This window comes from Psychroserpens mesophilus (assembly GCF_050617655.1).
GTDB lineage: Bacteria > Bacteroidota > Bacteroidia > Flavobacteriales > Flavobacteriaceae > Psychroserpens > Psychroserpens mesophilus_A.
In genome coordinates, this window is sequence record NZ_JBODQC010000013.1 from 1 (window position 1) to 50066 (window position 50066).

40 protein-coding genes, 1 other RNA gene and 1 pseudogene are annotated in these 50066 nt (G+C 32.3%); 15 read left to right on the forward strand and 27 right to left on the reverse strand.

Annotation, left to right across the window (positions count from 1 at the left end; translation table 11 throughout):
* The coding region (locus ACRHNM_RS15200; protein ID WP_431137510.1) for a hypothetical protein at positions 1-5990 on the reverse strand (5990 nt) is incomplete at its 3' end.
* A 32-nt stretch (positions 5991-6022) separates the two neighbouring features.
* Positions 6023-6472 carry a hypothetical protein gene (locus ACRHNM_RS15205; RefSeq protein ID WP_431137511.1) on the reverse strand — a complete coding sequence of 150 codons (450 nt, stop codon included), beginning with the start codon at positions 6470-6472 and terminating at the stop codon, positions 6023-6025.
* 319 nt (positions 6473-6791) lie between these two features.
* Here ACRHNM_RS15205 and ACRHNM_RS15210 point away from each other — a divergent pair, with 319 nt between their 5' ends.
* The 4 genes from ACRHNM_RS15210 to ACRHNM_RS15225 all read left to right on the forward strand — a co-directional run bounded on the left by ACRHNM_RS15210 (position 6792) and on the right by ACRHNM_RS15225 (position 10937).
* Positions 6792-7277: a SixA phosphatase family protein gene (locus ACRHNM_RS15210; RefSeq protein WP_431137512.1), complete on the forward strand. Its 486-nt coding sequence runs from the start codon at positions 6792-6794 to the stop codon at positions 7275-7277.
* Entirely contained in the window at positions 7277-9331 is a 2055-nt protein-coding gene (gene ppk1, locus ACRHNM_RS15215) for a polyphosphate kinase 1 (RefSeq protein ID WP_431137513.1), read from the forward strand. Before ACRHNM_RS15210 ends, ppk1 begins: the two co-directional genes overlap by 1 nt.
* Before the next feature lies 1 nt (position 9332).
* On the forward strand, positions 9333-10238 hold the full coding sequence (locus ACRHNM_RS15220) for a Ppx/GppA phosphatase family protein (RefSeq protein WP_431137514.1): 906 nt from the start codon (positions 9333-9335) through the stop codon (positions 10236-10238).
* Positions 10239-10406: 168 nt separating this feature from the next.
* Complete coding sequence (locus ACRHNM_RS15225) at positions 10407-10937, forward strand: porin family protein (protein ID WP_431137515.1); 531 nt, start codon at positions 10407-10409, stop codon at positions 10935-10937.
* Positions 10938-10989: 52 nt separating this feature from the next.
* On the opposite strand, the gene ACRHNM_RS15230 is transcribed toward ACRHNM_RS15225, so the two are convergent.
* Genes ACRHNM_RS15230 through dnaX form a run of 3 tightly spaced genes read right to left on the reverse strand, consistent with a single transcriptional unit; the run spans position 10990 to position 13908 of the window.
* On the reverse strand, positions 10990-11571 hold the full coding sequence (locus tag ACRHNM_RS15230) for a tRNA-(ms[2]io[6]A)-hydroxylase (RefSeq protein WP_431137516.1): 582 nt from the start codon (positions 11569-11571) through the stop codon (positions 10990-10992).
* A 1-nt stretch (position 11572) separates the two neighbouring features.
* On the reverse strand, positions 11573-12133 hold the full coding sequence (locus ACRHNM_RS15235) for a hypothetical protein (RefSeq protein ID WP_431137517.1): 561 nt from the start codon (positions 12131-12133) through the stop codon (positions 11573-11575).
* 20 nt (positions 12134-12153) lie between these two features.
* Positions 12154-13908 carry a DNA polymerase III subunit gamma/tau gene (dnaX, locus tag ACRHNM_RS15240; RefSeq protein WP_431137518.1) on the reverse strand — a complete coding sequence of 585 codons (1755 nt, stop codon included), beginning with the start codon at positions 13906-13908 and terminating at the stop codon, positions 12154-12156.
* A 102-nt stretch (positions 13909-14010) separates the two neighbouring features.
* On the opposite strand from dnaX, the gene rnpB reads away from it, so the two are divergent.
* Positions 14011-14322, forward strand: an RNA gene (gene rnpB / locus ACRHNM_RS15245) — RNase P RNA component class A.
* Positions 14323-14364: 42 nt separating this feature from the next.
* Here rnpB and ACRHNM_RS15250 read toward each other — a convergent pair.
* The 3 genes from ACRHNM_RS15250 to ACRHNM_RS15260 are packed head-to-tail and all read right to left on the reverse strand — an operon-like array spanning position 14365 to position 16469.
* Complete coding sequence (locus tag ACRHNM_RS15250) at positions 14365-14913, reverse strand: RsmD family RNA methyltransferase (protein ID WP_431137519.1); 549 nt, start codon at positions 14911-14913, stop codon at positions 14365-14367.
* Positions 14913-15725: a DUF3822 family protein gene (locus ACRHNM_RS15255; protein ID WP_431137520.1), complete on the reverse strand. Its 813-nt coding sequence runs from the start codon at positions 15723-15725 to the stop codon at positions 14913-14915. Before ACRHNM_RS15255 ends, ACRHNM_RS15250 begins: the two co-directional genes overlap by 1 nt.
* A gap of 3 nt (positions 15726-15728) precedes the next feature.
* On the reverse strand, positions 15729-16469 hold the full coding sequence (locus tag ACRHNM_RS15260) for a hypothetical protein (RefSeq protein ID WP_431137521.1): 741 nt from the start codon (positions 16467-16469) through the stop codon (positions 15729-15731).
* A gap of 206 nt (positions 16470-16675) precedes the next feature.
* Here ACRHNM_RS15260 and ACRHNM_RS15265 point away from each other — a divergent pair, with 206 nt between their 5' ends.
* The 6 genes from ACRHNM_RS15265 to ACRHNM_RS15290 are packed head-to-tail and all read left to right on the forward strand — an operon-like array spanning position 16676 to position 21820.
* Positions 16676-18103: an ATP-dependent DNA helicase gene (locus ACRHNM_RS15265; RefSeq protein ID WP_431137522.1), complete on the forward strand. Its 1428-nt coding sequence runs from the start codon at positions 16676-16678 to the stop codon at positions 18101-18103.
* A 2-nt stretch (positions 18104-18105) separates the two neighbouring features.
* Positions 18106-18672, forward strand: a complete 567-nt coding sequence (locus ACRHNM_RS15270) for a DUF4126 domain-containing protein (RefSeq protein WP_431137548.1) — start codon at positions 18106-18108, stop codon at positions 18670-18672.
* Between the two features lie 45 nt (positions 18673-18717).
* Complete coding sequence (gene kdsB / locus ACRHNM_RS15275; RefSeq protein WP_431137523.1) at positions 18718-19449, forward strand: 3-deoxy-manno-octulosonate cytidylyltransferase; 732 nt, start codon at positions 18718-18720, stop codon at positions 19447-19449.
* Complete coding sequence (locus ACRHNM_RS15280) at positions 19446-20150, forward strand: HAD family hydrolase (protein ID WP_431137524.1); 705 nt, start codon at positions 19446-19448, stop codon at positions 20148-20150. The genes kdsB and ACRHNM_RS15280 overlap by 4 nt, the downstream gene beginning before the upstream one ends.
* 37 nt (positions 20151-20187) lie before the next feature.
* A complete protein-coding gene (locus ACRHNM_RS15285) occupies positions 20188-21270 on the forward strand; it encodes an iron-containing alcohol dehydrogenase family protein (protein ID WP_431137525.1) in 1083 nt (360 codons plus the stop codon).
* Position 21271: 1 nt separating this feature from the next.
* The gene (locus ACRHNM_RS15290; protein WP_431137526.1) at positions 21272-21820 is read left to right on the forward strand and encodes a 1-acyl-sn-glycerol-3-phosphate acyltransferase; all 549 of its coding nucleotides are present in this window, start codon (positions 21272-21274) and stop codon (positions 21818-21820) included.
* Positions 21821-22040: 220 nt separating this feature from the next.
* On the opposite strand, the gene ACRHNM_RS15295 is transcribed toward ACRHNM_RS15290, so the two are convergent.
* Together ACRHNM_RS15295 and aroB are read right to left on the reverse strand one after the other, a co-directional pair.
* Positions 22041-22517 carry a nuclear transport factor 2 family protein gene (locus ACRHNM_RS15295; RefSeq protein ID WP_431137527.1) on the reverse strand — a complete coding sequence of 159 codons (477 nt, stop codon included), beginning with the start codon at positions 22515-22517 and terminating at the stop codon, positions 22041-22043.
* A 46-nt stretch (positions 22518-22563) separates the two neighbouring features.
* Positions 22564-23640 carry a 3-dehydroquinate synthase gene (aroB, locus tag ACRHNM_RS15300; RefSeq protein WP_431137528.1) on the reverse strand — a complete coding sequence of 359 codons (1077 nt, stop codon included), beginning with the start codon at positions 23638-23640 and terminating at the stop codon, positions 22564-22566.
* Between the two features lie 94 nt (positions 23641-23734).
* Here aroB and ACRHNM_RS15305 point away from each other — a divergent pair, with 94 nt between their 5' ends.
* Positions 23735-24907 (forward strand): proline dehydrogenase family protein, encoded by a 1173-nt coding sequence (locus tag ACRHNM_RS15305; RefSeq protein WP_431137529.1) that lies wholly within the window; start codon positions 23735-23737, stop codon positions 24905-24907.
* Positions 24908-24947: 40 nt separating this feature from the next.
* On the opposite strand, the gene ACRHNM_RS15310 is transcribed toward ACRHNM_RS15305, so the two are convergent.
* From ACRHNM_RS15310 to ACRHNM_RS15330, 5 genes are all read right to left on the reverse strand, one after another.
* A complete protein-coding gene (locus tag ACRHNM_RS15310) occupies positions 24948-27296 on the reverse strand; it encodes a GumC family protein (protein WP_431137531.1) in 2349 nt (782 codons plus the stop codon).
* A gap of 10 nt (positions 27297-27306) precedes the next feature.
* Positions 27307-28119, reverse strand: a complete 813-nt coding sequence (locus ACRHNM_RS15315; RefSeq protein WP_431137532.1) for a polysaccharide biosynthesis/export family protein — start codon at positions 28117-28119, stop codon at positions 27307-27309.
* 24 nt (positions 28120-28143) lie between these two features.
* Positions 28144-30036, reverse strand: coding sequence for a polysaccharide biosynthesis protein (locus ACRHNM_RS15320; protein WP_431137533.1), 1893 nt, complete (start codon positions 30034-30036; stop codon positions 28144-28146).
* Positions 30033-31157, reverse strand: coding sequence for an aminotransferase class I/II-fold pyridoxal phosphate-dependent enzyme (locus ACRHNM_RS15325; protein WP_431137534.1), 1125 nt, complete (start codon positions 31155-31157; stop codon positions 30033-30035). The genes ACRHNM_RS15320 and ACRHNM_RS15325 overlap by 4 nt, the downstream gene beginning before the upstream one ends.
* 197 nt (positions 31158-31354) lie before the next feature.
* Positions 31355-32359, reverse strand: coding sequence for a polysaccharide deacetylase family protein (locus ACRHNM_RS15330; RefSeq protein WP_431137535.1), 1005 nt, complete (start codon positions 32357-32359; stop codon positions 31355-31357).
* 126 nt (positions 32360-32485) lie between these two features.
* On the opposite strand from ACRHNM_RS15330, the gene ACRHNM_RS15335 reads away from it, so the two are divergent.
* Complete coding sequence (locus ACRHNM_RS15335; RefSeq protein WP_431137536.1) at positions 32486-33733, forward strand: GNAT family N-acetyltransferase; 1248 nt, start codon at positions 32486-32488, stop codon at positions 33731-33733.
* Here ACRHNM_RS15335 and ACRHNM_RS15340 read toward each other — a convergent pair.
* The 4 genes from ACRHNM_RS15340 to ACRHNM_RS15355 are packed head-to-tail and all read right to left on the reverse strand — an operon-like array spanning position 33730 to position 37636.
* A complete protein-coding gene (locus ACRHNM_RS15340) occupies positions 33730-34752 on the reverse strand; it encodes an ATP-grasp domain-containing protein (protein ID WP_431137537.1) in 1023 nt (340 codons plus the stop codon). The genes ACRHNM_RS15335 and ACRHNM_RS15340 overlap by 4 nt on opposite strands.
* Positions 34753-35373 carry a sugar transferase gene (locus ACRHNM_RS15345; RefSeq protein ID WP_431137549.1) on the reverse strand — a complete coding sequence of 207 codons (621 nt, stop codon included), beginning with the start codon at positions 35371-35373 and terminating at the stop codon, positions 34753-34755.
* 2 nt (positions 35374-35375) lie between these two features.
* Entirely contained in the window at positions 35376-36524 is a 1149-nt protein-coding gene (locus ACRHNM_RS15350; protein ID WP_431137538.1) for a glycosyltransferase family 4 protein, read from the reverse strand.
* Entirely contained in the window at positions 36524-37636 is a 1113-nt protein-coding gene (locus ACRHNM_RS15355) for a glycosyltransferase (protein ID WP_431137539.1), read from the reverse strand. The genes ACRHNM_RS15350 and ACRHNM_RS15355 overlap by 1 nt, the downstream gene beginning before the upstream one ends.
* 594 nt (positions 37637-38230) lie before the next feature.
* On the opposite strand from ACRHNM_RS15355, the gene ACRHNM_RS15360 reads away from it, so the two are divergent.
* Positions 38231-39199 (forward strand): methyltransferase domain-containing protein, encoded by a 969-nt coding sequence (locus tag ACRHNM_RS15360; RefSeq protein ID WP_431137540.1) that lies wholly within the window; start codon positions 38231-38233, stop codon positions 39197-39199.
* Between the two features lie 116 nt (positions 39200-39315).
* On the opposite strand, the gene ACRHNM_RS15365 is transcribed toward ACRHNM_RS15360, so the two are convergent.
* From ACRHNM_RS15365 to murJ, 8 genes are all read right to left on the reverse strand, one after another.
* Positions 39316-39480, reverse strand: coding sequence for a DUF2334 domain-containing protein (locus ACRHNM_RS15365; RefSeq protein WP_431137541.1), 165 nt, complete (start codon positions 39478-39480; stop codon positions 39316-39318).
* Positions 39461-39628 carry a hypothetical protein gene (locus ACRHNM_RS15370; protein WP_431137550.1) on the reverse strand — a complete coding sequence of 56 codons (168 nt, stop codon included), beginning with the start codon at positions 39626-39628 and terminating at the stop codon, positions 39461-39463. Before ACRHNM_RS15370 ends, ACRHNM_RS15365 begins: the two co-directional genes overlap by 20 nt.
* Entirely contained in the window at positions 39600-40676 is a 1077-nt protein-coding gene (locus ACRHNM_RS15375) for a glycosyltransferase (protein ID WP_431137542.1), read from the reverse strand. Before ACRHNM_RS15375 ends, ACRHNM_RS15370 begins: the two co-directional genes overlap by 29 nt.
* A 42-nt stretch (positions 40677-40718) precedes the next feature.
* Complete coding sequence (locus tag ACRHNM_RS15380; RefSeq protein ID WP_431137543.1) at positions 40719-41786, reverse strand: glycosyltransferase; 1068 nt, start codon at positions 41784-41786, stop codon at positions 40719-40721.
* Between the two features lie 6 nt (positions 41787-41792).
* Positions 41793-43406 carry a glucosamine inositolphosphorylceramide transferase family protein gene (locus tag ACRHNM_RS15385; RefSeq protein WP_431137544.1) on the reverse strand — a complete coding sequence of 538 codons (1614 nt, stop codon included), beginning with the start codon at positions 43404-43406 and terminating at the stop codon, positions 41793-41795.
* 102 nt (positions 43407-43508) lie between these two features.
* Positions 43509-44234, reverse strand: coding sequence for a hypothetical protein (locus tag ACRHNM_RS15390; protein ID WP_431137545.1), 726 nt, complete (start codon positions 44232-44234; stop codon positions 43509-43511).
* Between the two features lie 144 nt (positions 44235-44378).
* The gene (locus ACRHNM_RS15395; RefSeq protein WP_431137546.1) at positions 44379-45485 is read right to left on the reverse strand and encodes an O-antigen ligase family protein; all 1107 of its coding nucleotides are present in this window, start codon (positions 45483-45485) and stop codon (positions 44379-44381) included.
* Positions 45486-45504: 19 nt separating this feature from the next.
* A complete protein-coding gene (murJ, locus tag ACRHNM_RS15400) occupies positions 45505-46857 on the reverse strand; it encodes a murein biosynthesis integral membrane protein MurJ (RefSeq protein WP_431137547.1) in 1353 nt (450 codons plus the stop codon).
* 426 nt (positions 46858-47283) lie between these two features.
* Here murJ and ACRHNM_RS15405 point away from each other — a divergent pair.
* Positions 47284-50066: pseudogene (locus tag ACRHNM_RS15405) on the forward strand (hypothetical protein); the annotation flags it as partial.

A 50066-nucleotide genomic window follows, 5' to 3' on the forward strand; every position in this document is an offset into this window, starting at 1 on the left:
ACACCAAGATCATCAGCACAATTTTCAAGCGCAGTAATGTTAGCTGCATTCCAATTGTTAGCTAAGGTTTCATTATTATCACCATCACATTCAATAGCTTCATCAGTCACCGAACAGTTTGTTAAATCAGGAATAGTACCATCATCAAAAGTTAATGTTACAGTTCTAGAAGTATTATTCCCACAATCGTCAGTGATGGTATACGTTACGTTTATAGTACCACAAGGACCACAGGTTGTATTTAAATTATTAAAATCGTAGTTTGAAGTCACTTGTCCAATTAAACTGTCATCACAAGTATCAGTAGCACAAGCTTCAAGGGCAGCAATGTTAGCTGCATTCCATGCATCAGCAAGAGTCTCATTATTTGTATCAGAACATTCTAATACTGTATTTTCAATAGAACAAGCAGATAGGTTAGGAGCTATAGTATCTACAACAGAAATCGTTTGTGTATCCGAAACTGAGTTGCCACACTCGTCAGTAGCAGTCCAAGTTCTGGTAATTGTTTCCGTGTTACCACAAGCAGTGACAGAGCTATCCGTAAACGTAACAGTAGTTGTTCCACAGGTATCTGTAGCAGTAGCAGTTCCGGTAGCAGAAGGATCAGTACTTTGAGTACATTCCACAGTAGCATCAGCAGGAACTGTTAAAGTTGGCGCAGTATTGTCTTCAACCGTAATGGTTTGTGTATCTGAAACTGAGTTGCCACACTTGTCAGTAGCAGTCCAAGTTCTGGTAATTGTTTCCGTGTTACCACAAGCAGTGACAGAGCTATCCGTAAACGTAACAGTAGTTGTTCCGCAGGTATCTGTAGCAGTAGCAGTTCCAGTAGCAGAAGGATCAGTACTTTGTGTACATTCCACAGTAGCATCAGCAGGAACTGTTAAAGTTGGTGCAGTATTGTCTTCAACCGTAATGGTTTGCGTATTTGAAACTGAGTTGCCACACTCATCAGTAGCAGTCCAAGTTCTGGTAATTGTTTCTGTGTTGCCACAAGCAGCGACTGTACTATCCGTAAACGTAACAGTAGTTGTTCCACAGGTATCTGTAGCAGTAGCAGTTCCGGTAGCCGAAGGATCAGTACTTTGAGTACATTCCACAATTGCATTAGCAGGAACCGTTAATACAGGATTAGTAGTATCTTCAACAGTAATTGTTTGTACTAAAGTTGTCGAATTATCACATTCATCACTAAGGGTCCAGGTTCTGGTAATGATAGATTCATTAGCACATGATCCAACAGCAGCGCTATCAGTGAAAGTAGCTTCTAAACCATTAGAACAATTATCGGCCTCATCAGTTACATCACCAGTTAGCGCAAGATCATTAGGATCTTGATCACATTCGATAGTAATATTTGCAGGAACTGTAAAAGTAGGATCCGTATTGTCTTCAACAGTAATGGTTTGAACTAAAGTTGTCGTATTATCACATTCATCACTAAGAGTCCAGGTTCTGGTAATGATAGATTCATTAGCACATGATCCAACAGCAGCACTATCAGTGAAAGTAGCTTCTAATCCATTAGAACAGTTGTCAGCTTCATCAGTTACATCACCAGTTAGTGTAAGATCATTAGCATCTTGATCACATTCGATAGTAATATTCGCAGGAACTGTAAAAGTAGGATCTGTATTATCTTCAACAGTAATTGTTTGAACTAAAGTTGTCGTATTATTACATTCATCGCTAAGTGTCCAGGTTCTGGTAATGATAGATTCATTAGCACATGATCCAACAGCAGCACTATCAGTGAAAGTAGCATCTAATCCATTAGAACAATTATCGGCCTCATCAGTTACATCACCAGTTAGTGCAAGATCATTAAGGTCTTGATCACATTCAATGGTAATATTAGCAGGAACTGTAAAAGTAGGATCTGTATTATCTTCAACAGTAATTGTTTGAACTAAAGCTGTCGTATTATTACATTCATCGCTAAGTGTCCAGGTTCTGGTAATGATAGATTCATTAGCACATGATCCAACAGCAGCACTATCGGTGAAAGTTGCTTCAATGGTTATAGAACACGCATCATCTTCATTAGTAACATCACCAGTTAATGTAAGGTCATTAGGATCTTGATCACATTCAATGGTAATATCTGCAGGAACTGTAAATGTAGGTGCAATTGTATCTTCGATAGTAAGTGTAGCATTTAGAGTTGTAGCATTTCCACAATCATCAGTAATTGTATACACAACTGCAATTGTACCACCTAAACCACAAGTAGAACTTAGGTTACCAAAATCATAATTAGACGTTACAGTCACACCAAGATCATCAGCACAATTTTCAAGCGCAGTAATGTTAGATATATTCCAATTGTTAGCTAAGGTTTCATTATTATCACCATCACATTCAATAGCTTCATCAGTAACCGAACAGTTTGTTAAATCAGGAATTGTTCCGTCATCAAAAGTAAGAGTTGCACTAAGTGTAGAACTATTCCCACAATCGTCAGTGATGGTATACGTTACGTTTATAGTACCACAAGGACCACAGGTTGTATTTAAATTACTAAAATCGTAGTTTGAAGTCACTTGTCCAATTAAACTGTCATCACAAGTATCAGTAGCACAAGCTTCAAGGGCAGCAATGTTAGCTGCATTCCATGCATCAGCAAGAGTCTCATTATTTGTATCAGAACATTCTAATACTGTATTTTCAATAGAACAAGCAGATAGGTTAGGAGCTATAGTATCTACAACAGAAATCGTTTGTGTATCCGAAACTGAGTTGCCACACTCGTCAGTAGCAGTCCAAGTTCTGGTAATTGTTTCCGTGTTACCACAAGCAGTGACAGAGCTATCCGTAAACGTAACAGTAGTTGTTCCGCAGGTATCTGTAGCAGTAGCAGTTCCAGTAGCAGAAGGATCAGTACTTTGTGTACATTCCACAGTAGCATCAGCAGGAACTGTTAAAGTTGGCGCAGTATTGTCTTCAACCGTAATGGTTTGCGTATTTGAAACTGAGTTGCCACACTCATCAGTAGCAGTCCAAGTTCTGGTAATTGTTTCTGTGTTGCCACAAGCAGCGACTGTACTATCCGTAAACGTAACAGTAGTTGTTCCACAGGTATCTGTAGCAGTAGCAGTTCCAGTAGCAGAAGGATCAGTACTTTGAGTACATTCCACAGTAGCATCAGCAGGAACTGTTAAAGTTGGCGCAGTATTGTCTTCAACCGTAATGGTTTGCGTATCTGAAACTGAGTTGCCACACTCGTCAGTAGCAGTCCAAGTTCTGGTAATTGTTTCTGTGTTACCACAAGCAGTGACAGAGCTATCCGTAAACGTAACAGTAGTTGTTCCACAGGTATCTGTAGCAGTAGCAGTTCCGGTAGCCGAAGGATCAGTACTTTGAGTACATTCCACAGTAGCATCAGCAGGAACTGTTAAAGTTGGCGGAGTATTGTCTTCAACCGTAATGGTTTGTGTATCTGAAACTGAGTTGCCACACTCGTCAGTAGCAGTCCAAATTCTGGTAATTGTTTCTGTGTTACCACAAGCAGTGACAGAGCTATCCGTAAACGTAACAGTAGTTGTTCCACAGGTATCTGTAGCAGTAGCTGTACCTGTATTTGGAGGATTTGTATCTTCAGTACATTCTCTAATTTTATTTGGTGGAATTATTAAAGTTGGAGGAGTTGAGTCTACAACTGTAATGGTTTGTGTATCCGAAGTAGAATTTCCACATTCGTCAGTGGCAGTCCATGTTCTGGTAATCGTCTCAGTATTCCCACAATCGGCAACAGAGCTATCGGTAAAAGTAATAGTTATATCACTACATGAATCGCTTCCAGAAGCAGTTCCAGTATCGGAAGGATTTGTACTATCTGTACACTCTACAGTAATATCAGCAGGTATAGTTAATAACGGATCAGTAGTATCAATTACAGTTATCGTTTGCGTATGTATTGTAGTATTATTACAATTATCAGTTGCAGTCCATGTACGAGTCAAAATGTAATCATTAATACAGCTTCCATTTGTTTTTGTTTGATTGTAACTAACAGATACAGTGCCACAACTAACAGTTGCAGTTAAGGTAGGAGCTTCTGGAATGTTATCACATTGAGCAGTAATATTATTAGGTAAACTTTCATTAAAAACGGGACCGTTAGGATTTCCTACTGTTATTACTTGAACATATTCTTGACTTGTTCTTCCGCAGGCATCTGTAAAAGTCCAAGTGTTTGTATAGGTTCCTGTACTAGTACAGTCTGCATCAGCAACAAAGCTTCCAGCCACTTTTGTATAGGTAAAATCACATTTATCAGTTGTAGGCTCTAATTCTAAAGCATCATTCAAAGCATCAGGATCGTTACAACTTATCATCCTGTCTAAATCGTTGACTGGTGTTGCCCAATTAGCTTCAGCAGGCTGATTTACTGTAATAGTTGATGGATCTTGAATTCCTACATTACAATTATCTAACGTTGCCGAACTTAAAGTGGATTGTCTACTTGGATTTAAGACACCATTATATGTTGCAACAAATTGAATGCTAAAAGACAAATCACAACTATCTTCTAAAAAATAACATTCATCTCTAACGGTAAGATTTAGATCTATATTTAACTCTGGACTACCTACGTTGACTAGTCCATCAGCAAATGAAAAACTTAATATGCCAGTATTTGAATTATAATTAGGAGTCACTCCTGATGGTAAATTATCAGATCCATTATATACAACTTGTGGAGGTAAAGTGGTTGTAACTTCTAAGTTAACAGCATTATCATTTCCTAAGTTAAGAATATCGAAACTAAACCCTAAGTCCTCTCCAGCATTGGTAGGATTCATTCCAGAATTTAAGACCATTTCGATAGGGTTAAGGTCTGGAGCCCAGACATCTACAGATAGTCCTAATAAATAAAGACCATAAGTTTCTTGATTAGAGGTGAGTCTTAATGTAGCTGAAGTTTGATTGTTTCCAATTATAGTGTTTGAAGCACCACCATTATTCAAATCAAAAACGGCAGCATCAAAACCTAAAGTATTAGTACTTGCGGGAGATCTATCTATATAGTTACTATTGCCTAGAGTAATTCTACTATTAAAGAAGTTCGTTGAAGCTCTTTGCGGTGCAGAAATATCTACAAAATTACCAGCAACGTTTTTCATTTGTAATCTGTCTCCACTTAAATCCTGATCCCCTTCTAATGAACCAATAACAATTTTTGAATTTACTGGACCTGTTGGAATAGTTTGAAATCCATTAAAAAGAATATCAAAATCTTTATCAACTCCAGAAACCCCATTTCTTACGTGAGCATAACCATCAAAAAGACTGATATTTTTCGAAGGAAGTATCGGACTTTCATAAATGAATACGATTTGCCATCCTCCAGAGGTACCAGTGTTTCCACCTCCATGAGCTTCTAGGCTTCCTGTTTTTGCTTCTACATTAGCTACTTGATATTTTCCGTAAGGATTGTTAATATTCAGTACACTGCTTGTAATGTCTTTAACACAGATGTAAGGGTCATTACTAAAGTGAGTATCACGACCTCTAAAAATAACTTCATCTGCAGTTAATGTAGTATAATTAGTTTGACCAGGTAGCATTAACTTAACATCATTATAATTCCAGTTAGGTTGATTATCAGAATCATTACTTCCTTCTTTATCTGCTGCTGCCCAATACAGATACGCTTTTTTAATGCTTAAACAGGCTAAAGCTGGCTCAGGATTAGAGAAATTAGCACTACTAGAATTAAAAGTAGAACTTCCAATACCTGTATTTCCATCGATGTCAACATATACGTTGTCTGTATAATCATGGTTGCCATTTCCTCCTGTATAGTTTTGGGTAGCCGATCTTGAGAGCATATTATTTGCAATCATGGTGATATCACCTTTTACAGTTTGGTTAAATCGAGCTGTAAATTCTTCTTGAACTTGTGCAACTGTTGCAAAGTTCGAAATCAGCGCAAGTCCTAATAGGACTCTATTTAATTGGGATATTTGTATAATTTTTTTCATACACCCGAAGTTTTTTTAGTAGTAGGATTGATTTAGTGTTGATCTTTTGGGTCTGGAATTAATGATGTAATTACTACAGGATTACTAATGGTTTTGCCATTTTCATCTATAGCTTTTACTTCAGTGCAATTCCATTTGCCAATTGAAGTGTTATTTGGTCGCGTTATTTTAATATAAAATTCATAACTAGAATTAGGTTTTATACTATAACTTGTTAGTTCTCCTTTTGTCGTTTTACTGAGAGCTTTATGTATTAAAGTGGTTTGCTTCTCAGCACTCATATTTAAACAACTAATGTTAGATGTTGAAATCGTAAAGGTTGCTGTTGATTTTGATGCGTTATTAACCTCTAAAAGATATAAGTGTTCTTTCTCACTATTAGGCTTGTCAGATCCTTCTTTTATTTTTAAATCCAAAGATTGCTGTGCAAACGAAGTTATTGTACACAGGCACAAGGTTACTATGGTAGCTATTAATTTCATAGTTAAAAAATTTAATTCAAATTTATATTCGCTTAGCGATGTTAAATAATACTATTGTATAAAAGAAGCCTAATTAAGTGTGCGATACTTAAATACACGTCCAATATGTTTTGAGGGAAGAACAATGGTATGGAATACCATGTAAATGGATTTATTAATATATTTTTGATTTGGGGTCATAAACATTATATTTAATGTGAACAAAAGAAATGATAACCACAATGGTTAACAAATTTTAATGTTAAAGGGACGAAAATAATCGTTAAAACGGAATTATGCAACATTTTATCGATAAAATATTACACTTCATCGAATTGATATGAGAGAATTAGTACTTATAAGACATGCAAAATCATCATGGAAATATGATGTTATTGATGCTGAAAGGCCAATAAAAAAGAGAGGTTTTAGAGATGCAATGTTAGTTTCTAAATTGTTTAAAGAGACGTCTTTTCATCCTGAAATTATTTTTTCAAGTCCAGCCAATAGAGCCTTATCTACCTGTAAGATTTTTATGAAAAATCTTAATATTGATGATAATCTGCTGCATATTAAAGACGAATTATACGATTTTGGAGGGCAAAATGTGATGAATTTTATAACTAATATTGATAATCGTTATAAAAAGGTTATGATTTTTGGTCATAATCATGCTTTCACATCAATTTGCAATATATTTGGAGACAAATTTATTGACAACCTTCCAACAAGTGGTTTAGTTGTTATTAGTTTTGATGTCACATCGTGGCAAAATGTAAAAAAAGGTACAACAAAACTTACAATTTACCCAAGAGATTTAAAATAATGGTAAAAGAAAAGAATAGCTACATCAATCGTGAATTAAGCTGGCTTCAATTCAATGAGAGAGTATTACAAGAGGCTGAAGACGAAAGCGTTCCTCTTATAGAAAGATTAAGATTTTTAGGAATTTTCTCAAACAACCTTGACGAGTTTTTTAAAGTTAGATATGCTACTGTTAAACGAATTGATGAAGCTGGAAAAGGAGGCAAAAGTGAACTCGGAGGCGTAAAAGCAGGTGAATTATTAGAAATAATTACAGATATTGTCATTAAGCAACAGAGTTATAGTCTAGAAATTCTGAGTAAAATTCACAGTACTCTCGAAAAAGAAAATATTCATATCATTAATGAAACCCAAATTGATTCGTCTCAACATGAATTCATTAAAAACTATTACATTCAAAATGTAAGTCCAGCTTTAGTTACCATTATATTAAATGATTTATTAGAGATTCCTTTATTAAAAGATAGTGCAGCGTATCTGGCTGTAAAAATGGTTCTGGATAATAATGAAAAACAATTTGCATTGATAGAGATTCCAAAATCTATAGAGCGATTTGTTGTACTTCCAAAAAAAGGAAATGATAATTACATTATAATATTAGATGATTTATTACGCTATTGCTTAAACGATATTTTTAACATCTTTAATTATAAATCTATTACAACAAATATGATTAAAATTACCAGAGATGGTGAGCTTGATTTTGATAGTGATTTAAGTAAGAGTTTTATAGAGAAAATTTCAGATAGTGTAAAACATAGACAAATAGGAGAACCTGTTCGTTTTGTTTACGATAAAACTATCGATGAAGAAACTTTGGAGTATTTAATGTCGAAAATGGGTATTGATTCTAAAGATAGTGTTATTCCTGGTGGTCGATATCACAATAGAAGAGATTACATGGATTTTCCAAGTTTAGGAAGAACAGATCTTTTATATGAAAAGATTCAGCCATTACAAATTAAAGGATTGAGTCTTCAGAGTAGTATTTTTACCAGCATCGCTCAAAAAGACTATTTACTTCATACACCTTATCAGACCTTTTCGTATGTTGTGAAATTTTTAAGAGAAGCAGCTTTAGATCCCAAAGTTAAAACTATAAAAATCACAATATATAGATTAGCTCAAATTTCTCATGTCGCCAGTTCTTTGATAAATGCGGCTAAAAATGGTAAAAAGGTTACTGTGGTTATTGAATTACGCGCTAGATTTGACGAGCAAGCGAATATTGATTACGCAGAGCAAATGCAAACCGAAGGGGTTAATCTGCTTTTTGGTGTTTCAGGTTTAAAAGTACATAGTAAAATGTGTGTTATTGAGCGTGAAGAACACAATAAATTAAAACGATACGGATTTATCAGTACTGGAAATTTTAACGAATCGACAGCAAAAGTATATACCGATTTTACTTTATTCACGTCAAACCCTAAACTTTTAAAAGATGTCAATAAAGTATTTAACTTTTTTCAAACCAATTACCTGATTTACAGATATAAACATATTATTACATCTCCTCATTATACCAAATCAAAACTCTTTGCCTTAATAGATACTGAAATTGAAAATGCAAAACAAGGTAAACCTTCATTTATAAAACTTAAACTTAATAGTATTTCTAGCTATAACATGGTTGATAAATTATATGAAGCTAGTAGAGCTGGTGTTAAAATACAAATGATTGTAAGAGGTATCTGCTGCCTAATTCCTGGAGTTAAAGGAATGAGTGAAAATATTGAAGTTATAAGTATTATAGACAAATTTTTGGAGCATACAAGGTTATATGTGTTTTGTAATAATGGCGACAATAAAGTATATATATCTTCAGCAGATTGGATGACTAGAAATATTGAAAATAGAGTGGAAGTCAGTTGTCCTATTTATCAAGACGATATTAAAGAAGAGTTATTAAATATTTTTGATATTTGTTGGAAAGACAATGTAAAAGCAAGAGTAATTAACGAAACGCAGAGTAATGAATATAGACGAAATGATAAACCTAAGGTAAGAGCTCAATTTGCGCTTTACGATTATTTTAAAGAAAAACTGAATTCCTGATATGTTAACCATAAAAAAATATGCAGCAATTGATATTGGTTCAAATGCTGTAAGACTTTTAATTTCAAGTATCATTGAGCAAAAAGACAAACCTACTAAGTTTAAAAAGGCCTCTTTAGTTCGAGTGCCTATTCGTCTTGGTGCCGATGTGTTTTTAAATGGAGAAATTTCAGAAGACAATCAACAACGCATGCTTGATACCATGACTGCGTTTAAGTTATTAATGAAATCTCATAAAATCGTAAAGTACAAAGCTTGTGCAACATCTGCTGTACGTGAAGCTGATAATGGAAAAGAATTGGTAAAACTCATTTCAAAGAAAGCTAAAATAGATATTGATATCATTAATGGTGAAGAAGAGGCTGCTATTATTGCAGCAACAGATTTGCATTCCTATATAAAAGAAGACCAAACCTATTTGTATGTTGATGTAGGTGGTGGAAGTACTGAGTTTTCAGTCATTCATCATGGTAACACTGTGGCTTCAAAATCTTTTAGAATTGGTACTGTAAGGCTTCTAAATGATATCGTTAAAAAAGAAACTTGGTTAGAATTAGAAGAATGGATTAAAACTCATACCAAAGGGTATGATACAATCGATTTAATTGGGTCAGGAGGAAACATTAATAAAATTTTTAAAATCTCTGGAAAAGCAATGGGTAAACCATTAACTTACTTTTACTTAACAAGCTACTACAATAAGTTGCAAACCTATTCTTATGAAGAGCGAATTACAGAATTAGAATTAAATCAAGATAGAGCAGATGTAATTATTCCAGCAACGAGAATATATCTTTCTGCTATGAAATGGAGTGGTGCAAAAGATATATATGTGCCAAAAATCGGACTCTCAGATGGGATTATTAAAAGTGTATATTATGGCACTGTTTCTAGTATAAACCTTTAAAAACAAGGTTGTTTGACCTCTTTTTTTACGAGATGTCTATTATTTATTTCTTAATTTCATTTTTCATTATATATTAGCAGTCTCAAATCTATGCTGTTTTTATATAGCATCATTTTGAAAATGCTCAATTAGAATAGTTGAGATGATTTAAAATAAAATATTATAAAAATGAAATCACTTGTACTTACGTTATTATTTGTTAGCATCACTACGCTATCATTTGCCCAAGGCACTAGCTATGGTGTTAGAGGAGGTTTAAATGTTTCAAATTTAGACTTTGATCCAGACGCAACTTTTAAAAACCAGCACAGATACGGCTTCGCTTTTGGAGGTTTTGTCGATTTTGGAATTAGCGATAATTTTTCAATTTTAACCGAATTGCAATATTCTGCAGAAGGTGGTAAAGACGAATCATTAAAAGCAGATTACATTCAAATGCCTATCATGGCTCGCATTGGTATTGGTAATAAATTTACTTTAGGAGTTGGACCTATGGCTAGCCTAAAAACTTGGGCTAACCAAGATGGATTTTCAACATTTACATTTTCAGGTGTAGGAGGTCTTGAATATATGATTACTGATGAATTTTTTATCGATGCTCGTGTACATTACGGATTAAGTAACATTCTTGATGAAGACCTTACAGATATTGAAGCAAAAAATACAACCTTTCAGTTTGGGTTTGGTATAAAAATTTAATATTGTTGACTTTTATAAATGAAAAAGCCTCAGTTTTGCTGAGGCTTTTTCATTATCCATGAATCGTTTCCTGCTTACCCAAATCTTTCATGATATCTGCCTCATAATCAAGAAGCTGTTGCCATTTCTCGTCTACTTCTTTTCGATCTCCATATTGTCTAGCAAAGCCTAAAAACATAGTGTAATGATTGGCTTCACTCACCATTAATTTTCTGTAAAACTCAGCTAACTCTTTATCTTCTAGTTCTTCTGAAAGCAATCTGAAACGTTCACAACTTCGAGCTTCAATTAAAGCTGCATATAATAAACGATGGACTAACTGTGTGGTTCGGCTTCCGCCTTTAGGAAAGAATTTTAATAACTGAATGACATAGTCATCTTTTCGGTCTCTGCCTAAGGTCCAGCCATTAGCTAGAATCTTGTCATGTACCATTTTAAAATGACTAATTTCTTCTTTTACAAGTGCAATCATTTCCTGAACTAACTCAGTATATTCAGGAAAACTAACAATTAAAGAAATGGCAGTACTGGTTGCTTTTTGCTCACAATAGGCATGATCTGTTAAAATATCTTCAATATTCTTTTCAACAATATTTACCCAACGTGGATCTGTAGGAAGTTTTAAGCCTAGCATATTAACTGTGTTCTTCTATTAAATTTAAGTGTTGTTTGCCTTCAGTAGTCACTACAAGTTCGTATAATTTGTAAGCGCTGTTTATTGGATTTATAAATGAAATACCCAAATTCACTTCTTCTATGGTTGAAATCTCTTGATTAACCCAAACATGTTCTAATGTGGCATTATTCCAAAAATCAGATGGCGATATGTCTTTAAAATCTTCGGCGTTGATAGTTGTTTTAAGGATGTTTTTTGAAGCTAAAGCGATATTAATTTCAGATTCAAAAACGCGATGGTATTTAATTTTTGTTTGCTTTTCAACCGTTTCAGAACTTACCAGTATGTTTGAGTCCATTTTACTGTAAGTCTTTATACTGACTTTGAACGTATTTGAAATAATGGAATCGGTTTGAACTTCAGTATAGGTTTCAGGATAATAAGTAACAAGGTCTAAATTAGTGTGTTTTTTATTAAATTCTGAAATGGATTTCTGAAGATTTTCACGAACACTTCCTCGTCTGTCGCAACTAAAGAAACCGATTGCTATTAGAAGAATTAAAAGGATTGATTTTTTCATAATCTAAAATTAATCAAAAATTAGTTGATATCTAAACCGAAAGTGTTTCTAAGCAATTCAATATTAGGATTCTTCTCTTTTAGCTTTTCATATTTTTCATAAGTTGTAAAAGCATATTTTTTTGAAGCTTCTTCATTAACAGTTATGTCTAGTTTCAAATCATAATTCCTCAAGTTTTTACGAAGATATTCCATCAAAGGATACTGAGCTCGTTCTAATTCTACTCTAAGTGTGTCATTAGGAAACGTAAGCTTAATATTAGTATCTACTAATTTTGGCGTATCCATTTCTAAAATGGAAGCCATGATTTTTTCACCTTTTTTATGAAGTAATTTGATGTATGATTTCCATGCTTTTAAAAAGGCTTCCTCAGCAACAGTTTCTTTAGGTAAATCGTCAACATCAATTACAACGTCCATTTGTCTGATTAAATGTTCTTTTTTAGCCTTAATGCTTTTTAAAGATAGTCCAGACGTGCGTTTATCGTTTTTTAGCTCAATTTTTGGTAAAGGAGTATTACTGAGAGAGGAACTTTCTTGTGAAGAGTTTCCCGTTTGAGTTTTTTTAGAGTTATTGTCTTCCTTTACAGTTGAGTTTTTGGAAAGTTCATTTTTTGAATCCGAATTTTTTTTAGGAATTGAAACAGGAATAGGAGTAATTCCTTTCTTTTTAAAGTAAGAAGCAGGAATTATGTAATGTTTGCTATTTTTTTTTTCTCCATCAAAAGTGATAGAGGCTAATTGCATAAGGCATAATTCAACAAGTAGGCGTTGGTTTCTACTACTTTTGTATTTGAGATCACAGTCGTTGGCGAGCTCTATACCTTTTATTAGAAAATCGTGACTGGCTTTTTTAGATTGCTCGTGGTATTTCAACTTGGTGTCTTCACCAACTTCTAACAATCCTAAAGTTTGTTCATTTTGGCAGACTAATAAATCTCTAAAGTGAGATGCTAAACCAGCGATATAATGATGACCGTCGAAACCTTTAGATAAAGTTTCATTAAACTGAATGAGTAGTTCAGGAATTTTATTTTCAAGAATGAAGTCGGTACTTGTAAAATACGTTTCGTAATCAAGCACATTCAAATTCTCAGTTACCGCTTGACGTGTAAGGTTTTTCCCAGAGAAGCTTACGACACGATCAAAGATAGAAAGCGCATCTCGCATGGCACCATCTGCTTTTTGGGCAATGATATGTAAAGCATCATCTTCAGCTGTAATGCCTTGTTCCTGAGCAATGTACTTTAAATAGTCTTTGGCATCAGTAACTGTAATCCGTTTGAAATCAAAAATTTGACATCGCGATAATATCGTTGGAATAATTTTATGTTTTTCAGTCGTTGCCAAAATGAAAATACAGTGTTTCGGAGGCTCTTCTAAGGTTTTTAAAAAGGCATTAAAAGCAGAAGCAGATAACATGTGAACCTCATCAATAATATAGATTTTGTATTTACCAACTTGAGGAGGAATACGAACCTGATCTGTTAAATTTCTAATATCATCTACAGAGTTGTTTGAAGCAGCATCTAATTCAAAAATATTAAAGGCAAAATCTTCATCTTCAGTTTCTGTTCCATCACTATTAATCATCTTAGCTAAAATACGCGCACATGTGGTTTTACCAACACCTCTAGGTCCAGTAAATAACAAGGCTTGTGCTAAGTGATTGTTTTCAATGGCATTCAGTAAAGTATTGGTAATGGCTTGCTGACCAACAACGTCTTTAAACGTTTGTGGTCTGTATTTTCGAGCCGATACGATGAAATGTTCCATTAAAAAAACTTAGAATAACAAAGTTAAAAATTAAGCATAAAAATAGGAATTATGAGGCTTTAATTTAAAAGGAGTTATTAACAATTAATTGTACTTTTGCAGGAAGTAAATCGCCTTATCGCTGTTCGTTTTACGAATGGAGGAAAGTCCGAACACCAAAGTGCAAACATAGTGGTTAACAGCCATCCATCGAGAGGTGAGGAAAAGTGCAACAGAAAGAATGTACAGGTCATGCTGTAGTGAAATCAGGTAAACTCTATGTGGTGCAATGTCATGTAAACTAGTGCTTGAGCGTACACGCGCGATGCTAGAGGGTAGACAGCTAAAGTTTGCTGGTAACAGTAAACGCAGATAAATGATAAGGGTCAGAACCTAGTTTTGATACAGAATTCGGCTTATAGATTTGCTTAGCTACAAAAAAACCTTCTTATTATAAGAGGGTTTTTTTTTATCGTCTTAAGTTTCAGAAGCTACAAGAAAGAAACTAAACCTGTTTCCGCCATAACTCTTCGAATGTGAATACTGTTCTAAGTGAGATAAATCGGTATGCTTTGAATGTTCTACAATTAACAATCCTTCATCTTCTAACAGTGCATTTTGAAATACTAACTGCGGTATTTTTGCAAATTCTTCAACAGGAAAATCGTAAGGTGGATCAGCGAAAATAATAGTGAAATTTTGTTTCACACGTTCGAGGTATTTAAAAACATCACTTTTAATAGTTTCGATTGGCATTTCAAATTCTTCAGATGTTTCATTTATAAATTTAATACAACCATAATGTTCATCAACCGCAGTAATGTCATTGGTGCCACGTGATGCAAATTCGTAACTTATATTTCCGGTTCCAGCAAACAAATCCAATACAGAAATCTCATCAAAATAATACTGATTGTTTAAAATATTAAACAACGATTCCTTAGCCATATCTGTTGTTGGACGAACAGGTAGTTTTTTTGGTGCTGTAATTCGTCTTCCTTTAAATTGTCCTGATATAATTCGCATTAATTAAAGCTGTTTAAAAGTATAAAATTATTGTGCTTTGCTTTTGGTGGGTTTGTGATTTGAAACTGAAAGTTACAAATAGGATTTAAAAAGTCGACAAACCTCACATATTTATAAAGCACATGAAACAAGTCATCATCTTTATCTATTTGTCCAGACAGATTGATTTTTACAATTTCAGGATTGAGTTTGAGTTGTTCTATGGTAAAAAGAATATAATATATAAAATCTTCTTTAGTGTTATAGTCAAATGTGTTGTAAAATAAAAGCTGATTGTTTTTTTTTGCAGCTAACATTTCAAAGTGAAGATAGCCTACGTTAATATAAAGTTCGACATCATCATGTTTTGAAGCGTGCTGTAAGACAGACTCAATTAATATAGTTGATGCATGTTTATAAGTAAAACTTCCATATGTGTCAAACAGAAAGTTGTTTACATTCACTAAAGGCACATAAACGTTTACCGTATTATTAATAAATATGGTGTCATAATCAATAAAATCGGTCTTTAGTATTTTGGCATTAAATTTTAAATAGTCTGCTAAGTGGTTGTCGTCAAATAACGATTTAGGAACTAAGGTAGATAATTCGTTTTGATAAATGCACAATACAGAATCAAATTCTTGATTAAAATCAGCATTAGATTCTATAATTGTTTTTAACTGATTTAGTAATTCAAAAGGTGTTGCTTTTTTTTCTAGCTGCATATGCTGAAGTCGCTCTATGGTATTTGTAGAACGATTTAGAATGCAAAAAGAAAGTCCACTCAAACGAATTTGAATGGACAAGTCTTTAATAGTGTTTGGTTTCAAAACCTATTCTTCTTTTTTGGTGTTGTAACTTTTTGGCCAATTCCCTTTTGTATAGACTTCTGTCATAGAACCAACTTTTAGTGTTGGACCATTAACACCATCTACAGCTACAACTTGCTTTTCTTTATTCACTAAGTTTTGGTCTTGGTCATAAAGAATAATGTCTTTGTCAACCGAAGCTTCAAAAACAGCAATATCTTCATTTGGTAACTTACCAGCCTCTAGTTTGAATTTCGCGCCTTCTTTTCCTATCGGAACATTCATCATTGTTTTGTATCGTGTATCTGCTCCAAATAAAGAATCTCTTACAGGAACGAAACCAAGTGTATCAATAATTACAATATCTTTAGTCGTTTCAACACCACCAAAACGTCTCGTTAATTCTTCATCAATGATAGTAGAATCCTTACGTTGTGTAATTGTGAATTTTGCCGTATCTATAAAGGTCACTAATTCATCAAAATTATTTGAAAATTTGCCTGTAACCGTTCTATGTGCTAACTGTGCATCTCTAATATCTTTAAGGTTTTCAATAACGACCATGTAACGCTTTTTCTTAAGTTGGTTGAATTTTATTTCACCATACACAGAATCAAAAGTCAAGTAACCTAAAAAGATAATGAGTATCCAAAGCAAAATATTAAGAATAGGCTTTGCTTTTTTAGGTACAAATTTATCGATTAGCCATACGATACCAACCGTAAGGAGTATTAGACCTACAACTGTAAGAACTGCATTTAACATAGTTAGTTTATTTTATTAGTTATTTTTAGTAATGGTATTACGCAAATCTACAATTTTTTTTTGTTCGTAATAACCTTAGAAACAAAAAAGAATTAAATGCGTAAGATATAAAAATTGTTTTATATATATTAAATATTGAAAACCATTTTAGGTCAGCTCATATTTAGTTTTATCTTGCAAATAAAACGGTATTCAGATTAATTTTTATGACATCATCAGATTTCTATAAACTTCTCAAGCAAAAATTCCCTTTTGAGCCGACAACTAAACAGTTAATTGTTTTAGAGCAATTGTCTCAATTTGTATATAGTGATGCGCCAAATAATTTATACCTTCTTAAAGGTTTTGCAGGAACAGGTAAAACCAGCATTATTGGAACTTTGGTTTCTAATCTTTGGGAAACCAAACGCAGTGCAGTTTTAATGGCTCCAACGGGTCGTGCAGCTAAGGTAATTTCTAATTATTCAAAAAAAGAGGCGTTTACGATTCATAAAAAAATATACTTTCCAAAGAAGGATAAAGGAGGAGGTGTTAAGTTTGTATTACAACCTAACAAGCATCGAAATACGATTTTTATTGTTGATGAAGCCTCTATGATTCCTGATATTCCAGCAGATTCAAAACTTTTTGAAAATGGTTCACTACTTGATGATTTAATGCAGTATGTGTATTCTGGTCATAAGTGTAAACTCTTATTAATTGGTGACAAAGCACAATTACCTCCTGTGAAATCAGACTTAAGTCCTGCTCTAAATTCGCATGTACTTGAAATGAATTACAATAAAAATGTAACAAGTATAGAGTTAGATGAAGTCGTACGACAAGAACAGGATTCTGGTATTCTGGAAAATGCAACACGACTTAGAGAGGTGCTTGACAATGAGTTTTATGAATCTTTTAAATTTAATGTTAACAGTTTTAAAGATGTTGTACGTTTGATAGATGGATATGAGATTATGGATGCCATCAATGACGCTTACAGTGAAAATGGCCATGAAGAGACAGCTATTATAGTTAGAAGTAATAAACGCGCAAACCTTTATAATCAGCAAATCCGAAACCGAATTTTATTTAATGATAATGAATTGACAGTTGGTGATTTTTTAATGGTGGTTAAGAATAATTATTTCTGGATCAAACCAACGACTGAAGCAGGTTTTATTGCCAATGGAGATATCATACAGGTTTTAGAGATTTTCTCAATTACAGAATTGTATGGCTTTCGCTTTGCAGAAGTTAAAGTGCAAATGGTAGATTATCCAAAAATGCGACCTTTTGAAACAGTTTTGTTATTAGATACTATTGAAGCTGAAACACCTTCATTGCCTTACGAAGATAGTAACAGATTGTATCAGGAAGTGCAAAAGGACTATGAAGATGAGACCTCAAATTATAAGAAATTCTTAAAAATTAAAGGCAATAAGCATTTTAACGCATTACAGGTGAAATTTTCTTATGCTATAACCTGTCACAAGTCACAAGGTGGTCAATGGCATACTATTTTTGTAGAACAACCTTATTTGCCAAATGGAGTGGATCGAGATTATCTAAGATGGCTGTATACAGCAGTGACAAGAGCCAAAGAAAAATTGTATCTTATTGGCTTTAAGGATGAATTTTTTGAATCTATTTAATGATGACAACCGAAACCATAATCAGTATTTTTTTAGGCATAGGATTATCAGCTTCTGTTGGTTTTAGAGTTTTTGTGCCTTTATTTGCATTAAGTTTGGCAGCTTATTTTGGTAAATTTGAATTAAATGAATCGTGGGAATGGATAGGAAGTTTAACAGCTGTCATTACATTAGGAGTAGCAACTTTAGTTGAAATTTTTGCATATTACATTCCTTATATTGATAATCTTTTAGATTCTATAGCCATTCCATTAGCAGCTATCGCAGGAACAGCTGTTATGGTTTCAACAGTAGCCGATTTGAGTCCAGCAATTACTTGGGCTTTAGCCATTATTGCAGGAGGAGGAACTGCTGCTGCTGTTGCAGGAAGTTCAGGAGCGACAAGAATGGCATCTACAGCCTCAACAGGAGGAATCGCAAATCCAATCGTTTCTACTGTTGAAACAGGCACTTCTATTGTCATGTCTGTTTTTTCAATTTTTATTCCAGTACTTGCTTTTATCTTTGCCATTGTCATTTTATATGTCATTTTCAGACTTTATAAAAAGATTAGACCAAGTCAGCCTTAAATTCCTTTAAAAGTTTTATTTTTGAATGAATTCTTTCAACCATTCATGAAAATAATTTCAATGATACCAGCACGTTACAGTGCATCGCGATTTCCAGGCAAACTCATGCAGAATTTGGCAGGTAAAAGCGTGATTGTTAGAACTTATGAAGCTACAGTAGCGACTCAATTATTTGATGACGTTTATGTTGTGACTGACAGTGAGATTATTTTTGATGAGATTGTTGCAAATGGAGGCAAAGCCATTATGAGCAAAAAAGAACATCAGTCTGGTAGTGATAGAATTGCAGAAGCTGTTGAAGATTTAGATGTCGATATTGTTGTAAATGTGCAAGGTGACGAACCTTTTACCGAACGTGAAAGCCTTGAAAAAGTGCTTAAAGCTTTTAAAGATGATCATCAGAAAGAGATTGATTTAGCATCTTTAATGGTTGAAATTCACGATTGGGACGAAATTAGTAATCCTAATACCGTTAAAGTTATTGTAGATCAAAATAGTTTTGCGCTTTATTTTTCCAGAAGTCCAATTCCGTATCCAAGAGATAAAGAAGCTGGTGCACGCTACTTTAAACACAAAGGTATTTATGCATTCAGAAAACAAGCTTTACTCGATTTTTATAAATTACCAATGCAGTTTATTGAAGCCACTGAAAAAATTGAATGCATTCGCTATTTAGAGTATGGTAAGCGGATTAAAATGGTAGAAACTACAGTTGAAGGTGTTGAAATAGATACACCTGAAGACTTAGAACGTGCAAAAAAACTTTGGAATAATTGAACAACGAATATAAAGACATAAAAGTAATCGGTTTTGATGCAGATGATACGCTTTGGGTGAACGAAACGTATTTTAGAGATGCAGAATTAGAATTTGCTAACCTCTTGGCTAGATACGAAACAGCCAATAAAATTGACCAGGAGCTCTTTAAAATGGAAATGAAAAACCTTCCAATTTATGGTTATGGTGTCAAAGGGTTTGTTTTATCTATGGTAGAAATGGCATTAGAATTATCAAACTATGAGGTTTCTAATTCAACAATTAACGCTATTTTGAACATTGGAAAAGACATGCTGAATAAACCAGTAGAATTACTTGAAGGTGTTGAGAAAACACTGAAAACATTATCTGTTGATTACAAGTTGATATTAGTAACAAAAGGAGATTTGCTTGATCAAGAACGAAAATTAGAAAAATCTGGTTTAACAGATTACTTTCATCATATAGAAGTGCTTAGTGACAAACAAGAAGCTAATTATTCTAAATTGCTAAACCATTTAGATATTAAACCTTCTGAATTTTTAATGATAGGTAATTCATTAAAATCTGATATTTTACCTTTGGTAAATATAAAAGCTAAAGCAATTCACATACCTTTTCATACCACATGGTTACATGAACAGGTTAATGACGATGAAACTAAGAGCAAAACATATAAAACAGTACATAGTTTACTTGATGTTATTCAGGTATTAAACTAAAAATTAAAGCAAAGCTTTATTTAAGATTATAAAACGAATGAGCTATAAGAATTATCCAATGGTGTCCAGAGTTGTATTTGGACGAGGCAGTTTTAACCAGTTAGGAGATATTATTGCACCTAAAAGGCAAAACATAAAAGCACCATTTATTTTTTTGGTTGATGATGTGTTTAAAGGTAACTCGTGGCTTACGTCTCGAATTCCAATAGCATATAATGACCAATTACTATATATATCTGCTGACGAAGAACCTAAAACATCTCAGGTTGATGAGTTAGTAGAACAAATTATTTTAACACATAAAGATCGTCCATCTGGTATTATAGGAATTGGAGGAGGTACCATTTTAGACCTTGCCAAAGCTGTAGCTATTCTCTTAACTAACGAAGGAGAAGCAAAAAATTATCAAGGATGGGATTTGGTAAAAACACCTGCAATTTATCATGTAGGTATTCCTACAATTTCTGGTACAGGTGCTGAAGTATCAAGAACAACTGTACTTACAGGACCAGAGAAGAAGCTTGGAATCAATTCAGATCACACACCTTTTGATCAGGTCATACTAGATCCAGAATTAACCAAAGATGTTCCCAAAGACCAATGGTTTTATACAGGAATGGACTGTTATATTCACTGTATTGAATCATTAAATGGCACGTATCTTAATGCGTTTAGTCAGAGTTATGGCGAAAAAGCATATCAATTATGTTTAGAAATATTTGTTGAAGATAATTTAACAGAAGAAGACTCCCAAGATAAACTAATGATGGCTTCCTGGCATGGCGGAATGAGTATCGCTTACTCTCAAGTTGGTGTTGCTCATGCTATGAGTTACGGATTATCTTATTTACTAGGAACAAAGCATGGTATCGGAAACTGTATTGTTTTTGATCATTTAGAAGAATTTTATCCTGATGGTGTGATGTTGTTCAAAAAAATGAAACAGAAACATAACATTAAGTTACCTCAAGGGTTATGTGCTAATTTAAGTAATGAAGAATTTGACATCATGATAGATGTAGCTTTAAGTCTGGAACCTCTTTGGATAAATGCTGTTGGTAAAAACTGGAAGCAAATTATTACAAGAGATAAGCTTAAAGGATTATATCAAAAGATGTAAAATGCGTTGGATAGCCAAATTTATCTATTTTAAACTTCTCGGTTGGAATATTAAAGGAAACACAAATTTTTCAAAGGATACTGTTAAAAAGGCAGTCATCATTGCTTTGCCTCATACCAGCTGGCATGATTTCTATATTGGGCTGTTATTACGAAAAATCACCAATGTTAAAACCAATTTTGTAGGCAAAAAAGAATTATTCAAATGGCCTTTTGGTTGGTATTTTAGAGCTGTTGGTGGAGCACCTCTAGATAGAACTTCTGGTCAAAATAAAGTACAAGCCATTGCTAAATTATTTGAAGATAAAGATGAGTTCAGGCTAACACTAGCTCCTGAAGGTACCAGAAAAAAAGTAAAAGATTGGAAAACAGGATTCTACTATATAGCAAAAGAAGCTAAAGTGCCAATTATAATGTTTACGTTAGATTTTAAGAATAAACAAAATAAAATCTCTCAGCCATTCTATCCTACAGATGATATTGAAGCCGATTTTATATTTATGAAATCTTTTTTTAAAGGTGTTGTTGGTAAGAAACCTGAATATTCTTAATACCTTTTTTTTTACGATACACAACATTTTAAACCACTCCAGTTCAAATATTCTGTGAACGCATTGGTATGACTGCTTACAACTTCATTTAAAAAATTAACGATTTATAATTATGGCACAAATTTTGAAATAATAATATCACAACCAATACTGAAACATAAAGTAAACCTTTTGAGTCCCTAAAAAGAAACAGTAGTGGTTGTTAATAAAAGCTATCTCATTAGTTTGAGTTAGCTTTCTTTTTTTCATAGTTATCTAAAAGCCTGTTGGCTTGTACTTTTAACTTGTTTTTAAAATACATAGTGTTTCCTATTACAAAACCTTTTAAACCGAGAGCTTGTTTTGACCATTTATATAAATTGAAAGTATCTGTATGTTCTATAATTTTACCGTCTTTAAATTTAAAACGCGCATCAATGGTATTATGAACTTTTCGACCAGTTTTACTAAACACATAAAATGCTTCCCATGTTGCTGAGCCTTCATGTTCTGAAAGTGTAATATTTGAATAGGTAACTTGAAACGCTTTCCCTTTTTGAGATTCGCAAAGCATTCTCCACATGTTTTTAGCACGTTCTCCCTTTAAAACTCCAAAGACTGGATCTTCAAATACAATATTATCATGGTAACAAGACACCATGGTTTCTGCATCAAGGTTGCTGAATGCTTTATAAAAGGTTTCAATTACATTTTTCATGAACTTCAATATATCACTAAAGTTACATAATTGGTTTAAAACTCAGTTAAGAAATTGAACGATTGTAGTATGCAAAAGCTTCAACGATAAGTTCGTTAGGTACTAAACAATCAATTTTTGGTTGTCCGATAGCTTCTAGCAGTACAAAGTTGATGTTACCATGCTCATTTTTTTTATCAAACTTCAGAAGTTCAATAATAGGAGCATAGTCTTTGTCTTCAAAATGAACACTTTCATAAATTGTGTGTATGGCTTTGGTAATGTGTTCTAAATCTTTTTTTGAAAAATTTAGTAATTCAGCAGATAAATAACATTCTAAAATCATACCGATAGCTATAGCTTCACCATGTAACAACTGATTTTTGTTTTCAGAATCCAGAAAGTAGGACTCAATGGCATGCCCAAGTGTATGTCCGAAATTAAGATGCTTTCTTACACCTTGCTCATTAGGATCTTCAGTAACAATGGTTTTCTTTATTATGACAGATTCATAAATTAAATCATCCAAATCATTTAGTGTGAGCTTAGATAAATCGGTTAACGTTTCAAAGTAGGCTTTGTCTTTTATAAGACCGTGTTTTAACATTTCAGCCAAACCAGATTTTAACTGATTCTGCGGAAGCGTTTCTAAAAAAGACGTATCAATTACAACCATATCACCAGAATTAATAACACCAATTTGATTTTTAACAACACCAAGATCTACACCAGTTTTTCCTCCAACCGAAGCGTCAACCATAGCGAGTAAAGAGGTAGGAATATTAACATATTTAATGCCTCTTTTAAATGTACTGGCAACAAAACCTCCAAGATCTGTAACCACACCACCACCAAGATTAATCATCAGGCTTTTTCGGTCTGCGTTTAATTCAGATAAAGCATTCCAAACACCAACACAAGTATCAATTGTTTTGTACTCTTCTCCAGCTTCAATTTCAATGATTTCGATGATCAGGTTTGTTTCTAACTGCGACATAAATGCAGGCCAGCAATAGTCGTGTGTATTAGAATCGACAAGCATAAAAATCTTTGAAAAATGATGATGCTTAATGTAGCGATTAAGTTCGTCGTAGCCTTTAGAATTAAAATGAACTTTATATGTTTGAGTTTCTATGGTATTCATAGTCATTAGGATCTTAATAAGAAAGTGGAAAATTAGCGGTTTTTAGTAAAATAATAGCTACCAAATAATTATTTTTGGGATATATTTTTTTTGAATGAATACAAACACCCTTTTTGATAATACTGAAGTTGCTTTTGCACTAAAAAATGATGCACAATTAGAACGTGCTTACTTCTTGTTTAAGATGATTTCTCATCAGCCTCTGGTAAGAATAGGAACTGCAGCAACCAATTTTGCTTTAAAGGCAAATTTACCAGTAGAAGGCTTAATTCGATCTACAGTATTTGATCATTTTTGTGGAGGCATTAATGAGGAAGATTGTTTGCCTGTTATAGATAAAATGTTTACTAAAGGTGTAAGTTCTGTGTTAGATTATTCTGTTGAAGGAAAAGAAGAGGAATCTACTTTTGATGACGCAAGAGATAAAATCTTGAAAATCATCAAATTTGCCGATGAGCGTGAAGCTATGCCAATTGTGGTGTTTAAACCAACAGGTTTCGGACGCTTTTACCTGTATCAGAAGAAAGGTGAAGGAAAAACATTCACAGAACAAGAACAAGAGGAATGGAATAGGATAGTAGCTCGTTTTGATACTGTTTGTAGTTTGGCTAAAGAAAAAGATGTAGAGGTTTTAATTGATGCAGAAGAAAGTTGGATGCAAGAGGCTGCTGATGAACTTTGTGAAGCGATGATGAAAAAATACAATCAAGACAAACCTATTGTTTATAATACCTTGCAAACCTATCGTTGGGACAGGTTTGATTATTTAAAAACGATTCATGAACGCGCCAATTCACAACATTTTAAATTAGGGTTTAAAATTGTTAGAGGTGCTTACATGGAAAAGGAACGAGAAAGAGCTGAAAATAAAGGGTATCAATCTCCTATATGTGAAACGAAGAAAGCAACCGACGATAATTTTAATTTGTGTATGACTTATATTATGAATCATCTCGATACGATTTCATTATTTATAGGAACTCACAATGAACTCAGTTGTTATTTAGCTATGGATTTGATGAAAGAACTTGGTATCGATAAAAAAGACAATAATGTATGGTTCGGACAACTTTATGGAATGAGTGACCACATCAGTTTTAATTTAGCCGAACAAGGATACAATGTTGCAAAATATGTGCCTTTTGGGCCAGTAAAAGATGTGATGCCTTATTTGATAAGACGCGCTGAAGAAAATACATCTGTAGCAGGACAAACAAGTCGAGAGCTTAACCTGTTGAAACAAGAAAAATCAAGAAGAAAATTATAATTAAAAAAGCCACAACGATCAAGTTTGTGGCTTTTTTTTATTAAATAATTCCGAATTTTTTCTTCTTACGTTGTGGGTTGTTTCCATAACCGTAACCATAGCCTTTCTTTTTAATAGTACCATTTAAAAGTACAGCCATGTTAGGCAAACGTTTTTCATCATAAAGAGTTTGTGCAATATGTAATTGTCGTTTGTCTATATTATTAACGCTTACCACATATACAAACATATCTGCATGATCGCTTATTAATAAAGTATCTGTAACTAAACCTACTGCAGCTGTATCTACAATGATATAGTCATAATTTTCTTTTGCAGTCTTAAAAAGCTCATTAACCCGATTACTCATAAGCAATTCGGCAGGATTAGGAGGAATAGTTCCAGATGGAATAACATCTAAAAACTCATTGTCTTTTAATTTTACCGTAACATCTTTTATGTTTAGAGATTTGTCTGAAATATAATCGGTCAAACCTTTATTCGCTTTGATATCCAAATAATCATTGACTCTTGGAACTCTAATATCTGTTTCTATTAATAATACTTTCTTTTCAGAATAAGAAAAAGATTTTGATAAGTTGGTAGAAGTATGTGATTTTCCTTCCTGAGCAGTTGTTGAAGTAACAAACAATGTTTTACAACTGCTGGCGTTATCTTGAAGCATAAAATTAATATTCGATCTAATAATTCTAAACGCTTCTGCTTTAGGAGAATAATCAACTTTTTTAACCATAAGTTGTTTCTTATCAGATTTAGGGATATCTCCTAAATATGGAATATTCAATACTGATGCCAGATCTTTTTTAGATTCAATTTTTGTATTTAAAAGTTCTTTAGTATAAATTAAAGATAATGGAATTGCTAAGCCTAAAATTAATGAAGCTAGATATACAATAGTCTTTTTTGGTGTCACAGGATCAACAGTTACGTAAGCATGATCAACTATTTTTGCATTAGGAGAAGACATGCCTTGAGAAATTGCGGTTTCTTCGCGCTTTTGTAATAAGTAGAGGTAAAGTGATTCTTTTATATCTTGTTGACGCTTGACATCTCTAAATTGTCTTGCTTTTCCAGGAGCTGAATATATTTGAGAACTTATTCTTGCATCTTCTTGATTTAAGGAATTTAAGGTGATGGCATTAGCCGACTTAATATTATCTAAACTTTGATTTAAGTTTTGTTTTAAAGCATTAATTTGTTGGTTTAAATTAATAACTGTTGGGTTTTTTTCAGTTGAATTCTTTAAAATACGATCACGTTGGAGAACCAGTTCGTTGTGACTTTTAGTAATTTGCATAACTGAATTATCAGCTATACCAACATCAGCAGGAAGAAGATCACTATCAGACTCATTATTATTCAAGTGATCTTTCATGTAATCGATTAGTTGAATTTGATTAGATGTATTTATAATTTTAGCATCATTGGCTTTTTCACTTTGTAAGAAGATATCTGCTTGAGATGCTAAAGCTGTCAATCTGTTATTTTTTTGAAGGGTTTCGGCAGTAAAATCTACTTGTTCCAATTCATTTGAAACGACATTGAGTCTGTTGTTTATAAAATCTGAAGTAGCCTTAACTATTTTTTCTTTATCTTCAATAACATCATTATTATATTTTTCAACCAGCTTATCCAAGATTAAAGCTGCTTTTTGTTTGATACTTTCTTTAAGGTTGATTTTTATTATATTAGAACCTTTTTCATTAGATATTTTAAACTTACCTTGATACTGTTCTACAACATTTTTAATATTTGATAATTTAATTTTTATACCAGTTCCAGGCTTTACAGCAAATTTTCCAGTATTTGGAGTAATTATAAAATCTCCAAAGCCAGAAGTTATTCGGTCTCCAAAAGCATACTCTTTAGCGTTAGAACTTTCAATATCAAAAAGTTCACTACCTTCTTCGTTAGAAAGTGTAAATTTAGTTGCAGATTTAACTTTTAAATGAAATGTGGTGTCCACAGTATTAATGAGTGAGTCGCTTTCAAAAAAGTTAAGAATAACGGGTGGATTTTTATAGACTTCTTGCTCTTTAATTTTTCCTTTTACGTAGTATTTTATGTTCAGTTTTAAATCTTCAACGACTTGTCTGATTAAATTTCTTGATTTAATTATTTCTATTTCGTCGGTTATATTGCTAAAATCTGATGAAAACATTCCATAATCCTGTAGTGCAGACAATTCTGGCATTGCCTTAGATTGTTTTTCACTGTTTATTTTAATTATGGCAGTAGCTTGATATTGGTAATCAGCATATCTCAGGTAAAGAAAAGCAATACCTATGGCCAAGACTAAACAAAATAAAATAAACTTCCATTTAGAAACGAATAAATCGACGTTGTTTCTAAGTTCGTTTTGTAAATTGTTTGATTTATTGGAGCTCATAATGCTAAACCTATTTATTTGAATTGATAATGATAGCCGTAATGGTTGCTAAAGTAGCCACTGCAGAAATGATGACACCCGTATTTTGGTTGTATGCCGATTGACGAACTTTTGCATTGTTTGGTTCAACATAAATAACATCATTTTGCGATAAATAATATACAGGTGAATTTACGACGTTAATAGATCTTAAATCGAGTTTCGCATACTTCTTTTTACCATCTACTTCACGAATTAAAAAGACATTATCTCTTTTTCCATAGATAGATAAATCACCAGCTAAGCCTAGAGCTTCCGCTAGAGAAATTCGTTCATCTTGTATGGTATAGGTTCCAGGTCTGTTAACTTCACCTAAAACGGTAACTGTAAAGTTAATAAGTCTAATATTTACTATGGCATCTGTAACATAGTCTTTCAATTTTTCTTTAAGCATTTCTGTAGCTTGAGCTCTGGTAAGTCCGCCAACTTTTATAGAACCTAAAACTGGAAATTCAATATTACCCATTGGATCTACCAGATAAGTTTGTCTCAAAAGGTTACCATTTGCATTTAAATCATTTCCGTTATTAGTACTATTAGCATAAGATACAGGTGATAAATTAAAAGGCATTACAGCAGCAGGTTCGATAGAAGAAACGTCAATAGTGAGGATATCATTAGTTTTGTATGTTAATTCAAACATATTATCTAATTGGCTTTCTTCATTTAATGGTTCATCTTGAAAATAAACAATGTCTTTTCTTGAAGCACAAGATGAGGCTATCGAAAGAATTATAATTGATAAAAGTCTGGTTACATGCTTTAGGTTATAATGTTTAATCATTGTATTTTTATTTAGGAGCTTTGATTATTTCTTAGAATCTAATACTTCAAATTTTGAATTATTAGAAATATATTCTGGCAAGATATGTTTTATAAGTGATACCACTTCAAGGTTTTGAACTTTTGAATTAACGATACACAAATTAGCGATTTTTTCAGAGATATCATCAGCATCAATTTTACGAGTTTTAGCAATCATAATTTTTTCATGATAGGTAGGTTTTGTTTTTTCATCGTCTGCTAAAAGTTCTTCAAATATTTTTTCACCTGGACGTAAACCGGTTATTTTAATATCGATATCTTCAGGATAACGAAGACCAGAAAGAATGATCATGTTTTTAGCCAGGTCATAAATTTTAACAGATTCTCCCATGTCGAAAACAAAAATTTCTCCACCATTGCCCATTGTTGCTGCTTCTAAAACCAATTGACAAGCTTCAGAAATTGTCATAAAATACCTGGTGATATCTTCGTGTGTTACTGTTAAAGGACCACCAGAATCAATTTGTCTTTTAAATAATGGAATCACAGATCCGTTAGAGCCTAATACATTACCAAAACGAGTTGTTATAAATTTAGTCTGTCCTTTACCTTGGAGGCAATTTACATACAGCTCTGCAATACGTTTAGTCGCTCCCATCACATTGGTTGGATTAACGGCTTTGTCTGTAGAGATAAGTACAAATTTATTGATACCATGTTTTACGGCTAAATTAGCCATATTTCTAGTGCCACCAATATTTACACTAACAGCTTCATAAGGATTATTTTCCATTAAAGGAACATGTTTGTAAGCTGCTGCATGAAATACTATTTTAGGACGATAAATATGGAACAAACTTTCCATTCGTTTTTTATCACGAACATCAGCAACAATAGCAGTAAAGTTTTTGATTCCTTTTTGAATGAATTCTTGTTGAAGTTCATACAAAGCAGATTCGGCAGTATCAATTAGTATTAATTTTTTATAAGCATAGTTGGTTGCTTTTCTGGCAATTTCACTACCAATAGAACCTGCAGCTCCAGTAATAAAAATAATTTGATTTTCATATTCATGAACCAACGCAGGATTAACAATGGTAATGGGTTCTCTTCCTAAAAGATCTTCAATTTTTACATCTTTGATTTGTCCGACACTTAAATCTCCATCAATCCAGGTTTGTACTGGAGGGACAATTTTAACTTTTAGACCTAATTCAAAAAGAATGCTCGAAATTTCTAAAAGTCTCGAAGGTTCAATGTTTTGTATGGAAATAACGACTTCTTCAATAGCTTGTTTTTCTATGAGATCGGTTGTTATTTTCTGTAAACTATAAACATACAAAGTGTTTATTTTTTTTCCAACTTTACGCTCATTATCATCTATAAAGGCAACGACCTCATGACTGTTTTTAGGGTCATTAGTTATGGCATCGTAAGTAAGCATGCCAGAATTTCCTGCACCATAAATCATGACTCTTTTTTTGTTTTTAAAATCCTGCATAACATGGTTATACATTGATTTTATAAAGAGTTTAAAGCCAATCAGGAATAAAATGTTTAACATCAAGTGGATGTAAATTACAGATCCTGAAATATTAAAAATACTTTCATAGTGTAATTTTCTGCTAAAAAATGTGGTAACAATAAGAATGGTCGCTAAGATATTTACACCTATGATGATGTTTACTACATCTTTAAATCCAGTAAACCGAACCACACCTTTATACGAACCAACAAGTAAAAAACTTATAAATGCAGCAAGAAAAACAAATGGTATTTGCTTAAACATGACAAGAACATCAAAATCTATTTTGAAGTTAAAACGAATGATATAAGCAATCACAAAGGTAAATGCTACAACGACAAGGTCGAATAACATGACCAGCCATTTGGAGGCATATTTTTGCGATATGTTTTGAAGTTGACGTTTAATCATGCTCTAAAATACGTTTTTATTGCAGAAATAACTCTATTCAATTCATTTTCAGTTAAGTTTGAACCACTAGGCAAACATAAGCCTTTTTTAAATAAGTCGTCTGAAATACCATTTAAATAGCTTGGACAAGCTTTAAAAACAGGTTGTTGATGCATTGGTTTCCATAATGGTCTCGATTCTATATTGTGTTCTAAAAGCTTTAGTCGTAAGCCTTCTTTTATTTCTTCCGAAGGTGTTAAAATACAACTTAACCACCTGTTGGAATAATAGCCTTCAGGTTCCTCTAAAAATGTAATTTCGTCAATGTTGTTGAGTGTTGCTTTATAGGTGTCAAAATTATGACGTCTAGCGAGTACACGATCATCAAGAACTTCCATTTGACCTCTGCCAATACCAGCCAGTACATTTGATAATCTATAATTGTAACCAATTGAAGAGTGTAAATATTCTACAGCATTATCTCTGGCTTGAGTAGATAAAAAGACGGCCTTTTGCTTTATGGCTTTATCTTTTGTTATTAACGCACCACCACCAGAAGTTGTAATGATTTTATTTCCATTGAATGACAGAATTGAGATGTCACCAAAAGTTCCGCATTTTTTATTTTTATAACAACTTCCTAAAGCTTCTGCACTGTCTTCAATAACAGGAATATTAAAAGCATTGGCAATATTATGAATTTCGTCAGCTTTATAAGGCATGCCATAAAGATGAACTGCAATAATAGCTTTTGGTTTTTTTCCTTTTTTGATTCTATCTTGTAGGGCTATTTCAAGGGTTTCCGGACACATATTCCAAGTATCCTTTTCACTATCAACAAAAACAGGAGTAGCACCTTGATACACTATAGGATTGGCGGAAGCTGAAAAGGTCTTACTTTGGCAAATAACTTCGTCACCTTCTTTAACATTCAGTAAAATAAGAGCTAAATGAAGTGCAGCAGTTCCAGAACTTAAAACAGCGGCATGAGTATCTTCTTTGAGGTAGTTTTGCAGATCACTTTCAAAACCATTAACATGAGGTCCTAGAGGAGCTATCCAATTAGTATCAAAAGCATTATTGATGTAAGATTGCTCGTTACCACCCATATGAGGTGATGACAACCATATTTTAGATTCCATAATCAAAATTGTTAAGTAAGTTAATTACTATTCAATATTATCGTTAAGCGAGGGATTTGGGTTTGAACATTCAAGATGAAACAAGAACTTTCATGATAAAGATGCATTAATACGCTTTTACTTACCAAATAAACACGATAAAAAACAATTTTTCACGTTGACTTATATTAGAATTACTATGGTAAACCCTTATTTTATTATCGTGCAGCTTTGATTTTACGGGTTAATCCAGTCATAGTTTCACTTTGAAAACCGTAGGTTTCATTTAAGGATTTATAGGTTTTAAAAATTTCTTCAAGGGTGTTAAAATTTTCATCTGTCTGTGCTCCAAAGTTATGAGGATGCCACCATAAATGAAACATTTCGTTCTGTTTTGCAGCATGTGTCATGGCTCGTTTTATTCGTTTTAATTTAAAAGGTTCGAGCATTTTGAATTTATCACTATAGGCTCTAAGTAACCTACTAGATGGAAGGTTAATAACCTCATTGTCTTTGTTAATCTTAACAACGTTGTATGTGTTAGGACCTGTAACGCTCACATAAGCATCTAAAAACTTTAAGAATTTTAAAACTAGCCAGTTTTTATAAAATTTAGTGGTGTGAATATTATATATAAAGGAATTTTCTTTTCCTCTGAAAGACGTGATGCCGTGTTTTTTTAACACATTAAGCAAGGGTTGATCAGAAGACTCATGGACATCAATCATGTTTCTAGGAAAAACGAGACTTTTTATTTCTATCCCTTTAGATTTGGCAATATTTACTGCAGAATTAATATCGTCATCAAACTGCTCGACTGTTTGTCCTGGAATATGGCAATAGTAATGGCAAAATGTATGTGTTCCTATTTCATGATTGCCATTTGCCACGATTTTTTTCACGCCTGAAAGTCCGTAATGAAATGGATCTTCTTCTTCATTGTCTCCAATAGTTTCTAACAATGGGTAAGGCGAGTGTTTTTTAACATCATATGAAGGTTTATTTTTAGGAGCGTACTTTAAGAGTTCATTTTTATCAGTAGCAAATAAAAAACCAACTGTAGAAAACGTGAGTTTAACGCCATACTTATCACTCATTTCTAAAAGCCTATTAATTACATTACCAACATTTTCTAAATTTTCTCTGTATTCCTCTACAGACCTTTTGTCGAAAACACCCCAATGAATTTCATAGTCTAAAGAAATGATAAAATGACCTGTCATAGTATTGTTTATATTTGAGCCAAATGTAAATAAAATAAACAGTATATTTAAATTCTCTTAAATGATAATAACTTACCAAAAATGTTACATTTGCATTGATATTTTAAAGACTAGTTTTACAGTTCAATGAAAACCAATCCTTTTACATCATCTCAATTTGAAACGACTTGGTCTACTCATTTTAATGAAGAAAAAGATTTATTAGCTTTTGATTTTATTAAAGATGTTAAGTTTATTAAAAATTCCAGTGATGGCATTTATATTAATGCAGGAAGAAATCTTACAAAAGGAATTTTTTATGATTTAGATTATTCCAAACAAGATTATAAGAATAAAACGTTTTTAATATATGATGTGCCAGATTATTTTGGTGTAAAAGAGTTTAATCCTCCTAAGAATTCTTCACTCAGATTAAAAACAATATTTCAATATCAAGGTTTTTTAATGGATATTTCATCTTATAAAGACCAGGATGAATATATTAATGCTCAATTTAGTTCTAAAAACAGAAGAGAATTTAGGTCCAATCAAAGACGTTTAGAAACGTGTTTTGACATTACATATTCATTTATACATGGCGATATAAGTCCATCAGAATTTGAAATGTTGTTTGAGCAGTTTCATGCATTATTAAGTAAGCGATTTGCAGATAAGCAAACAAACTATCATCATTTAAGTCCTAAAAAATGGAATTTCTACAAAGACTTAGTGTATAAAATGGTACATAGTAAACAAGCCTCGCTACTTGTCATATATAACGGAAAACACCCTATAGGAATTACACTTAATTTTCATTCTGAAGATATTCTTTTTGAGACCATAACAGTTTTTGATCCAGATTATTACAAATTTAGTATTGGTAAAACTTCTATTGTAAAGTTACTGGAATGGTGTTTTGAAAATAATTATAAAATTTCAGATTTTTCTAAAGGTGATTTTGTTTACAAGCACAAATGGAGCAATCTGGTTTATGATTTCAATTATCACATTTTATATGACTCAAAATCAGTTGCTTCAGTTTTAAAAGCAACGTATGCCGAACTCTATTTTAAATTAAAACTGTTCTTAAGACGACGAAAAGTAAACGAACTTTATCGTAAATATAAATTCTTATTAAAAGGAGGGAGTTCTGAAAATAATTCTGACACGCATCAAAACTTTAAATTTGAAAAGCTTGATGACTTTAATCCTTCTGAGACCTTTAATCAAATAGATTTCAAATCTGAAGCGTATCTTTTTTTATTACAATTTGTATATACCTTTTTATTTGCTAATCCAGAACCAGAATCCAACATCAAGGTTTACAAGCACAATTCTAAAAACGAATATGTAATCTCTGGAACTAAAAAAGCTCAGAAAATCATCTTTATTTAGGATTTTTTTATCTCTAACATTCTATCGCATTTAGAAAATAACTTTCCTGCTTTATATTGGTTAAATTTTGAAACCTCTGTGTTGCCTTTAAGCCATTCAATATAGATTGCAGCAGTATTAATTCCTGCTTCATGTGAGAACGGATAACCTCCTCCAAATCTGGGGTTTAGTTCTAAAACATAAAGTTCGTCATTGGCCATAAATACATCACAGTCTAAACTGCCAATATGCCCTAAATGTTTAGAGATGATTTCACCAATATAATCAAATCGTTTATCAATAACAGAGATAGCTTTGTCGGTTTCACCAGAACGCATATTAACTTTTTCTCTAACAAACGTGCCATAATAATTGCCATTGAAATCATTTACGATATCCATTCCAAATTCTTTACCATCCATTTTCTGCTGAATAAGAATAGCATTGTTAAGATCTTGTTCACTTGCTGTGTTAAGAATGGATTTTTTTAATTTTATGTGCTGAAGTTTATACGCTAAATCTAACTCTTCTTCAGATTCTGGAAAATCTATTCCAATAGAAGCACTTCCCCAACGAGGTTTTACAACCAGAGGATAGTTAAGTTTTCCTTCAGCTATGGCTTGCTTTACTGTTTTAAGAGTTGTATAGGTGAGTGGTGTTTTTAGTCCGATATTTGAAATAAAATTGAATGTTTTAACTTTATCAAATGCGATATCAATGACTTTTTCACTTGAGATTATGACTTTAGCACCAGTAGTTTCTATGTCAGCTTTATGCTTAGATAGTATAGGGAGTTCGAGATCGTTTAAAGAAATGATGGCATCAATGTGATGTGTGCTAACACTGTTTTTTAAAGCCATAATATAGGAATCGTCATAAATACTTGGAACTACAATAGCCACATCGGCATCAACCATTGCAGGAGCAGAGATACTCATGTCTGCAGCAAATATTTTGCCCTGACCTTTAATCGCTTCTTTAAAATAATTAATTAAATAATTACGTCGACCAGCACAGGTAAAAAGTAAATTTAGAGCCATTTAGTTATTTTGATTTGTTTCTGTACCCATAAAATCGGGTACTATATCATTATCTACACTATAAATACCATCTTTTTTGAAAACTTTATAGATGGTTAAAAATATAATTTTTATATCTAATGCAAAAGAAAGGTTATTGACATACCAAACATCATACTCAAACTTTTGTTCCCAACTAATAGCGTTTCTCCCATTAACCTGAGCCCAACCTGTAATTCCTGGTTTGATATTATGTCTTTGTTTTTGAAACGCATTATATCGAGGTAAATACCTAATTAATAAAGGTCTAGGACCAATAAGGCTCATGTCGCCTTTAATAACATTGAGCAATTGCGGAATTTCATCTAAAGAGTACTTTCTAACAAAAACACCAGTCTTAGTCAAGCGTTCAGAAGGCGGAAGCAGCTCACCATTAGCATCCGTTTTGTCATTCATAGTTTTGAACTTGATAATTTTAAAAATCCGTTCATTTTTTCCAGGTCGCTCTTGAAAAAAGAAAGCACTTCCATTATTTTTTATGAGTAATACCATCCAAACTATTATAAAAACAGGAAAGGCGAGGAGGAAGCCAATTGTAGCTGTAATCAAGTCTAAAAGACGTTTTATGACATTCTTATAAATCTTCATGATTTTAAAGTTTGATATAATTTTAAAATTTCATTCCAGACAAATTCCTGTTTATAACGATTTATAATTCTGTTGCGGGAATTTGTAATCATGGCTTGGCGCTTTTCAGGAAAATCAATCATAAATTGCATGGCCTTTTCTAAGGCTTTAGCATCCTTAACTGGAATTATCAGACCATTGACATCATGTTCTATAATTTCATTACAGCCATTTATATTTCCAACGATACAAGGTAATTCCATACAGCTTCCTTGTAATACGACATTTGGAAACCCTTCACGATAACTAGGAAAAGCAAGTACATGTGATATTGCAACATATGGTCTGATGTCTTTTTGAACACCAACAGCAAGAATTTGTGTATTGGTTTTTATAGAATCTTCAGTTTCAGGCAATAAAGGGTCTAAATGATTTTCTCTAGGACCAACTAATAAGAGTTTGCAATTTTTATTACTTTCAGATAATGAATTGAAAGCCAACACTAATTCATTAATACCTTTATCTTTTACTATGCGTCCAATAAAAATAAAAACAATATCATCTTCAGAAATGTTTAATTCGTCTTTTAGATTAGTTTTTACGTCTTCGGGAACTAAAGCCGTATCATAGTGTTCGGTATTAATTCCGTTTGAGCTTCCATTGCCAATAACCTTGAGTTTATCAGGTGTTGTAAACTTATGGTCTAAAATAATTTGTTCTAAGCCAAAAGAGTTTGGAAGAATAAGGGTTGCGCAGCGATACGTAAATTTTTCAACAGCATTTAATAATTTACGTTTATTCCCTGTTGCTTCGAGTAAGGGCAAACCAGCAATAGTATGCAAGCGGTGAGGAACTCCAGCTAATTTTGCAGCTAACATGCCTACAGTTCCTGCTTTTGGAGTATGTGTATGAACGATAAAAGGTTTTTCTGATTTAAAAAATGTGTACAGTTGATAGACGGCTTTTAAATCTTTAAAAGGCGTTATGGTTCTTGTCATTTCTACGACATGAGTTCTGATGCCTTCATTTTGTCTTACTTCAGCTAAAGCGTCTCCATCTCCTGAAACTCCAATGACTTCGTAATGATTGCTCATAAAACGATGCTGACCTCTTAAAAGGGTTCTTAACGAAGAAGGAACTGTTGTTATCCTGATAAGCTTTTGCATTATTGATGGTTGATTTGATTAAGCATCGTATGTATGAAATTATCAATTGATCTGGATTCAATATAATCGTTAAAATACAAATCTCTGTATGCTTTCGTATTTGTAAGTGCGTTTTTCATGGTATTGCTCAAAGCAGAAACATTGTGTGTTTCACACGTGAAAACCCCTTTTATATTTGCAATTTCTCCTGCACATTTAGTGCTTACTACAGTATTGTTTTGCGACATCATTTGCAATAATACATTAGGAAATCCTTCAATCCTAGAGGAGACTACACAAAGTTTGGCCTGATTAAAAATAGGATATACATTTTTGACATAACCATACAAAATAACACGATTTTGAAGATTAAGCGATGCAATTTGATGTTTTAGTTTTTGTGTTTCATCTTCAGTTCCAATGCCAAGAATAACAAGTTTTAAAGACTTGTCTTCTAAAGTGTTAAATGCATCTATAAGAAGGTCAAACCCTTTTTCAGGAATAAAGCGTCCAGCTGCAACTATAAAGTTGTCTATTTCAAAATCTATAGTTCGATTAGCCTTAGTTGTAATTTCATTTAGGTTAACAGGATTGGGAATAACAACAACTTTGTTCTTTTGCTTTAGCCAAGGTAGCGCTTCTAAAAGTTGTTGTTTCATTAGGTCAGTCTGACAAATAATTAAGTCTGCCTGTCTATAACCTATTACATAAGCAGTTTTGTAGAGTAGGAGTTTAAAGCCTTTAAATCTTAAGAATATTGAAGTTGATTCACGTAAAACGAGTTTGGTGTGCTTTAAAGTTTTAGTGAGTTTCAGAAATCCCAGTAAACCGTTAATCAATGCCTGCGAACTAATGGCATGTTTGATATGGTTTGTTTTCTTTAAGGTACTAATGTATTTAGCTGCGCTGAAAAACCCTTTATATACAGAAGTATTATCGAGGTACACAATGTTGCATTTGTCTTCTAAAGATTCCCATCCATGATGCTTTTTCTTTACCAAAAAGATTACAGTACACTGTTTACCTTTAGTGATAAAATAATTGATGATTGTAAATAAAACCTGCTGAGCTCCACCACCAATAAGGTCATCAGGAAGTACAAAAAGCCAGTCTATTTCATCTTTATTAGTCATAAGGCTTTAATTTCATCTTTGTATGTAATGTATTATTAGTTTTCACTGGTTTTGAAAGAAAATAAGATTAAACCTAAGTAATTTTATCATAAAAGAAGGAAATAATATAAACTTGACATACAGAATTTAGATTTTTGTAAAGTAAAAGGTGAAGCATTTAGTGTGTAATATGTTTATTTATAGTGTCTTATAAGGTAATTTTGTATATGAGTTGAAAAGGTACAAGTTATCGAATTTTTTGTATTTCAGATGAATTTATAGAAGAAATGACATGGACTCTCAGTTAAAACATCATTAAAAATCAATAATTACATAAAACATATGGTAAAAAACTAAATTAAATCATAACTAATTTGTAAATTTTGTTGCGTTTAGACCTTGAAAACACCTTTAAAATAAAATTCATTACATTACAATCATATTCTAGTGATCTCGTATCTAATAACGATACAATTATGAGTATTAACTATAAAGTTTGTACCCTAACACTATTAAAACTTAAAGACAACGATAACAATTATTATAGTTCTTATTGGCTTTTATCACAGTAGTTGCATTTATAATTTGAACCAGCACTAATTTAAAAATTTAGGTATGAAAATAAAATACTTCTTAAAAGGTTACTTAAAAGGAAAATTGAGAAAAGTCTTTCTGTTTTTAGTTAAACATTCGTCTTTATTTAGAAGGTATTTATTAAATCATGAGAGGGTTGGAGGTAATAGTCTTTATTGTTATAGAGTTTGGATGAAGCATTTAAAATACTGGTCACGTGTTAATGATAAAGTACCTCAAGTAGTTGTAGAATTTGGTCCAGGAAAATCTTTAGGAGTTGGTTTGTCTGCCTTATTATCAGGCTCAGAAAAACTATTTGCTTTAGAGAAAAATCAGTATTGGAATATTGAAAACAACGTCAAAGTTTTTGATGAATTAGTGGAATTATTTAAGGCTGAAACCAAAACGGAAACCATAAGTTCAAAATTTGATGAAACACCTAATAAAACTTTAGATTTTCCTTCAGATATTTTAACCAAGCTACATTTGTCAGATTGTTTAAAAGAAGAAAGAATAAATAACATTCGTAAGGAACTTTTTGATCCTTTTAATCAAGAAAACAGTTATGTCATTTCTTTAATTCCCTGGGAAAAAACTAATGTCATACAAGAGAATACTGTAGACTATATTATTTCGCATACAGTTTTACAGCATATAGATAATTTACCATTTGCCTATACTGCAATGAATAGGTGGTTGAAACCAGGAGGCTGTATTTCTCATAAAATTGATTTTAAATCTATGAATAGAACCAAGCTATGGAATGAACATTGGACGCTTAGTAAATTAGAATGGGATATTGTCACAGGTCAGTCGTTCGTAATAAACAGAGCACCATTATCTTCTCATTTAAAACTCATAGAAGCTAATAATTTTAAAATTATTTATGATAGACGAAATTCTAGTAAAAATGAATTCAAAAGAGAAGATTTAGCTGATAATTTTAAACACCTTGACGATGATGATTTGACCACCAGTGGATATTACTATTTTGCGCAATTACAACAGTGAACGTCCTTGATAACACGTTGTATTTTATTTGTACAATGTTGTGCGTAAACCACACCACAGTTGTAAAGTATCTAAATTTAAGTTTACAGAATTAGTTTTTAAGCCATTTTCTACACTTAAAAATTGCCAACACTTATAGTAGTTATGTTGCTTTCTACTTTTAAGGCTATTAACGTATTTAAATCAAAAGTATGTGAAGGCGCAACCCAAATATTTGTTTCAATGTTGTTTTTCTTAAAAATCTCAATACCCTTTTTTATTTTATCTAAAATTAAAAACAACAGTACATGTTTTATTATGCTTTATGAAATAGTTGATAATGATAAAAAGTGCTTGCTGTGCACCACCACCAATTAAATCGTCGGGAAGTACAAAAACCCAATTTGTAGCTTGTTTTGCATTATGAAGTAATGAGGTTAATGAATACATCTTCATATTGTGCTATGATATGTTCTGGACTAAATTTTTTCATAACAGATGTTATGATTTGATGTTTGTCCATTGGATTTGTTTTCAAATCTATCAATTTATTTTTCAATTCGATTTCAGAATTTACCAAATAGCCATTTATACCATCTTCAACAATCTCTGAAGTGCCACCTAGACAGTGATAAGCAATTACAGGTGTGCCAACTGCACAACTTTCAAGAAGTGCGTTAGGAAAACCTTCAGCATAAGAGCCTTGAATAAATACAGAACTGTTCATTAAATATTTAGGTACTTCGTTAGTGAAATCTATCCATATAATCTTATCCTTAAGATCTAATTCATTTGCTTTATCTACAATTGCATTTTTAAATGTGCCCTTTCCAATTATCGTGTAATTAAACTCATAGTCTAATTTACTAAGCGCTTCAAGAATTCTACAATGTCCTTTTTCCTCATGTAATCTTCCAACAGTAATATAATTAGGTTTTGATAAGGTAGAATTTTTAATTTCTGATGCAAATACTTTTGTAATTGGGTTATTTACCACAACAATTTTTTTCTTTACCTGTGGATGCATCTCTATTAATTCACTAGCCATATCTTTAGATTGACAAACGATTAAATCAAGTAACTTATAACTTTGTTTGCTCAATACTTTTCCAAGAAATGAAGGCATTTCATTATGGTATTGTCGACTTACTTTTTTAATATTAGCTTCTCTAGACACAAATTTAGTCTTTCTAAAAAAGTATGATTGTAATACTGTAACCATTGTAAGATGAGCAATAGAAGTCATCACAATATCAGGCTTAAAAGATTTTATGGCACTAAAAATTCCAGTTATTCCACGAAGGACACGGCTTTTATTTAAAAATTCGGTGTCAATATTATTAAAAGAATACGCAGCCTTTTTCTGATATCCAATAATTAGAAGTTTAGGTTCAAATTTAGTTTTGTCTAAATGTTGAGCAATAAAAGAAACCACACGTTCTGCACCTCCAGGCCTGAGAGAAGGTAAAATAAATAATATTTTTATTTTATTACCCATTCAGTTTATAAAGTCAGAATTAGTTTTGTCAAACATAAGTTTTTATTTTAAGGTAGATTGGTAAATTTCTAGATGTTTTAAATACACACTATCGATATTAAAAACAGATTTAGCTTCTTCGTACAATGTTCTAGCTTTTTTTATAGCTTCATCATAATTTTCTATCATAGATATCATTTGTTTTGGAAATAAATTCACATCACAAACTGTGGCATTAGACTTATTTAAAAAATCAGGAATACTACCAACAGGAGTAGATATTATAGGCAATTTAGAAGCTGCAGCTTCAATAATAGCTACTGGCATACCTTCCCATAATGATGGAAGGATTAAACAATGTGCTACATCAATAACTGTTTTAATATCGTTTACAAAACCCAAAAGTTTAAAATGTGTTTCAAGATTATTTTTAGCAATTGCATCAATTAATTGTTGTTTCATTATGCCATCACCAGCAACATGGATTACAAAATTTGTTATGTTTTTGTTTTTTAATTGATTAGCGATTGTAATCAAAGCTAACGGGTTTTTAGGTGTACTTAAGCGTCCTAAAAACAAAAACACAAATGGTTTAGATGGACTTGGAATTCTTTCTTTTTCTGGATTAAAATTTAAAAAATCGACTCCATTAGGTATCACGACACTATTTTTTAAGTACCATTTTTTTGAGTTAACACTAAAAATTATATCCTTTTTTCTAAATGGTTTCGCTAGAAATAAAATCCATCGCCTACTTACTGAAGCTACTTTGTTTGTATGCATCGTATAAGTAATAGGTATGTTTTTATACTTTATACGATACATTACAGCTAGGAGACCACTATGAAATTGATGACAATGAAAAACTACGTTTTCATGATCTTTTATGATATTGTGAAGTTTATTTAAGCCTTTGGTTAATGTTGAGTTTCTAAAGGAAGAAATATTCAAAAAATGAACTTCAATCCCTTCTTTTAAAAATTTATCTTCTAAAGTATTAAGTTCAGTAACCGAAACAACAATTGTTTTTATACTAGAATTACTTCGTTTTGCAAATTGAAACACCATTTGTTCTAGGCCACCACCTCCTAAACTACCTGTTATATGAACTATTGTTATTGGTTTTTGCATTATAGTTTAGCGTTTTCTTTTAATTTTTGCATCCATGACAGTCAAATCTCCTGAAGCGTTTATCGTATGCGTTGAGAACATATCTTTACTCCAATCTGGATATATGGTTTGTTTTAAACGCTCTTTATAAGTTGCAGTGTTTAAGCTTGTTATTTCATTGATTTTTATGCCATAACCATAATGTTTTGTACAGTCTTGAGCTGGTCTAAACATACAATTTTCAGATTCATAAATATGACCTGCAGGTCTCGCACAACTTTTATCAGTGACAATCGGATTTTGTTTATGAGCAATCCAATGATCACTTAATAAGCTATCTGAATAAAACAAATGTAATTCTCCAGAGGTTTTGATTCCGTTAAATTCTTCAATGTTAGTAAATAGCCAGTATGTATCATCATGTTTAAACAGTGTGGAATCAACAGCTTTAATGTTATTCATGATAACTTTTTCTAATTCCCATTTATAAGGAAACGCTATGCACTTATACAATTCTATGGTATTATTGCCCATAGTTTCCGGTAACATATACAATTCACCATTATCTTCAGCTAAAAAAGGATAGGAGAGATGATAGGGTCGTTCTATAACGGTTTCTGGAGACTTATAATTTCCATCTTTATCCATTTCAATGACAGCAATTTTACCATAAGGTTCACTAAATAGCAACTCTTCAATAAAAATATAGTAGGTGTCTTTCCGTTCTATTACGAAGGGATCTGCCCAAATTCGGTCTTTTGGTGGCAGAATTCTTTTAAAATTATGGAATGATTTAGGACGTTTTTTATCTGAATTTATTTGAAAAAGAAGAATCCACTGTTCAAAATACGAACGTCTTTCGATAATACCTTTGAATGCTTTCCAATACAATTTTGAAACCGCTTTTATCGTTTGAAAATTACTTGGAAATTTATAGTCCTGATGTTTCTGAATTTTAGAATTAGAATATTTATCTAACCATTTTTTGAAGAATTCATCAGGTTCAGATTCATATAATTCTTTAATCATTCTTGGAAGCATATGGGCAGCTTCCCAATAGATTGTATTAGCGTGTCTGTTACAATATAATTTATCGTTTGAAAATGAAGTTTCATAAATAACAGAATCCTCATTTACAATAGTTCCATTTATATGAAGTGAAACTTTAGTGTCTATTTGATTTTCAAAAAGCTCATAAACTCCTACAGGACCTTTTCTTTCTTTTGTGTAATCACCAAAATAATAAGACCATATGCCATACTTGACATGTTGTAATAGTTGTTTTGGAATGGGATTTTGGTCTAATTGAACGATTAAGTCCAGCTGTTTTAAATCTTCTGTTTCGATAGTTAAACTCGAACGTTCTTTACAATTGTCTAAAATCGAATTTAGATTTTTTTTGATTAAAGCGTCTGGATTAGGTTTATGAATTTTGTTTTCTATTGCTCTGAACACAGAATAAGAAATCTGATTGATTTTAGAACTAAAAGCTGTGTTTTGTTCTGAAAGAATTTCATTTTTAATAACTAATACAATTTCAGCATATTCAGAATGTATTAACGACTCAATACAACTGAATGACCAAGAGGATAAGTTATTACTTTCTAGAAGTAACCCAATTCTTAATTTATGTTTAGTCATTTTATTTTCTGTATCTGACACCTATTTGCTTCAAATAATATCGTTTAAAATTTTTATCTGTTTCGTATTTTTCATAAGAACTGAAACCTGTATAAAATGCCCTTATTTTAATTTAGGTTTATAAAAATATTGAAATAAGTAAGTGTCATGATCTGTAGGTTTCAACAGTAAAAAATATAAATACCATACAAAGTAACCAAGTACAACCATTTCTCCACCATCTTCTAATAAAACAATAAAAAGTAATGTGTAACGGTTGTGATTTATAAATTCATGAAGCATATCTACACCTATCCCAAAAAACAAGAATACGGCAAATAACAACCCTAAATCAATAGCTGTTTTCCTATATTTCTTATCTCCATAATAATAACCTCCTACTAAAAAAAAGAGAAGGATTGAGCCAAAAATGGCAACATAAGTTAGTTCACCTAAATCTTGTGCTCTCAAACCAAACATAGGTACGTAATTGAATTTTTCAGTTGCCCAAGATCCAAACCGTTCATGGAATTTCATTGAGTCATCCAACAGCATTAACACAAATAACAGGAGCCATGAAACATAACCCATTTTTTTGGTTTTAATAAGCAATTTTATAAGTATAATGATCCCAATGACAAACTGTAAATACTGAAACATTTCAGGGTAACCATCATCATTATTTAAATAAAAGGGAGCAATTGACCAACCAAGTTCTATTCTTTTAAAGACTAAAAACACAAACAAAGCGTGTAGCAGGATAAACAGTATATCAATACTTAACAATATTTTAAGCAGCCTGTTTGCTTTAGGAATACTAAAATGTTGTTTGAAAAATCGAAAATTCATTTCATTTTCTATTGGTTTGAAAGATAAATGTATGACATAAAAATAAAACAAGAGTTTTATTGCCAAAAATTCGATAAAACGCCAATTTTCTTCCTTGATAAAGAGACTTCAGTAAATTTGTTGGTTGAACTACAATTGTAATATTTAGCCTTGATTTTTTAGGTGATCGATTTCCTCAGTTTCATTTTCGATAACTCTAAGATATAACCATATAGAAACAAAGGTCACATGGTGTATGGTATCAAAATTATGATTTGTTAATCCTACAATAACCAAGCCGATAGCCAATAGACACTCGTAAGGTTTTGTCCTAAAGGTTTTAAAGCTTTTAAATAGCATGTAGAAGTAGATGCCCACAAAAATTAAAAAAGGAATTATTCCGCTTTCTCCAATAACTCTAAGGTAGTTGTTATGTACGCCAACTTCATATATATTGTCACTTTTAAAGGATTCATAACCATTACCAACAATAGGAGAATCAAAAATTAAATCATAGTAATTTGACCATGTTTCTGTTCTAGAATCATTATTTACAGAACTATCAATTTTTCCTTCTCCAAAAGCACTATCTAGTAAATTGAGTCTATCGGTGTTAAGGCTTAAGGTACTTGAGATGCTTAATAATAGGAATATGGCTAAAAAGCCAGCAACAAATATACTGACGTTTTTACGGTTTTGAAAAGTAGAAATAAGAATTATAATGACCCATAATAATATAAAAGTTCTAGAAAAGGTTAGTGCTCCACAAAATGTAAAAAACAACAAAGAGATATATTTCCATTTATCCTTTTTTATAGAAAATGTCAATATAACTCCAATAAGACAAGCAAATCCAGCAGCATTTGGATCTAAAAAGAATCCGCTGTACCTGCCATAATCCATAGGAAAAAAGATAGCATTTATTAGGATGCTTGAAACAGCAATTATGAATAATACTAATAACTCTTTAACTGTGGTTCTTCTGGCTAACTCAGCACCACAAACTATGATTATTACATATTTTATAAAATCTATATAATAATATTTTTCATCAGGAACATATACCAAACCAGAAATGACATAATACAGCAAGGCAAATATTATAAATGGCCATGGCAAAGCATGTTTTTCATTAATTGCGTAAAAAAAGATTAATAACGAAAGCGTTAAATAACTAAACACACTCCCCATACTGTCACCAAAGTTTAGTAATATAACTCCAGGGATATTACAGACCAGTAGAATAGAAATGATGTAACGAAGTATTTTCATGTCATGGTTAGCAGTTTTCTTAACTGGTTATGATTGCTTTTTGTTCTTTATTTAGATGACTAATATAGCCGTATAAAATTAAACTATTTACAATAACAACTGCAGATGTTGCCAGAGCTAATCCGTAAACTCCAATATGTTCTATTAAGAAATAATTAAAAGTGATATTTAAGACCAAACAAATTACAGCAGCCAAAACCATAAATCTATTTTTATTAATAGATTCTAAAAAACGTACCATAATAATTGTAGTGATGTATGCAGGTATTTGAATCAGGTATAATTGCTGTATACCAGAAACGATTACGGTATCGTCACTTGTAAAAGCATTTCTTTCAAATATTAAAGCAATTAGAGGAGATGATAATACAATCAATATTATAGCAATGGCACTGCTTCCAATAAGTAAGAATTTTAAAATTCGTTTTAGTTCAGAAAACGCTTTATCACGATTTTCAATTACTTTTTTTGAAAAGTAAGGCAATAAAACATTGCCAAGTGCTAAAGTGACTAGTCCTATGGCAAACATTGGAATCTTTACACCATAATTAAGCGCAGCGATAGAACCTATAATAAGTTGTGCAGCAAAATATTGATCGATTATGGGATTAATTCCTGTTAAAATATTTGCAGAAAGTTTTGCTGGTAGCTGAATGAATAACTCTTTAATGTTTTTTGATACAAAATCAGGAATTCCAAGTTTAATAATTTTCTTTTTTAAGGTTACGGTTAATAAAAATAAAAAATTGAGAATGCTTCCAATCAATGTTCCTTTTGCTAAAACCAAATTACCCAATTCTTCTTTAAAGAAGAAAAGACATATCATTATAGTAATAGGCGTAAACACAGAATTCATTGAAGAAAACATGAATTCATCATAAATGGTTAATAATCCGTTTAGCATTGAAGATAATCCCCAAAATATCATACAAGGAATTATGCAGTAAAATTGAACTTTAATCAACGCATAGTAACTTTCAGAATGACCAGAAAAGAAGGTTTCAAGATAAACATCTGTAAATAGAACAGCAATCAAGCAAAAAACTAAAGCAACTGCAATAGTAACTAAAAAGCATGTGGTTTGAAATGCTCTGATGTTTTTACCACTATTTAATTCTATAACATAATTAGGTATGAATACACTTTTAAAACCACCAAGAAATACATTACTCATAAAACCAGGTATAAGTATGGCTATATAAAAAGTATCTACAAGCTCAGACAAACCAAAACTGTCGGCTATAGCAGCTTCTTTTAAGAAGCCCAAGACTTTAACACATAAAGTGACTACACCAACAATTATAATATTTGTAATCGTTGGGTTTTTTAAACTTGTTCTTACAAACTTAATTAAGTCAAACTTTGGAATCAATTGATAGTTTTATTTACATAAAAAAGGATGTTTCTAAAACACACCTAATTATATTTTGTATTGCGAAAATAATTTTTTTTTTCTTTTACTCAGTATCAAACGAAACAGTTTAGACTAAACGAATTTAAATTGGTACGAAATACATTATTACAGTCAAATCTTCTTTCTTAAAATTTTTCTAAACCATAAAAAAATATGTTAAAGTTTACTTCAAAACATCTTTTTTATGCATTTGGTCGTACTTATAATATTGTTAATCGATTTTTTATTTAAAAAAATTACCAGTTTAAAACAGATATCACTGTATTTGTAAGAAAAATATTTCTTTTTTAAGCATTACATCGAATAATTATTACTTTAAACGTTAAAATAAAACAATTATTTATAGATTGCCCTAATAATTAGTGCCCCAAATATTAATAGCAAATGAAAACCCTAAATCCCCAATGCCAATTTATTGGTAGTAAACATTATAGTGTTTACTTTTTATTGAGCTTATTTTTACTTTGTATTAGTAATTATTCTTTTTCACAACAATTAGCATTTCCATCTGCAGAAGGCTTTGGGAAATATGCTAGTGGTGGACGAGGAGGACAAGTTATTAAAGTTACAAATCTTAACGATTCTGGAAGTGGTAGCTTTAGAGCAGCTCTAGATGCTTCAGGAGCAAGAACTATTGTTTTTGAAGTTGGAGGTACAATCAATCTCAACTCAAACATATATGTCGATAACGGAAATTTAACCATAGCTGGTCAAACTGCTCCAGGTGATGGTATTTTAATTAGAGGCGGAATGGTTCAATTTGAAGCATCTAACATTATTGTCAGATATATGAGATTTAGGTCTGGTCAAGATGCTGGTTTTGACTCTGATGCAGTTAGTTTAACTGCCTGGTCTGGAACTGTTGTTGAGAATATCATATTTGATCATTGTTCGTTTAGTTGGGGAGATGATGAGAATTTCAACATGAGAGGCGTTAGTGGTGGTATTTTAAGAAATATTACAATTCAAAATTCAATTATAGCAGAAAGTACATATGCCATGTTAACATGGGCAGGAGTATATAATGTTAGTGTATATAGAAATTTATTTGCTTTAAATTCTGAAAGAAATATTAGAAGTAATTACCCAGTGTCTGATGAATTAGACTTTGAAATGATTAATAACTTAGTTTACGGATTTAGAGTGGCAACTAAGCCAAGTTTAGGAGTTAAATTCTCTGTATTAAATAATCACTACAAATTGTCTTCTCAAGTAAACCCTATTAATAGTGCAGTAGTTGATGCTTCATCTTCTGGAGGTGGTACAGCTTCTGAAACTCATGCTTATATATCTGGTAATATTAAGCCTAATAGTATGAGTGTAAATGATAGTGCGTTAAATCCGTATTTAGAATCTACGGCATACGAATCCTCTGGTATAACACCAATCCCAGCTTCTTCATTAGAATCTACTTTGCTTCCAACTTTAGGTTGTAGCTATCCTACAAGGGATAGTGTAGATGAAAGAATTGTAAATAGTTGGATTAATGGGAATGGAGTCACAGCAACAGGAGTTGGTGCTGTTTATCCTGTGATAGGAAATGGACTAGCTTTAGTTGATACTGACAATGATGGTATGCCAGATACTTGGGAATCAAACAATGGTTTAAATATAAATAATGCTTCCGATAGAAATATTGTTCAGCCTGATGGATATACAAATCTAGAATATTATCTAAACTTTATGACTTTAAATTCTGGTTCTAATCAAGTCAATGCAGGAGATGATGTTTCAATATGTGAAGGTGAAACAACAACATTAACAGCTACTGATGCAGATTCTTATGTATGGACACCAGGTAACATTTCAGGTGATTCAATAGATGTAAACCCTACATCAAACACAACTTATACAGTAACTGGAACACATTCAGATGGCAGTACTACAACAGACACGGTAGTTGTAACTGTTAATTCTACACCTGTTGCTGATGCTGGAAATGACATTGAAATATGTCAAGGTGCTTCAGTAATATTAACGGCTTCAGGTGGAACAAGTTATTTATGGAATACAACTGAAACGTCTGAAAGTATCACAGTTAGTCCTGATACAACGACTACCTATAGCGTAGTAACTTTTGAAAACGGATGTGCTAGTGAATCTGAAGAAGTGACTGTAACTGTTAATCCTTTACCAAGCGTTGATGCTGGATTAGACTTGACTATAAATTATGGCGAATCTATCGTGCTAACTGCTGAAGGAGCAGATTCGTATGAATGGAGTACAGGAGAAACCACTCAAAGTATTACGGTTAGTCCAACAATTGAAACAACTTACACGGTCACAGGAACAACTGGCACTTGTGAAAATACAGACTCCATAACGGTTTTTCTTATCGGCAACGAAGTCGTTGCCAACGCAGGAAACGATCAAACGATTTGCAATGGATTACAAACTACGCTAACCGCTACAGGAGGAGCTGCTTATGTTTGGAACACTGGCGAAACAACTGCCAGTATTAATGTAAATCCAACAAATACAACGACATATATAGTAACAGTTTTTGATGCTACTGGAACTATTTCAGATACAGATGAAGTCGTGGTTACTGTTAATGCTTTACCAGGTATTGATGCAGGATCAGATATAACAATTACAGAAGGCGAAACGACAACACTAACAGCTTCAGGAGCTCAAACTTACCAATGGAGCACAGGAGAAACCACAGCCAGTATAGATGTGAATCCGGTAAACACAACAACTTATACAGTTACAGGATATGTAAATGGTTGTGAAGCTACAGATGAAATTTTAGTGACTGTTCAAACAGATACAGTAACTGCAAATGCTGGTACAGATGTTAGCATCTGTGAAGGTGAAAGTATAATACTGACTGCAAGTGGCGGAGCAACTTACCAATGGAATACAGGAGCAACAACCTCAAGTATCGAGGTTAGTCCATCCTCAACAACCACTTATACAGTGACCGCTTTTAATGCTTTAGGAACAAGTTCAGACACAGATGAAGTCGTGGTTACTGTTAATGCTTTACCAGGTATTGATGCAGGATCAGATATAACGATTACAGAAGGCGAAACAACGACACTAACAGCTTCAGGAGCTCAAACTTACCAATGGAGTACAGGAGAAACCACAGCCAGTATAGATGTGAATCCTGCAATTACAACGACTTATACAGTTACAGGATATGCAAATGGTTGTGAAGC

Excerpts from the sequence above, each read along its gene's own strand:
- ACRHNM_RS15395 (WP_431137546.1), bottom strand. The coding sequence starts at position 45,485 with ATGAAAATACTTCGTTACATCATTTCTATTCTACTGGTCTGTAATATC.
- ACRHNM_RS15205 (WP_431137511.1), bottom strand. The coding sequence starts at position 6,472 with ATGAAATTAATAGCTACCATAGTAACCTTGTGCCTGTGTACAATAACT.
- aroB (WP_431137528.1), bottom strand. The coding sequence starts at position 23,640 with ATGAATACCATAGAAACTCAAACATATAAAGTTCATTTTAATTCTAAA.
- ACRHNM_RS15390 (WP_431137545.1), bottom strand. The coding sequence starts at position 44,234 with ATGAATTTTCGATTTTTCAAACAACATTTTAGTATTCCTAAAGCAAAC.
- ppk1 (WP_431137513.1), top strand. The coding sequence starts at position 7,277 with ATGGTAAAAGAAAAGAATAGCTACATCAATCGTGAATTAAGCTGGCTT.
- kdsB (WP_431137523.1), top strand. The coding sequence starts at position 18,718 with ATGAAAATAATTTCAATGATACCAGCACGTTACAGTGCATCGCGATTT.
- ACRHNM_RS15375 (WP_431137542.1), bottom strand. The coding sequence starts at position 40,676 with ATGGGTAATAAAATAAAAATATTATTTATTTTACCTTCTCTCAGGCCT.
- ACRHNM_RS15250 (WP_431137519.1), bottom strand. The coding sequence starts at position 14,913 with ATGCGAATTATATCAGGACAATTTAAAGGAAGACGAATTACAGCACCA.
- ACRHNM_RS15350 (WP_431137538.1), bottom strand. The coding sequence starts at position 36,524 with ATGCAAAAGCTTATCAGGATAACAACAGTTCCTTCTTCGTTAAGAACC.
- ACRHNM_RS15335 (WP_431137536.1), top strand. The coding sequence starts at position 32,486 with ATGAAAACCAATCCTTTTACATCATCTCAATTTGAAACGACTTGGTCT.
- ACRHNM_RS15310 (WP_431137531.1), bottom strand. The coding sequence starts at position 27,296 with ATGAGCTCCAATAAATCAAACAATTTACAAAACGAACTTAGAAACAAC.
- ACRHNM_RS15380 (WP_431137543.1), bottom strand. The coding sequence starts at position 41,786 with ATGCAAAAACCAATAACAATAGTTCATATAACAGGTAGTTTAGGAGGT.
- ACRHNM_RS15325 (WP_431137534.1), bottom strand. The coding sequence starts at position 31,157 with ATGGAATCTAAAATATGGTTGTCATCACCTCATATGGGTGGTAACGAG.
- ACRHNM_RS15210 (WP_431137512.1), top strand. The coding sequence starts at position 6,792 with ATGAGAGAATTAGTACTTATAAGACATGCAAAATCATCATGGAAATAT.
- dnaX (WP_431137518.1), bottom strand. The coding sequence starts at position 13,908 with ATGGAACATTTCATCGTATCGGCTCGAAAATACAGACCACAAACGTTT.
- ACRHNM_RS15225 (WP_431137515.1), top strand. The coding sequence starts at position 10,407 with ATGAAATCACTTGTACTTACGTTATTATTTGTTAGCATCACTACGCTA.
- ACRHNM_RS15305 (WP_431137529.1), top strand. The coding sequence starts at position 23,735 with ATGAATACAAACACCCTTTTTGATAATACTGAAGTTGCTTTTGCACTA.
- ACRHNM_RS15385 (WP_431137544.1), bottom strand. The coding sequence starts at position 43,406 with ATGACTAAACATAAATTAAGAATTGGGTTACTTCTAGAAAGTAATAAC.
- ACRHNM_RS15220 (WP_431137514.1), top strand. The coding sequence starts at position 9,333 with ATGTTAACCATAAAAAAATATGCAGCAATTGATATTGGTTCAAATGCT.
- ACRHNM_RS15260 (WP_431137521.1), bottom strand. The coding sequence starts at position 16,469 with ATGTTAAATGCAGTTCTTACAGTTGTAGGTCTAATACTCCTTACGGTT.
- ACRHNM_RS15290 (WP_431137526.1), top strand. The coding sequence starts at position 21,272 with ATGCGTTGGATAGCCAAATTTATCTATTTTAAACTTCTCGGTTGGAAT.
- ACRHNM_RS15235 (WP_431137517.1), bottom strand. The coding sequence starts at position 12,133 with ATGAAAAAATCAATCCTTTTAATTCTTCTAATAGCAATCGGTTTCTTT.
- ACRHNM_RS15285 (WP_431137525.1), top strand. The coding sequence starts at position 20,188 with ATGAGCTATAAGAATTATCCAATGGTGTCCAGAGTTGTATTTGGACGA.
- ACRHNM_RS15340 (WP_431137537.1), bottom strand. The coding sequence starts at position 34,752 with ATGGCTCTAAATTTACTTTTTACCTGTGCTGGTCGACGTAATTATTTA.
- ACRHNM_RS15360 (WP_431137540.1), top strand. The coding sequence starts at position 38,231 with ATGAAAATAAAATACTTCTTAAAAGGTTACTTAAAAGGAAAATTGAGA.
- ACRHNM_RS15320 (WP_431137533.1), bottom strand. The coding sequence starts at position 30,036 with ATGATTAAACGTCAACTTCAAAACATATCGCAAAAATATGCCTCCAAA.
- ACRHNM_RS15330 (WP_431137535.1), bottom strand. The coding sequence starts at position 32,359 with ATGACAGGTCATTTTATCATTTCTTTAGACTATGAAATTCATTGGGGT.
- ACRHNM_RS15265 (WP_431137522.1), top strand. The coding sequence starts at position 16,676 with ATGACATCATCAGATTTCTATAAACTTCTCAAGCAAAAATTCCCTTTT.
- ACRHNM_RS15370 (WP_431137550.1), bottom strand. The coding sequence starts at position 39,628 with ATGTATTCATTAACCTCATTACTTCATAATGCAAAACAAGCTACAAAT.
- ACRHNM_RS15295 (WP_431137527.1), bottom strand. The coding sequence starts at position 22,517 with ATGAAAAATGTAATTGAAACCTTTTATAAAGCATTCAGCAACCTTGAT.
- ACRHNM_RS15230 (WP_431137516.1), bottom strand. The coding sequence starts at position 11,571 with ATGCTAGGCTTAAAACTTCCTACAGATCCACGTTGGGTAAATATTGTT.
- ACRHNM_RS15315 (WP_431137532.1), bottom strand. The coding sequence starts at position 28,119 with ATGATTAAACATTATAACCTAAAGCATGTAACCAGACTTTTATCAATT.
- ACRHNM_RS15270 (WP_431137548.1), top strand. The coding sequence starts at position 18,106 with ATGACAACCGAAACCATAATCAGTATTTTTTTAGGCATAGGATTATCA.
- ACRHNM_RS15355 (WP_431137539.1), bottom strand. The coding sequence starts at position 37,636 with ATGACTAATAAAGATGAAATAGACTGGCTTTTTGTACTTCCTGATGAC.